This window comes from Halomonas sp. NPDC076908 (assembly GCF_050269715.1).
Taxonomy (GTDB): Bacteria; Pseudomonadota; Gammaproteobacteria; order Pseudomonadales; family Halomonadaceae; genus Vreelandella.
In genome coordinates this window covers 1-50,266 of the sequence record NZ_JBNNIW010000031.1, presented here as the reverse complement: position 1 = coordinate 50,266, position 50,266 = coordinate 1, and the positions used below count along the sequence as shown (strand labels likewise).

Genomic DNA, 50,266 nt, shown 5'->3' with positions numbered 1-50,266 from the left:
CGCGTTACGACAAGCTGGCCAGTAGCTTCAAGGCCATGGTGACATTGGCTTGCATTGAGCAATGCATGAGAGCCGACTTTTCAGACAGAACCTAGCCTGATAGGTACTTATTGGCCAGAGGGCGATGCAGCCAACGGATAACCATTTATCCACGGCGGATTGAAAGCCTCCATCGCACACGCTAAATGCTTGGGCCTAGATCAAGCGTTGCACTAGGCCTGCGTTGACTCGACATACGCCCGCCTGGGCCGCGCGCTTTATCAAAAAGCGTGATGTGAACATCGCTATTTGCCAGCACTTGGTCGCAGGCAAGCCCGGCTATACCTGCCCTAATAATGGCCACAGAGTGATTAGCAGAAAGCGTCGGTAGCTTGCTCGGTGTAGCCATAATTCCTCGAAGCGCTTAAAAGATATTGAATTAACCCATATGTAATCGCATTGTGGTAGTTGTGTATAAAATTCGTACAATTTAGCTACAGCTTTGCTGGGTTTTCGGCTCGGTAATCAATAGGCCGAGGCAGCACCCATAAACGGTATCAACAGGAGTGACACCATGCGCGTATTAGTGACCGGCGGCAGTGGTTTTGTCGGCCAGCGGCTATGCCGACAGTTGATGGAGCAGGGCCATGAGGTGCAGGTAGTATCCCGCACTCCTCACAAAGTGCGAGATCGTCTGCCAAACGGCTGTGATATTCGTGAGAACCCCCAGGCGTTTATTGACTCACCGCCGGATGCGCTGGTTAATCTGGCCGGTGAATCGATTGCTGGTAAGCGCTGGAGCGATGAGCAAAAAGCCAAGCTGATTAACTCGCGGGTGGCGGCTACGCAACAGCTGGTAGCACTGTGTGAACAGCTTAAGCAGAACGAGCAGCCGCTGCCGAAGGTAATGGTGTCGGGCTCGGCGATGGGCTATTACGGCGATCAGGGTAAACGCGTGGTGAGCGAAGAGACCATGCCCAACGATGAATTCGCCCATCGTCTTTGCAAACAGTGGGAGGCCGCCGCAAAACCCATTGAATCCCTGGGGGTGCGTTTAGCGATTTTACGTACGGGGTTGGTATTAGAAGCGGGCGGCGGCAGCCTGCAGAAGATGCTGCCACCGTTTAAGCTGGGCTTAGGTGGGCGTTTTGGCAGTGGCGAGCAGTTTATGCCCTGGATTCACCGCGACGATCTTGTCGCGGCGATCTTGTTTCTTATCAATGAAGAGAGCTTGAGCGGTGCCTTTAATGGTAGCGCACCGCACCCGGTAACCAATGCCACGTTTACCAAAACCCTGGCTAAGCAGCTCAATCGACCCGCTATTTTCCCGGTGCCCGCTTTTGTATTAAAAGCGGGGCTGGGAGAAATGTCGCGGCTACTGCTGACCGGGGCGGATATGCGCCCTGCGCGCCTTGAAGCGGCAGGATTTAGCTTTAAGTACCCCACTCTCGACAAGGCGCTTGAGGCGATACTTTAAGCAGCCCTGATTAATGATCGGCGTCAACAGTGATAATCACGCGCACTGAATCAAGCCGCAGGCGGGTATTTTCGATAGCTTCGCTAAGCGCATGGCGCTCATTTTTTAGCGCATCTATTTCAGCACTACGCACCGCCGGATTGTGCTCGGCTAGCGCGATCAGACGGGCAAGCTCGGCATCCAGTTGGGCTCGCATACGCGCTTCGGCGTTTTCGACAATGCTGGGTAGCTGGCGCTCGGCTTCGCCTTCGCCCTGGCTCAGCAGCTCACGCAACTGATCATGACGGCTTTTGATCAAATCCCGCGCCAGCGACTTATTGACCTTCTGCAGGTTCTTACCCAAGCCCGTGAAGGAGATTTTGCTGGTCAGGTTGGCGCCTGACTCATCCAGCAGCACACGCACGGCGGTGGGCGGCAAGAAGCGGTTTAGGTGCAGCTTTTTGGGTGCCGGGCAGTGGGTACGGAATACCAGCTCGGCCATCAATCTGCCGCCTGGAATGGCATCATGGCGCAGCAGGGCCAGCGCCGAGTTGCCCATGGTGCCATCCAGAACGCGACCCATCATTTCACGTAGCAGCGGATGCTCCCAGGAGAGCCGCTGAACATCGTCTCGCGCCAGTGCTTGAGCACGGCTAAGGGTGGCGGTAAAGCCCTCTTCGCCTTTGACCAAGCCAGGCAAACCATCAAGCATATGCTGGCTAGGCTGCAGGTGCATAAGGCCCTTGCCAATCTCCTGACTGTCCACCCCAAAAATATCCAGTGCCCGTTCAAGGTAACGCGGTAGCGCTGCGTCGTCGTCCAGCTCACGCACAGCGTCGATGACTTGCTGGGCGCGCGCTGGGCGACAGGCGTTGAGTTCCAGCAGCCGATTGCGGCCTGCATCGTGTTCAGCCAGCTTAGCGCTAAACATAGTGCGAGTTTCGGCAATGATTTCTTCAAGGGTTTCGTCATCCAGCAGGGCGTCCGCCAAGGCGTCACCAAAGGCTTCAAACAGATCACTGCCGACGCCATGGGGCGCGCTGAACGCGTCCATGCCTTCGTGATACCAGCGCAGCAGGCGTTCGCCAGGGCTGCCCTCAAAGGTAGGAATATGCAGCTCAATGGCATGGCGCTGGCCAATACGATCCAGGCGGCCAATACGCTGCTCTAGCTGATCTGGGTGTTGGGGCATATCAAACATGACTAAGTGGCGGCAGAACTGGAAGTTACGCCCCTCAGAACCAATCTCCGAGCAGACCAGTACCTGCGCGCCCTCTTCTTCGTCGGCAAAGGCGGCCGCTGCACGGTCACGCTCTACCAAGGAGAGACCTTCGTGGAACACTGGCGCATGATAGCCACCCAGCACCCGCAGTCCTTCGGCCAGGCCTTCGGCGGTGGCCCGGTGGTGAGCAATCACCAGCACTTTATCGTTGGCAAAGCCGCTGTCGCTATCATCGCTAAGCTTTTCAAGCAACCAGTTTACCCGTGGATCAATATGCCACCAGGCTTCTGTGTTGAGCGGGTCGTCGGTGAGCTCGCGATACACTGCATCGGGATAGATCAGCACATCAGGGTGATCCATACCGGTCTCGATCAACAGCTCATCAAGGTAGTCTTCGTCCCGTTCCAGGCGGCGCACTACGCGGCGATAAGCTGAAGGCAGCGCAAGCGGGGCTAAGTTTAAGCGCCGCTCAGGGAAGCCTCCGACGTGACGGCGGCTGTTGCGGAACATCACACGGCCAGTGCCATGGCGATCCAGCAGCGCTTCACTAAGTTGGGCGCGAGCAGTGTCTTGCTGCTCTTTACTCGCTTCCTCATTACACAGGGTGGCCAGCAACGCTTGGCTGTCCCGGTCATCGGCCACGTTGGATACGTGAGCGCTGGCAGCGGGGTCACCGGGCAATGTATCTAACGCATCAATCGCGCGAGCGACGTCGGTGTAGTGGCTCTCTTCGGCTTTAAAGCGCTCCAGGTCGTGGTAGCGCTCCCCGTCCAGCAATCTTAGCCGGGCAAAGTGGCTCTTAATACCCATCTGCTCGGGGGTGGCGGTGAGTAGCAACAGACCGGGAATCACCGCGGCGAGCTGTTCAACGCATTGGTAGCCAGGGCCACTGCCATCCTCGCTCCAGTCGAGGTGGTGCGCTTCGTCAACAATCAGCACATCGAACTGGCTGGCAAGTGCCTGCTCTTGACGATGCGGGTTAGCAAATAGCCAGCCTTGGCTGGCCAGTACCAACTGAGCGCTTTCGAAGGGATTGGCGCTGCCGTGGGCTTGGCTTTGCGTCTCATCTAATAGAGAGACGTTGAGCGTGAAGCGCCGCAGTAATTCCACCAGCCACTGGTGAGTGAGGCTGTCGGGTACCAAAATCAGCGCGCGCTCAACGCGCCCATTGAGCAGCAGGCGATGAAGAACCAGGCCAGCTTCAATTGTTTTGCCAAGGCCTACTTCGTCTGCCAGTAGTACCCGTGGGGCATGGCGGTTGGCAACTTCATCGGCAATATAGAGCTGGTGAGGAATTAAATCGATGCGCGGCCCAGAGAAGCCCAGTGCACTGTGCTGCTCAATACGCTGATAGTGATGCAGGGTACGAAAACGTAGGTCAAACCAATCGTTGCGGTCTACCTGTCCTGTCAGCAGGCGGTCGCGGGCCTGGTCAAACTGCATGGTATCCGCAAGCTTAGCTTCTGGCAGCTCGCGCAGGTTTCCCTCGCTGTCTTCACCGATATAGGTGATCAAACCGCGGGACTCTTTGCTATCGTCGACGATCATCTGCCAGCCGTCGGCGGAAAGCACGCGGTCGCCGCTGCCGAACATTACGCGAGTGAGAGGGGCTTGGCGGGTATTGTAAGTACGGGTTTCCTGACTGGCACTGAACAAAATGGTAACGCTACGGGCGTCGCAGTTAAGCACGGTGCCGAGCCCAAGCTCAGCTTCGCCGTCACTAATCCAGCGCTGGCCGGGAGAAAAATCGCTCATGATGCCTCGGAGGAGTCTGCAAAACGGGTCGTATACCGCCGGGGGGAGCTCCGGCGGCAACAGGGCGGGGGATTCTAACGCAAACCAGCGAGGGGATTAAGGTGTATCGGCATCAATCTTGTAACCAGCGATCAAGATGCGCGCGGGTAAGCTCGCCCACATGCACATCCAAGGTGTTTCCCTGGCCGTCAAACAGTACTGTAGTGGGTAGTCCAGGCGCTTCAAAAAGCACCATAAGCTGTTGATTAGGATCGCGCAGCGCATAGCGAAACGCGAGCTGCTGCTCATCTAAATAACGCACCATGGGCAGCAGGTCTTCGCCCTGATTGGCAACCACCACGCTGACGCCTTCGCGCTGTGCGGCCTCTTCGAGCAGCGGCATTTCACGCAGGCACGGCGGGCACCAGGTAGCCCATAGGTTAACGATGATACGTTCGCTGTCTGCTGCCAAGGCAGGCAGATGAACTTCATTGCCGTCCAGATCTTCAAGGGTGATATCGGGCAGTTCGCTTACCGCAAAGCTGTTGCCCAGGGGGGCTAAGGTCGCGACCACCAACCACAGGCTAGAGGCGGCAACGAGCATAAGCATTGCACCGCCCATAGCCAGCAACCGCGCACGTAGCGTCCAGGCTGTCCATACCAAGCCTGCTGCCATACCCCACAGGCCGTGGTAGCCGGGCTGCCAGAGCTTTAGCGCTTCAAGTGGGTCGGCGCTATAGCTATCGAGATGAAGTATGATATGCCCCGCCCGTGCGCCGACTAACCAAACCATGATGAGCCCGGTAAACCAACGCTGCTGAGCCGGACGTGGTAGCCCTAATAAATAGCGTGCGCTAATGAGCAGCAGTAGCGCGCAGCCAACGGCATAGAGACGTGGCAGCGAAATCAGTAGCGGGCCGAGAGCAATGGCGTTCATGGGCTTCCAGTTCAGGTTTCCGTTCAGGCTTACAATATGGGTTTTTAATTCCGGTTTCCGGTTAAGCATTCCGTGAAACGGGTACACTGGCAAACCTTACCATGCGAGCTGCAAATTACGGAGACGTTATGCCCCCACCCGCTTTCGATAAGCTGCGCGCGTTAGCGATCGGCTCCCAAGCGATTGGCTTGATACTCATCATTACGCTGGAAACCATTATGGGCAATGCGGCCCGTCCCTGGCAGGGGGTGGTGCTTGCCGCCATGGTAGCCACAGCGCTAATCATCGCGCTAGTGCGCCTTTACCGCCGCAATCTTGCTCGCAAGCGCTGGGCCGAACGACTGGACGACAATGATAATGACGATGCCTAGTGCGTGCCGTTGGTCTCAATGGCTGAGCTTACTAGTGTTGTACGGTTTGTTAGCTGGTTGTACCCATGCGGTAGTCCGCGAGCATCACACCGCGCTTACCGTGCATGAGGCACGAGACACTTGGCTGGGCGAGCAGGTTCATCAGGTGCTGGCGGAACAGTCAGAGCCCGATGGTTTTGCACTGCTCGCCAATGGGCAAGACGCATTTGCTGCCCGCGCAGGCTTGATCCGCCAAGCGGAGCGCGAGCTGGATATTCAAACCTACTTGCTGGGTGATGGCCAAACCACACGCTTGATTTTGGCACATCTGCTGGATGCCGCGGAAGAGGGTGTTCGGGTTCGCCTGCTGGTCGATGATATCGGCGCTATTGGCCAGGGCGACCGCTTAGCGGCACTGGCGAGCCACCCGAGTATTCACGTGCGCGTTTATAACCCGCTAGCCGCTGGGCGTGGCCATATCGTGACACGAGTTTTAGCGTCGGTGGTCAACCCCGCTCAGCAGCATCGCCGAATGCATAACAAATTATGGGTAGCCGATAACAGTGTCGCTATCGTGGGTGGGCGCAATCTGGGCGATGAGTACTTTAATGCCAACGATTCGCGCAACTTTGCTGATTTGGACTTTGTCACCATTGGCGAGGTGGTGCCAGAACTCTCGCGTAGCTTTGACCTGTATTGGAACCATGGTCTCGCTCAGCCGATTGAACGCTATCACCAAGTGGACGATAACGCCTGGCAAACGCTGAAAAGCGAACTTGAGGCTTGGTTGGACGATAACGCTGACTCGGAATACTTTACCGAGCTACGTCATCAGGCGCGTACGGCACCGCCTTGGGAAACCCTGCATTGGGGTGAGGGGCTAGCGATATGGGATGCCCCAGGCAAGCTGACGGCGGGTACACCGGAATGGTCGGACACCCTGCTGGGTGATTTGACCGATGCCACAACGCTTGAAGAGCGTCTGGTGATTATTTCCGCCTACTTTGTGCCCACCGAGCAAGGGGTGAAAAGCCTAACGGATCTTGCCGACCAAGGCATCACCGTTGAGATTATTACTAATTCCTTGGAGTCAACAGACGCTGCTATCGTGCATGGTGCTTACGCGCCTTGGCGTGAAACGCTACTTCGACACGGCGTTGTTCTCTACGAAATGCGCCCTGAGCAAGAAGCTGGCGCCAGTGATGATATGCGTGTCCCCGGCGCATCTGCGTCAGCGTTGCATATCAAGGCGCTAAGTTTTGACGATCAACTGTTTGTGGGTTCGTTTAATGTTGATCCGCGCTCTATCTACTGGAATACCGAAACCGGCGTGCTAGCGCGTAGCGAGTCACTTATACAGGCATTTAACGAACTGTTAACGGCAGGCCAAGACCCATCGCTGAGTTACCAAGTCGAACTTACCCCTGAAGGCGAGTTGAACTGGCACCTAGAGCGTGATGGGAAGATGGAGGTATTAACTTCAGAGCCAGGTAATTTTTGGCGCCATTTCAACGCCTGGTTAAGTTATACGCTCAGGCTAGAGCGCTTGCTGTAATGTCTGATGCAAAGTAGCGTTAGAAACGGGCGCTTGTGTTTTTGGCGTTCCAGTTCCAAATTAATAGCAGCCTTAACGTTTGACCGCTGGGGCACACTAAAAAAGCACAACCTGTTATCTCATTGGGAGCGACAAATAATATGATCAATAAGCGCGCATTAGCCACTGCTGTGGCGGCCTCAACCCTGGCAATGACTGGACTGGCCCAGGCAGAGGTCAAGGTTGGCTTCTTGGGCGGTTTTACGGGTGGCATTGAGAGCTTAACGCCGGCGATTTTTGAGGGTGCCCAGTTGGCCGTTGAGCAGGTCAATGAGCAAGGCGGTATTTTAGATGGCCAAACATTGGTCATGCCTTCTGGCGATACCACCTGTTCCGATGCATCGGCCGCCTCTAACGCCGCCGACCGTATGGTTAACTCTGAGAATGTCACCGCCATTGTTGGCGCGCTATGTACAGGTGCCACCATTGCTGCCGCTAACAACGCGGCGATTCCTGGCGGCGTGTTGATGGTATCGCCTGCGTCTACCGCGCCTGCGGTGTCAGAACTTGATGATAATGACCTGGTATTCCGCACGGTGCCGTCAGACGCTTTCCAAGGGGAAATCCTGGCCAAACTGCTGCTGGATAAAGGCATTGATGCCGTCGCCGTAACCTTTGTAAACAACGACTACGGGCGTGGCCTCGCGGATGCCTTTAGCGCTGCCTTTGAAGCGGGTGGCGGTGAAGTTGCCGAAAGCCTTGCCCATGAAGATAACCGCGCTGACTATCGTTCTGAACTAGGCTCGCTTTCTGTCAGTGGTGTTGAAACCCTGGTGGTTTTGGCCTACGCCGATACCTCTGGTCAAACGGTGCTGCGTCAAGCCTATGAAAGCGGCATGTTTACCCAATACGTAGGCGCGGATGGCATGGTAGGCGATAGTCTTATCAATGCGATTGGTGCTGATGTGCTGGACGGTATGATCGCCACTCGTCCCGGTAGCCCTGACCTTCCCGGCACCGATATCTTTATCGAAGCCGCCGAGGCCGCCGGTTTAGACCCAAGCGCGGTGTTTGCCGCCCAAGCCTACGACGCAGCCTTCTTGATTGCGTTGGCGATTGAGCAAAACGGCAGCGCTGACCGCGAAGGGCTTTCTGAAGCGCTGCGCAGTGTTTCCAGTGCACCCGGTGAAATCATTCTTCCCGGCGAGTGGGAAAAAGCAGTTGAGCTGATTGCTGCAGGTACCGAAATCAACTACGAAGGCGCGTCTGGCTCTCACGAGTTTGATGAGAATGGCGACGTTCCCGGCGTAGTGGTAGAAATGGCGGTTGAAGATGGCACCTTTACCAGTAAAGGACAGGTTGATCTTTAAGCCTCACGCTAAGCGTTAAAAAAATGCCCGGCTTATTAAGCCGGGCATTTTTATGGAACAATATTTATGTGCATCAGCCGTGGCTTTTGATCTTCTCGGGCAGCAGGCCTTTGGGGGCGAAGCGCAGTACCATGGTAATCAGCAAGCCAATTACCAGCACCCGTGCCTGCAGGGCGCGGCTATCCATATTGCCAGGTGCATCCCAGCCGAACGCGCCTTCGCCGAAGGCGACTGCTAGCTGCATTAAGAACAGCGCCAGTGGCTCCGACATAATCCAGATGATATACACCGCGACGGCGCCAAAAATGGTGCCTAAGTTATTACCTGGCCCGCCGAGAATCACCATCACCAATACCAAGAAGGTATGATTCAGCGGTAAGTAGCCTTGTGGGTCGAACAGACTGTTAAAGGTACCCAACATGCCGCCGCCAATGCCCATCAATATGCAGCCCAATACGAAGATTTCCAGCCGCCGCTTATTGATATCTTTACCCATAGCAGCCGCAGAGACTTCGTTATCGCGAATCGCCCGAATCATGCGTCCCCAAGGGGCGTTATACGCGCGAGTGAGCAGAAAGAAGATCGCTGCAATCACGACCGCCGTAACAGACAGGTAGATCGCACGGGCCAGAGTAAAGCCCAGCTCGGAAGGGCCGGGTGTTGGCCATGGTAGCGGTGATACCGTCGCGGTACCGCGGGTTAACCAGTCCGAGTTTTTCAAAAAGGCCTTAATGATTTCAGCAATGCCTAGGGTGGCAATTGCCAGGTAATCACTGCGTAGGCCCAGGCACACATGGCCGATAAAGTAGCCCACACCGCCCGCGAGGGCACCGCCGACAATCCAGCCGGTCCAGGCGGGCAGCCCAAAACCACCGACAAAACCAGCACGGGACTGGATCTCGCTGGTCACTTCACGCAGCAGGCTGATGATGACTAGGTAGAGTACCAGCGCCAGGATCACGGCGATAAAGGTGCGCAGCTTTTTCGGCACGCCCAGACGGTCAAGCTTGGTGGCTCCCACCACGACCAGAATGGCGGCCAAGCCGTAGAGCAATACGCGGCCCAGTTCACCAGGCAGCTCGGTACCCCAGAACGCATCGTTAACCGGTACGCTGAATAGCATGGCACAGAAGCCGCCCAGGGCCACAAAGCCCATTACCCCGGCGTTGAATTGACCGGCGTAACCCCACTGAATGGTTAAGCCCAAGGCAAGGATCGCGTAGCAAGCGGCTTCGACCAGCATGCGGGTGCTGTAGGCCGCGCCCATAATGGCGTAGACAGCCAGCACGGCGACCAGCAGTACGCCAAACAGAATTAGCTCACGTAGCGGAAAGCGGCGCTGTTGGGTGGTGTCACGGGGGGTATAGGAGGGATTGAGGTTAGACATTAGATCACCTTGCCCTTAAAGAGTCCGGTGGGACGCCACACCAAAATGGCTACCAGAATGAAAAATGGCACCACGATTTTGTACTCGGTACCCACAAACGCCAAATTCGACGGTAGCTCAAGCCACGCGGGCAGGCTATCGCGGAAGGGGCGTAGCAGCACGTTCCAATTGAACACCGCCAGGGTTTCTGCAAAGCCCACCACAAAGCCCCCGGCAATAGCACCATAAGGATGCCCCACACCTCCTACAATCGCTGCCGCGAAGATGGGCAGCAGCAGGAAGAAGCTCAAGTCGGGTTTGAAGGTAACGTCTAGCGAAAGCAGCGTTCCGGCAATCGCTGCCAACCCACCAGCAATCACCCAAGTCACGGCCACAATGGTATTGGTGTTAATGCCTGAGGCCTGGGCAAGTTCGGGGTTGTCTGACATGGCGCGCATGGCCTTGCCTAACCGTGAACGGTTGAGGAAGAGATGCAAAGCGACAACGGCGACCAGCGTAATCACAAATAGATAAATTTGCGGTTCGGTAATCACAATAGGCGCCCTCGCGCCCTCAAACGGTAGAGCAATACGGAAGATTTCCTTGCGATCATCGACATATAAACTTTGCCCACCGGTGCCTGCGAATAAACGAATCAAACCCTGTAGGATCAGGGTGACGCCCAGCGAGCCGATCACCAGCACAATAGGTTTGACCCCATGGGCACGCAGTGGCTTATAGAACACTTTATCGACGCCTACCGCTAAGCCTGCGGTCAATAACATCGCTAGTGGAAGCATTAATATGCCGGTAGGGACGCCGACGCTTGCCCCCGCTGCGGGGAAGGCAGTCGTGAGCAGAAGCACCATAAAGGCACCAAAGGTCATCATATCGGCGTGGGCGAAGTGGGCGAAGCGCATAATGCTGAAAATCAGCGTTACCCCAATCGCCCCAATGGCGTAGATCGAGCCCGTGACACTGCCCGCGATCACCACATTATTGATGAAAAAAACCAGTTCGTTCACATCTCTCTCCCTGGGGCTAGCCGCCCAAAAAGCTTTTAGCGACATCTGGGTCAGCAAGAAGGGCTGCACCCGTATCGGTAAAGCGGTTTTGGCCTGCGGCCAGCACAAAGCCTTTGTCGGCAATCGCTAATGCTTGTTTTGCATTTTGTTCCACCATCAAAATACCAACACCAGCGGCGTTGATCTGTTTGACGCGGTCAAAAATTTCATTCATGTAGAGCGGCGACAGCCCAGCGGTGGGCTCATCAAGTAACAGCAGGCTGGGTTCGGCCATCAGCGCACGGCCCATCGCGACCATCTGACGCTGACCACCGGAAAGCTCGCCTGCCGGCTGGCGGCGTTTCTCATAGAGTGGCGGGAAAAACTCGTACACTTGGGCCAGCATGCGCTTGACGTTTTGCGGCTTTAAAAACGCCCCCATCTCCAGGTTTTCCTGTACCGAAAGGCTGGGGAAAACGTTTTTCTCCTGGGGGACAAATCCCATGCCCCGCTGCACCAATTGGTTAGAGGGCAAGTTATGAATGGGCTTGCCGTGGAGCAGAATTTCGCCCTGATTGACATGCAACAGGCCAAATACCGCTTTCAGCATGGTCGATTTGCCTGCCCCGTTAGGGCCGACGATAACGCCGACTTCATCGGCTTCTAGCGTCATGTTCACCCCGTTAAGGATGTTCATTCCGCCATAGCCGCCGTGCACATCGCGTGCGTCAATCAATGGCATATGGACATATCTCATCAAGGTCGCTTATAGCGACATCATTGTATTAGTTGGTTGTATTAATCGATGGGTAGTGGAAACGTTACTTTTAAGCAGCATCGGTGCCAAAGTAGGCCTCGATTACTGCAGGGTTATTCTGAATATCACTAATGTGTCCTTCTACCATCACGCTGCCCTGGGCCAGTACAATCACCGGGTCACACAGGCGTGCGATCATCTCCATATCGTGCTCAATGACTAAAAAGGTGTAACCCATCTCGCGGTTTAAACGCTCAATATTGCCAATCAAGTCACCCAGCAGCGTGCGGTTGACCCCCGCAGCGATCTCATCCAGAAGCACCACCTTGGCATCGGTCATCATGGTGCGACCCAGTTCCAATAGCTTCTTCTGACCGCCGGATAAATTACCGGCGAGCTCGTTACGCACATGGTGCAGGCCAACAAAGTCGATGACCTCTAACGCACGACGGCGTACCTCTTCTTCTTGCTGGCGCACCAAGCTTGGCTTTAGCCAAGCGCTAAAAAGGCTTTCCCCCGCTTGCTGGGGCGGTACCATCATCAGATTTTCCAGCGCGCTCATCTGACTGAACTCGTGGGCAATCTGGAAGGTGCGTAGCAACCCCTTATGGAAGCGCTGGTTGGCGCTAAGCGAGGTAATATCTTCACCGTCGAGCAGAACGCGGCCGCTGTCAGGTATTAAGGCGCCGGCAATCAGGTTGAAGAGTGTCGACTTGCCCGCGCCGTTGGGGCCAATCATGCCGGTAATAGAGCCTTTCTCAACTTGAATGGAGCAGTCGTTAATCACCTGCAGGCCGCCAAAAGCTTTGTTAACGCGCTGTACTTCAATAAGAGGTGTCATGGATTCTCCACGCGATGCAGGCGGCTAATAAGCCGCCTGCGTACCGTTATTAAATTGTTTGTCGTGGTTTTTTTAGCCACTGCTGACTGGCTGCAAAGGCACCAACAATGAGCAGTGCACCCAGGGTGGGGATGAGATAGCCATCCACCTGGGGAATCGTACGTAAAAAGACAAATGCTACCGCGGCAGGGGCGACAAAGCGCACCAGCAAGCGCCAGCACTTAAACCAAGTGACGTTGGTGCCCAGCTCTTTCATGACTTCGCTTTGGGTTAGCGCCCAGCCAGCAAACAGTGCAATCATCAGGCCGCCCACCGGCATAAAGATATTGGTGAGTAACTCAATGAAATCAAACGCGCTACGCCCAAATAGCGTATGGAAAATCGTGCCTTCGGCCCAGATGTTAAAACTAACGACCGTTAATAGACCCATAGCCCAGGCGGCGATGACCATAATCACGACCGCTTGAGGGCGGGTCATATCGAAGCGTTCGACAAGAAATGCCGCAACGGGCTCAATCAGCGAGATCGAAGAGCTAATCGCGGCGCCAAGCACCAGAATAAAGAACACACCACCGACCAGTGCGCCAAACGGCATCTCAGCAAACGCTAGTGGCAGGGTAACAAACATTAGCCCAGGGCCTTGGCCCGTTTCTAAGCCTGCTCCAAATACCAGTGCGAAGATAGCTAGGCCTGCAATCATGGCCACGGCGGTATCCACAATGGCGACCGCAAAGGCGGTGCGGGTCAGCGACACATCGCTGGGCATGTAAGCACCGTACGCCATGATGGCCCCCATCCCTAAACTCAGCGTAAAGAACGATTGGCCCATGGCTTGTAGCCAACCCTCTAAGCTGAGGTCGGCGATATTAAAGGTAAACAGGAAGTTCGCGGCGGCGCCTACATCACCGTTAACAACGCTATAGGCCAATACCACTAACAGAATTACAAACAGAGCGGGCATCATAATGCGTAGGCCTGATTCGATACCTTTATGGATCCCCATGCCGACGATCAACGCAGACGCTGCAATGAAAAGAGTGTGATAGAGCGTCATCAGTCCCGGGGCGGCCAGCAGCGCGTCAAAGCCTTCACTGATAGTTTGCGCATCGGCACCGACCAAGGAGCCGGTCAGCATTAACCCAGTGTAGTGAATCGCCCAGCCGGCAATCACCGAATAGAAACTTAATATTAGAAAAGCCGACGCCGCGCCCAGCCAGCCAATCGTTTCCCAAGCACGCGATGTGCGGTGAGTTTTGGTGAGATGGCGCATGCCCATAATCGGGCTTTGACGGCTGGTACGCCCGAGCATAATTTCGGCAATTAAAATGGGGATGCCGACGGCAAATATCGTGAGCGCGTAGACCAAAATAAAGGCACCACCGCCGTTTTCCCCGGTGAGATAAGGAAAGGCCATAGATTACCCAAACCGACTGCGGAACCAACGGCGGCGAGAAGAAAGGTACCTTTATGCGTCCAGACGTTGTGACCGCTCATGGGTAAGAGTGTCCATGGTTAAGTGCATGGATGGGGTAGGTATCCAAACACTTGTATGAATATAAGGATGGCAGCGTTCCTGGGACGCGCTGAATTTAACTACTGTGCGATAGAATGCGCCGCCTTTCCAGCCTATTAGCGTTTAGGCTGCGTTTAGTAGTGCAACTTGGCAGCGAAAGAGAGCAGCAGTGCTAGAGAAAAACAGCGCGCTAGCGCACAAAAAAAACCCGCTTGCGCGGGTTTTTTAGACAGCTAACTGCTTGGAGCGTATTACTTCTTGCTAAAACGCTTGCGCTCGGTCTCTTTAAGCAGCTTTTTGCGCAGTCGGATATGCACTGGCGTGACTTCCACGAGCTCGTCGGAGTCGAGGAACTCGATCGCCTGTTCCAGCGAGAACTTAACCGGCGGCGTTAGGACGATGTTCTCATCGTTGCCGGTAGAGCGCATGTTGTCGAGCTTCTTGCCCTTGGTGGGGTTAACCACCATGTCGTTAGCGCGGTTGTTGATGCCGATCAACATGCCTTCGTACACTTCCGTGGCGTGATCGATAATCAGTTTGCCACGCTCTTGCAGCGCATACAGCGCGTAGGCAAGTGCTTTGCCGTCGACCATCGATACCAATACGCCGTTACGGCGCTCGATAGAGGCTTCAGGCTTCAGCGGGCCGTAGTGATCAAAACGGCTGGTCAGGATGCCGGTGCCCGAGGTCATGGTCAAAAACTGACCGCGGAAGCCGATCAAACCACGCGCAGGAATAATGAAGTCCAGGCGAACCCGTCCTTTACCATCCGGCAGCATGTTGGTCATCTCACCTTTACGGTAGCCAAGCTCTTCCATGATCGAGCCCTGGTGCTGCTCTTCACAGTCGATGATGACTTCTTCGTAGGGCTCCTGCTTCTCGCCGTCGATTTCCTTAATGATAACTTCTGGGCGGCCAACAGCCAGTTCGAAGCCTTCACGACGCATGGTTTCGATCAGTACCGAAAGGTGTAACTCACCACGGCCAGACACTTTGAATTTCTCAGGGGTTTCGCCCTGCTCAACGCGCAGTGCCACGTTGTGAATCAGCTCTTGCTCAAGGCGATCCTTGATATTACGGCTGGTCACAAACTTGCCGTCTTTGCCCGCGAACGGAGAGTCATTGACCTGGAAGGTCATAGAAACTGTTGGCTCGTCGACGGAAAGCGGCGGTAGTGCTTCGACTCTAGCGGGATCGCACAGTGTGTCAGAGATCGACAGATCATCGATGCCTGTTACACAGACGATGTCGCCCGCCGTTGCTTCAGCCGTTTGTACGCGCTCAAGGCCCATATGGGTCATGACCTGACCGATTTTGCCTTTACGCACATTACCGTCAACGCCGATCACCGATATCTGCTGATTCGGTTTGACTGCGCCACGCTTGATGCGCCCGAGGCCGATAACACCCACATAACTGTTGTAGTCCAGCGCGGAAATCTGCATCTGGAATGGGCCATTGAGCTCAACCTGAGGCGGCTCAACGATATCGACGATGGCTTGGAACATGGGATCCATGTTGTCCGCCAGCTCTTCAGGATCCATACCGGCAATACCGTTTAGGGCAGAGCAGTAAATGATCGGGAAATCGAGCTGCTCGTCGGAAGCGCCGAGGTTATCAAACAGATCAAAAATCTGATCGATAACCCAGTCAGGGCGTGCGCCGGGACGGTCAATTTTGTTGACCACCACAATTGGCTTCAGACCCTGGGCGAATGCCTTCTGGGTGACGAAGCGCGTTTGCGGCATCGGGCCATCAACGGCGTCTACCAGAAGTAGTACCGAATCGACCATCGACATGACGCGCTCAACTTCACCACCGAAGTCGGCGTGCCCAGGCGTATCAACAATGTTGATGTGGTAGTCGTTGCCATGGCTATCTTTCCATTGAATGGCCGTGTTTTTGGCCAAAATGGTAATACCACGCTCTTTTTCCTGATCGTTTGAGTCCATGATGCGCTCTTGACCTTCTGCTTTACGGTCAAGGGTGCCGGACTGGCTCAGGAGTTTGTCGACCAGAGTGGTTTTACCATGGTCAACGTGGGCTATGATCGCGACGTTGCGCAGGTTATTAACCGCGCTGGAGTTTTGCTGGTTTTGCATGCTGAGAGAGAACTCTTGTGAACACCCGTTTGTCCACGGGTCGGAAAATGCGGGTCGCAAGGGCTGGCAATTTGCCGACCATCTTGGCTCAGGGCTTGCGTCCAATAGATATTCTACCATGTCGAAGGCTTCGCTGATATTACTGGAATGCTTATCGACCTTAGTCGCCCCCAGGAAAGTTTTCGCAGGGAACCTCCATCCGCTAGAATAGCGCTTTTCCCACTGGGGCAGGAGCATGACCATCGGCAACCTGATGCGTTTGTTAAGCGATGGCGAGGTTCACTCTGGCGAGCAGCTGGGTGAAACGCTGGGTATTTCTCGTGCGGCGGTGTGGAAACAGTTAAAGAAACTGGAGGCGCTCGGGGTTGAGCTCGTCGCCGTTAAGGGGCGTGGCTATCGACTTGCGCGGCGGCTAGAGCCTTTAGAGGGCGCAAAAATCGTTGAGCGTTTACCCGCTCAAGCGCGCCATCACCTTGCGCGTCTTTTTGTTGAGGATCAGCTGCCTTCTAGTAATGAGTATCTGCGTCAGCGCTTTGAGCAGGGCGCAGGGCACGGCGAAGTGTGCCTGGTAGAGCTGCAGACGGCGGGTCGCGGGCGGCGCGGTCGCGTATGGTCGACGCCCTGGGGGCAGAGCCTAATGCTCTCATTGGGCTGGCGCTTTGAGTCGGGTATTGCGGTGCTGGAAGGCTTGAGCCTGGCGGTGGGGGTGGTGGTTGCCCAAGTGCTTGAGCAGCACGGCGTGATGCCTAAACTCAAATGGCCAAACGATATTTTGCTCTCTGAGCAGGGTGATGCCGCGAGCGATGAGCTGGGCAAGCTGGCTGGCATCCTCATCGAAGTCACCGGAGATGCGGCAGGCCCCTGCGAGGTAGTCATTGGCATGGGCATGAATTTGTGGCTACCTGACGCTCTGCGCGCAGCCATTGATCAGCCCATCGCGGCGCTTTTCGAGCGATTGCCTGATCTATCACGCAATCAGCTAGCATCCGATGTGGTCGCGGGTTTGTTGGTCATGCTGGCTGACTTTGAGCGGGACGGCTTTAGCGCATGGCGTGATGCCTGGAACGAGCGTCATGCCTATGCAGGCCTACCTATCCGCGTTATTCAAGGCCAGCAGACCAGTGATGCGATAGCGGGTGAAGTAGATGAGAGTGGTAACCTGTGGGTTACCGAAAATGGTCACTCGCGACGCCTAGCCGGCGGTGAGATCAGCGTACGTAGGCGTTTATGATTCTGGATCTTGATATCGGCAACACACTGTCTAAGTGGCGGTTGAAAGATGCCGTGAGCAGCGAGATACGTTCGCGTGGCGCGGTATGGACCCGCGAAGAGTGGCGTCCTGGGGCGGATATCCCCGATCTTGATGTGGTCGAGGCGGTGCGCATTTCAAGCGTCGCCAGAGCGGCGGTATTGGAAGAGACGGTCGCGTTGCTTCGTAGTCGTGTGCGCCATGTGCATGTGGCGCACTCCACGCATGAGGCGCTGGGCGTGGTTAACGGCTATGAAGAGCCGGGGCGCTTGGGTGTTGATCGCTGGATGGGGGCATTGGCAGGCTATCAGTTGGCGGGCGGCTGCTGTGCGGTGGACTGCGGCAGTGCTATTACGATTGATTTTGTATTGCCCGGTGGGACTCACCTGGGCGGCTTTATTATCCCCGGCTTGCGCTTGATGAAAGAGAGCTTAAAGCTCGGCACTCGCAATGTGGCCATTGATCCCGAGAGCGAGGCCGATGAATTGCTTGAACCTGGGCGGCGTACCGTGGATGCGGTCAATCACGGTATCTATATGGCCGCCGTCAGCGCTATTAATCGTATTTACAGCGAAGTGTGTGATCAGGAGAGCGTGGCACTACCGATGCTGCTAACGGGCGGCGATGCCCGAGTAGTTTCGCGGGGGGTGCAGGTGCCTCATGCCGTGTGGCCGGATATGGTGTATGGCGGCTTAGAGGCGTGCTTTCCGATGACCTTCGCTGAGCGTGCCGGAAAAATGTCCGGCGCGCCGCGAGTGCCAGAGCCTGTCTCGCTAGAAAAGATTCGCGCGGGACTTGCATTCTCAATGCTGCTTTGACAGAATGCAGCGCGTTCAAGGGCAAGGCGAAAGCGCTTTGCAATGCATCAAGTAATGCATCAAGTGTTGATAACTAAGCGTAAATAGAGACACGTTTAAGCGATTATCAGTCTTGACACTTTCTTGAAGGTTGGCATAATATGCCGCCACGCTGGAGAGATTCCCGAGTGGCCAAAGGGAGCAGACTGTAAATCTGCCGCGAAAGCTTCGAAGGTTCGAATCCTTCTCTCTCCACCAGAATTAAATGGCAGCGATCTTGGTCGGTGCTGTTGAATGAAAAGCCGGTAGCGGGCATCGTCTACAAGGCGGCGCAGAGCGCAGCGGATTGTCATTCAGGCAAGGTGCTGCGGGCGTAGTTCAAAGGTAGAACCTCAGCCTTCCAAGCTGATGGTGCGGGTTCGATTCCCGCCGCCCGCTCCAGTTGTTGTGTTTAGCTCATGTAGCTCAGGGGTAGAGCACACCCTTGGTAAGGGTGAGGTCGACGGTTCAATTCCGTCCATGAGCTCCATATTTTGCAAGAAAAAAGTTGTTGCAGGAAAAAGTTGCGAAAAAAGCGAGCGATGCTCGCTTTTTTTGTCTCTAGTGTTCAGGCGCTTACTTTTTGTAGGCTCTGAATATTAAGAAGGGGTTGTCAGGAGTGGTTTTCTCCGCTACCATGGCGCCCGCTGTTGTGTAGGCGTATTAAAGCGCGTTTATGCACATGACGATACAGGCCAGTAGCTCAATTGGCAGAGCAGCGGTCTCCAAAACCGCAGGTTGGGGGTTCGATTCCCTCCTGGCCTGCCAACCTTCCCCAGGTTGGTATGTCTTTTTCCAAAATTCTTTTATCGTTCGCCGCACCCTGAGGAGTCTCGTTTTTATGAAGCCTGGTTCTGTAAAACATGGCGCCGAGGTGCAACAGACGCGCCATGACGGGCTCAAGTGGGCGGCGGTCGTAGCGCTGCTTGTCGTTGCTGTTGTTGGTAATACCTATTTCGCCGATATTGGCCTGCTCTACCGCGTGCTGGGTGTGGTGGTATTGTGTGTGATCGCAGGTTTGATCGCGCTGACCACTACCAAAGGTCGTGATTTAGTAGAGCTTGCCAGAAGCGCCAAGAAAGAGATTCAGCGCGTTGTATGGCCGACCCGTCCCGAAACTATTCAGACCACCGCCATTGTGCTGGTGGCTGTTTTGGTGGTTGGGCTGATGCTGTGGTTGATCGACACTCTTCTTGGCTGGGCAATGTCCGGCGTCATTGGTTAGGAGTCTTCATGTCCAAACGTTGGTACGTCGTTCACGCTTATTCTGGGTTTGAGAAGCATGTCATGCGCTCGCTTATTGAGCGTGTGAAAATGTATGGTATGGAAGATCGCTTTGGCGAGATTCTGGTGCCAACAGAAGAAGTCGTCGAAATGCGTGACGGCAAGCGTCGTAAGAGTGAGCGCAAATTTTATCCCGGCTATGTATTGGTCGAGATGGAAATGGCCGACGAAACATGGCACCTCGTCAATGAGACGCCGCGTGTTATGGGCTTTATTGGCGGTACAAAAGAGAAGCCTGCACCGATTACTGCTCGCGAAGCAGATGCAATTTTGATGCGCGTAAAAGATGGCACTGATAAGCCACGGCCTAAGACGATGTTTGAGCCGGGCCAGTCAGTGCGCGTTGTTGATGGGCCGTTTGCTGATTTCAATGGCGTTGTCGAAGAAGTGAATTATGAAAAGAGTCGTCTGCAGGTCAGCGTGCTGATCTTCGGACGCTCTACACCTGTTGAGTTAGAGTTTTCTCAGGTTGAGAAAGAGTAACGGGTGAGTAGTGAATAGTTAGTAGTGAATAGTTAGTAAGCGGTAAGTTTTAATTCGTGTGAAATGGCTGGTTCAGCTGTTTTACTAGTACCGGGGAGCCTTCGGGCGTTATCACCCAATTGGAGTGTTAAAGATGGCCAAGAAAGTACAGGCTTATATCAAACTGCAGGTTGCTGCAGGTAAAGCCAATCCAAGTCCGCCGGTAGGCCCCGCGCTGGGTCAGCACGGCGTGAACATCATGGAATTCTGTAAGGCGTTCAACGCCGCGACTCAAGAAATTGAGCCGGGCCTGCCGACGCCTGTCGTGATCACTGTCTACTCAGACCGTAGCTTCACGTTCGTTACCAAGACACCGCCTGCTGCCGTGCTGCTGAAAAAAGCCGCTGGTATCAAGTCCGGTTCTGGTGAGCCGAACAAGAAGAAGGTCGGCACTGTGACGCGTGAGCAGCTCGAAGAGATCGCTAAAACGAAAGAGCCTGATTTGACGGCTGCGGATCTTGACGCCGCTGTGCGCACCATTGCTGGCAGCGCTCGCAGCATGGGCCTAAACGTGGAGGGTCTCTGATCATGGCTAAACTGTCTAAGCGTGCGAAAGTTATTCGCGAGAAAGTAGACACTACCAAAGCTTACTCTATTGAAGAAGCCGTAGCGCTGCTCGCCGAGCTGTCTACCGTTAAATTCAAAGAGTCTGTCGATATCGCTATCAACCTCGGCGTTGACCCGCGTAAATCTGACCAGGTTGTGCGTGGCGCGACCGTCATGCCTAACGGTACTGGTAAAGATGTACGCGTTGCGGTCTTCACCCAGGGTGCCAATGCCGATGCCGCTAAAGAAGCGGGCGCCGACATTGTGGGTATGGACGACTTGGCTGAGCAAGTGAAAAAGGGCGTCATGGATTTTGACGTTGTTATCGCTTCGCCTGACGCTATGCGCGTTGTTGGTCAGCTGGGTCAGATCCTCGGTCCGCGCGGCCTGATGCCTAACCCGAAAGTTGGTACCGTAACGCCTGACGTGGCAACCGCTGTTAAAAACGCCAAAGCCGGTCAGGTGCGTTTCCGTACAGACAAAAACGGCATCATCCACACTACCCTGGGTAAAGTGGACTTTGATGCTGCAGCAATTAACGGCAACCTGGAAGCGCTGGTTGCTGACCTGAAGCGCCTCAAGCCGAGTGCGTCGAAAGGCATTTACTTTAAGAAAATGACCATGTCCACTACCATGGGCCCAGGTCTGACTATCGATCACTCCTCTTTCGCGTAAAGAGAGAGGTCGTTAGCGTTAAAGTAAGAGAACCGAGCAAGAACTTTGCGGTCCCCCGTTTGGTGAATAAAACTGCCGGGGCATCGTCAAAGACCGCAGGTGCCGCTCCTGATCAGTACGCTGTTTGTACTCAACAAGAGCGGCTTAATTGCCCATAAGCGCCTGCGCAGATGGTGTGGCCGCCAGTTGGTTAAGCTTAACGGCTTTCTGGTGAGCACCATCCCTAAGGCTTTCCGCTTTGCACTGCTGTTGCTTTGCAGTAAGGAACGGGAAGAGATGGTAACCACCGGAACCTTCCTGGGTTCCGGCACGAAGGAGTGATCACTGTGCCACTAGCACTTGAAGGCAAGAAAGCGATTGTTGCCGAGGTCAGTGAAGCGGCCAAGGGCGCACTCTCCGTCGTAGTTGCTGATTCTCGCGGCGTCACGGTTGGTAAAATGACCGATCTGCGTAAGCAGGCGCGTGAGAATGGTGTAGAGCTGCGTGTTGTTCGTAATACGCTGGCTCGCCGCGCTCTCGAGGGCACTCAGTGGGAGTGCTTAAACGATAGCTTCGTTGGTCCTACGTTGTTGGCCTTCTCGACCGATCATCCGGGCGCTGCTGCTCGTCTGTTCAAAGAGTTTGCTAAAACGGACAAGAACTTCGAAGTGAAAGCGTTGGCCTACGAAGGTGAGCTGATTCCGGCTGCTGACATCGACCGTCTGGCAACCCTACCGACTTACAACGAAGCAATTGCCAAGTTGATGTCGGTAATGAAAGAAGCCTCCGCTGGCAAGCTGGTTCGTACTCTGGCCGCCCTGCGCGACCAGAAGCAAGAAGCAGAAGCTGCCTAAGCAGCGTTTCTTGCAGGCGGCGTGACGCGTCTGACGCGATAAGCCATGAGCAGCGCGCTGCCTGAACCGAGCAATGAATCCCGAGTCCTCGGCTGACCGAGACTCCCGCAAAGTTAGGAATGAAACAATGGCACTGTCTAAAGACGATATCATCAATGCTGTAGCCGACATGTCCGTAATGGAAGTTGTCGAGCTGATCGAAGCAATGGAAGAGAAATTCGGCGTTTCTGCCGCTGCTGCCGTTATGGCTGGTCCGGCTGCTGCTGGCGAAGCTGCTGAAGAGCAGACTGAGTTTGACGTAGTTCTGACGTCTGCTGGCGACAAGAAAGTTAACGTGATCAAAGCAGTTCGTGAGATCACTGGCCTTGGCTTGAAAGAAGCTAAAGGTGCTGTTGATGGCGCTCCTGCGACCATCAAAGAAGGTCTGTCTAAAGACGACGCTGAAGCAGCTAAAGCTAAGCTGGAAGAAGCGGGCGCAACCGTCGAGCTCAAGTAATTCTTGTGCGGACGGCTTTACGCGCTGCGTAAGCTTCCACGGCTGGCGGCGGGATATCCCGCTGCCGGCCTTTTTCTGTTGTAACTGATGTTCAATAGCAGCAGTGCTGTTTGCAAACAGCGGGAACGATAGAAACGTAGAAAATGTGTATCTACGACAGTGTAATCGACGACTGAGTTATCGAACTAGATTTTCGACGGCGAGCTACCGATTTGAGGGGCTTGCTGTCTGCGTCTGACGAAGCCCGCCGGGCAGCGATGACCACGCATCGGTCACCCATGGTGAACAAGCTGGGGAATACAGATGGCTTACTCATATACTGAGAAAAAACGCATCCGCAAGGATTTCGGCAAACTGCCCCAAGTGATGGATGTGCCTTACTTGCTGGCGATCCAGCTTGATTCCTATTACGACTTCCTCCAGCAAGATCGTTCGCCCGACGAGCGTCACGAGGTCGGACTACACGCGGCGTTTAAGTCCGTGTTTCCGATTGAGAGCTTTTCCGGTAATGCCGCGCTTGAGTATGTCAGCTACCGTTTCGGCACGCCGGCGTTCGATGTTAAGGAGTGCCAGCTGCGCGGCGTGACTTACTCCGCCCCGCTGCGTGTTAAGGTTCGCTTGATCATCTATGATCGCGACTCCTCGAACAAAGCAATCAAAGATATTAAAGAGCAGGAAGTCTACATGGGGGAAATCCCCCTGATGACCGAGAACGGTACCTTTGTTATTAACGGTACTGAGCGGGTTATCGTTTCCCAGCTCCACCGCTCGCCCGGTGTGTTCTTCGATCACGACAAAGGCAAGAGCCACTCCTCTGGTAAGTTGCTCTACTCAGCCCGCGTGATTCCTTACCGTGGCTCCTGGTTAGACTTCGAGTTTGATCCCAAAGACAACGTCTTTGTACGTATTGACCGTCGCCGTAAACTGCCGGCCTCGGTGCTTATGCGTGCGCTGGGAATGAACACCGAAGAGATTCTTGCTGAGTTTTTTGAAACCAGCGTCTTCCACATCGAGAAATCCGGTTTCTCTGTGGAGCTGGTACCGTCGCGTCTGCGCGGCGAGACGGCGACTTTCGACATCAAAGATGGCGAAGGTAATGTCATCGTTGAAGAAGGACGCCGTATCACCCAGAAGCACATTCGCCAGCTAGAAAAAGCCGGCCTTGAGCGTCTGGATGTGCCGATGGAGTACCTGTTCGGCAAAACCCTGGCTAAAGATCAAATCGACACGAAGACGGGTGAATTGATCTGCCCGTGCAACACCGAGATCACCCCGGAAGTGCTCGAGCGTATGGCTCAGGGCGGCATTGCGCTGATTGAAACCCTGTACACCAACGACCTTGATTGCGGTTCTTTCATCTCCGACACATTGAAGCTGGATGCGACTAACTCCGCGCTTGAAGCGTTGGTCGAAATCTACCGCATGATGCGTCCCGGCGAGCCGCCGACCAAAGAGTCTGCCGAAACGCTGTTTAACAACCTGTTCTTCTCTGAGGACCGCTACGACCTGTCGGGCGTTGGCCGCATGAAGTTCAACCGTCGCCTGCGTCGTGATACCGACACAGGCTCCGGCGTGCTTGATCGCAAAGACATCCTGGATGTGCTGCGCGAGCTGATCAATATTCGTAACGGCTTCGGTGACGTTGACGATATCGATCACCTGGGTAACCGTCGTATTCGCTGTGTAGGCGAAATGGCTGAAAACCAGTTCCGCGTTGGCCTGGTGCGCGTAGAGCGTGCGGTGAAAGAGCGTCTTTCCATGGCGGAAAGCGAAGGCCTGATGCCTCAAGATCTGATCAACGCCAAGCCGGTCGCGGCGGCGGTGAAAGAGTTCTTTGGCTCCAGCCAGCTTTCCCAGTTTATGGATCAGAACAACCCGCTTTCCGAGGTTACCCACAAGCGTCGTGTGTCCGCACTCGGCCCCGGTGGTTTGACCCGTGAGCGCGCTGGCTTCGAAGTACGTGACGTTCACGCCACGCACTATGGCCGTCTCTGCCCAATCGAAACGCCAGAAGGCCCGAACATCGGTCTGATCAACTCACTGGCAACCTACAGCCACACCAACAGCTACGGCTTCCTAGAAACGCCGTACCGTAAAGTGGTTGACCGCCAGTTGACTGACGACATCGTTCACCTTTCGGCGATCGAAGAGGGCGACTTCGTTATCGCCCAGGCGTCAGCAGCGGTAGATGAGTCCAACAAGCTGAGTGATGATCTGGTTCAGGTACGTCACCGCGGTGAAACGACCTTTATGCGTCCTGAGCAAGTGACGCTGATGGACGTATCGCCACGTCAGGTTGTATCGGTCGCGGCAGCATTGATTCCGTTCCTTGAGCACGATGACGCTAACCGCGCCTTGATGGGTTCTAACATGCAGCGTCAGGCAGTACCGACTCTGCGTGCCGAGAAGCCGCTGGTAGGTACCGGCATGGAGCGCTTTGTTGCTCGTGACTCCGGTGTCTGTGCGGTAGCGCGCCGCGGTGGCTTAATTGACTCCGTTGACGCACGTCGTGTGGTCGTAAGGGTTAATGAAGATGAGATCATCGGCGGTGAAGCCGGGGTTGATATCTACAACCTGACCAAGTACACCCGTTCGAACCAGAACACCTGTATGAACCAGCGCCCCATCGTGCGCCCAGGTGACAGCGTAGCGCGCGGCGATATTCTCGCTGACGGCCCGTCTGTCGATATGGGTGACCTGGCGCTTGGCCAGAACATGCGCATCGCCTTTATGCCCTGGAACGGCTACAACTTCGAAGACTCGATTCTGCTTTCCGAGCGGGTCGTTCAAGAAGACCGTTTCACCACCATCCACATTCAGGAACTGACCTGTGTGTCTCGCGACACCAAGTTGGGCTCAGAAGAAATCACTTCTGACATCCCGAACGTGGGTGAGTCTGCGCTCTCCAAATTGGATGAGGCGGGCGTTGTTTACATCGGTGCTGAAGTAGGCCCTGGCGATATTCTGGTCGGTAAGGTGACGCCGAAGGGTGAAACCCAGCTCACGCCAGAAGAGAAGCTGTTGCGTGCCATCTTCGGTGAAAAAGCGTCTGACGTTAAAGACACCTCGCTGCGTGCCCCTACCGGCATGAAAGGCACCGTCATCGACGTTCAGGTATTTACCCGGGACGGCGTTGAGAAAGATTCACGTGCCCTAACCATCGAGCGTATGCAGCTTGATGAGGTGCGTAAAGATCTTCAAGAGACCTACCGTATTGCCGAGGACGCCACCTTTGAGCGTCTAAAGCGTACTCTTGATGGTCAAGCGGTTAACGGCGGCCCGAACCTTAAGAAAGGCGACGTGCTGGATGAGGATTACCTCGACGAGCTGCCGCGTCAGCAGTGGTTCAAACTGCGCATGCAGGATGAGTCTTACAACGAGCTATTGGCCCAGGCCGATGAGCAGTTGGAAAACCGTCGTAAAGAGATGGACGAGCGCTTTGAAGATAAGAAGCGCAAGCTGACTCAGGGCGATGACCTTGCGCCTGGCGTACTGAAAATCGTTAAAGTCTACATGGCTGTTAAGCGTCGCATTCAGCCCGGTGACAAGATGGCTGGTCGTCACGGTAACAAAGGTGTTATCTCGGCGATTATGCCGATCGAAGATATGCCGTTTGACGAGAAGGGCGAGCCGGTCGACGTGGTGCTTAACCCGCTGGGCGTACCATCACGTATGAACGTCGGTCAGATTCTTGAAACCCACCTGGGCATGGCTGCTCGCGGCCTGGGCGTCAAGATCGAAGCCCTGCTGCGTGATGCACGCGGTCAGCAAGTCGCGGAAATTCGTGACTTCCTGGGTCAGGTGTACAACACACCGGGTACGCGCATTGAGGATCTCGACTCCCTGACCGATGACGAAATCATCGCGCTGGCGAAGAACCTGAAAGCGGGTGTGCCGATGGCGACGCCGGTGTTTGACGGTGCTAAAGAGCACGAAATCAAGCACCTGCTGAAGCTTGCGGATATCCCCGAGTCGGGCCAGATGGCCCTATTCGATGGCCGTACCGGTGACGCCTTTGACCGTCCGGTTACCGTCGGCTACATGTACATGCTGAAGCTTAACCACTTGGTAGACGACAAGATGCACGCGCGTTCTACCGGTTCTTACTCGCTGGTTACCCAGCAGCCCTTGGGTGGTAAGGCGCAATTCGGTGGTCAGCGCTTCGGTGAGATGGAAGTGTGGGCGCTGGAAGCATACGGCGCCGCTTACACGCTACAAGAGATGCTCACCGTCAAGTCGGACGACGTCGAAGGCCGCACCAAGATGTATAAAAACATCGTGGATGGCGACCACACCATGCAGGCAGGCATGCCGGAATCCTTCAACGTACTCGTGAAGGAAATCCGCTCGCTGGGCATCGATATCGAGTTAGAGAGCTAGGAGCCGTCACATGAAAGATTTGGTGAAAGTACTCAAATCGCAGTCTCAGTCCGAAGAGTTTGACGCGATCAAGATTACCCTGGCGTCGCCGGACATGATTCGCTCCTGGTCGTTTGGCGAGGTGAAGAAGCCTGAGACCATCAACTACCGTACCTTTAAACCGGAGCGGGATGGTCTGTTCTGCGCCAAGATTTTTGGCCCGGTAAAAGACTATGAGTGCTTGTGCGGCAAATATAAGCGCATGAAGCACCGCGGTATTATCTGCGAGAAGTGTGGCGTAGAAGTAACCAAAGCCGCCGTGCGCCGTGAGCGCATGGGGCACATTGAGCTAGCCTCGCCGGTGGCTCACATTTGGTTCCTGAAGTCACTGCCGTCGCGTATCGGCATGTTCCTCGATATGACCCTGCGTGATATCGAGCGCGTGCTCTATTTCGAAAGCTTTGTCGTCATCGACCCAGGCATGACCACGCTTGAGCGTGGTCAGCTGTTGAACGACGAGCAGTACTTCGAAGCGCTGGAAGAGTTCGGCGACGACTTTGATGCCCGCATGGGTGCTGAAGCGGTTCAAGAGCTGCTCAAAGACATCGATCTGGAAGAAGAGATTAACCACCTGCGCGAAGAGATTCCGCAGACTAACTCTGAAACCAAGATCAAAAAACTCTCCAAGCGCTTGAAGCTGCTGGAAGCGTTCTACCACTCCGGCAATGCGCCGGCGTGGATGGTCATGGAAGTGCTACCTGTGCTGCCGCCGGATCTTCGTCCGTTGGTACCGCTTGACGGTGGCCGCTTCGCGACCTCTGATTTGAACGACCTTTACCGTCGTGTGATTAACCGTAACAACCGTCTTAAGCGTCTGCTTGACCTCAATGCGCCGGATATTATTGTGCGCAACGAGAAGCGTATGCTTCAGGAAGCGGTTGATGCGTTGCTCGACAACGGTCGTCGTGGTCGTGCGATCACGGGCTCCAACAAGCGTCCGCTGAAATCGCTTGCCGACATGATCAAAGGTAAGCAGGGCCGTTTCCGTCAAAACTTGCTCGGTAAGCGCGTTGACTATTCGGGCCGCTCGGTCATTACCGTCGGCCCGACGCTGCGCCTGCACCAGTGTGGTCTGCCTAAGAAAATGGCGTTGGAGCTGTTCAAGCCGTTCATCTACTCCAAGCTGCAGTCATTGGGCTACGCCTCAACGATTAAAGCCGCCAAGAAGATGGTTGAGCGCGAACTGCCGGAAGTGTGGGACATCCTTGCTGATGTCATCCGCGAGCATCCGGTACTGCTTAACCGTGCACCGACGCTGCACCGTTTGGGCATCCAGGCGTTTGAGCCGCTGTTGATCGAAGGTAAAGCGATCCAACTGCACCCGCTGGTATGTGCTGCCTACAACGCCGACTTTGACGGTGACCAGATGGCGGTACACGTACCGTTGACCCTGGAAGCCCAGCTTGAAGCCCGTGCGCTGATGATGGCCACCAATAACGTGCTGTCACCTGCTAACGGCGAGCCGATCATTGTTCCGTCGCAAGACGTTGTTCTGGGTCTGTACTACATGACCCGCGAAAAGATCAACGCCAAAGGCGAAGGCATGGTGTTCTCTGACCTTAATGAGGTTGAGCGCGCCTTCGGTACGCAGTCGGTATCGCTCCACGCCCGCGTGAAAGTGCGTCTCGACGAGATCGACGTTGAAGAAGAGACCGGAGAACGCAGCTTCCATCGCCGCATTTACGACACCACCGTAGGTCGTGCGCTGCTGTTCCGCATCCTGCCGGAAGGTGTGCCGTTCGCGCTGATCGATCAGCCGATGAAGAAGAAGGCGATCTCCAGCCTGATCAACGAAGTCTATCGTCGTGCCGGCCTTAAGCCGACCGTCATTTTCGCTGACCAGCTAATGTATACCGGTTTCCGTCTCGCGACGTGGTCCGGCGCCTCTATCGGTGTTAATGACTTCGTTATTCCCGAAGCGAAAACGGAAATTGTTGACGCGGCGGAAGCGGAAGTTAAAGAGATCGAAGACCAGTTCTCTTCTGGCCTGGTAACTGCGGGTGAGAAGTACAACAAGGTTATCGATATCTGGTCAAAGGCCAACGACAAAGTTGCCAAAGCGATGATGGTCGGTATCTCGAAAGAGACCGTCATTGATCGCGATGGTAACGAAGTTGAGCAGGACTCGTTCAACAGCGTCTTCATCATGGCCGACTCTGGTGCGCGTGGTTCTGCTGCACAGATTCGTCAGCTTGCCGGTATGCGTGGCCTGATGGCCAAGCCGGATGGCTCGATCATCGAAACGCCGATCGTCGCCAACTTCCGTGAAGGTCTGAACGTACTTCAGTACTTCATCTCGACCCACGGTGCACGTAAAGGTCTTGCGGATACGGCACTGAAAACTGCCAACTCCGGTTACCTGACGCGTCGTTTGGTCGACGTGGCACAAGACTTGGTCATTACCGAGGTCGATTGTGGCACTGAAAATGGTTTGACACTGCACCCGATTATCGAAGGCGGCGACATTATTGTGCCGCTTTCCCAGCGCGTCCTAGGCCGCGTAGTGGCGCAGGATGTTATTCATCCGGGCAGCGGCGAAGTGCAGCTTGCCAAAGGTACCCTGCTGGATGAGAAGTGGTGTGCTGAGCTCGATACCATGGGTGTCGACGAAATCATTGTGCGCTCCACGATTACCTGTGAAACAGCGCACGGTGTATGTGCTTCCTGTTACGGCCGTGATTTGGCCCGTGGGCATCAGGTCAACATTGGTGAAGCTGTCGGCGTTATCGCTGCACAGTCGATCGGTGAGCCGGGTACCCAGTTGACCATGCGTACGTTCCACATCGGCGGTGCGGCATCGCGTTCATCTGCGGTTGATAGCGTACAGGTTAAGCACGGCGGTAAAGTTCGCCTGCACAACATCAAGCACGTAGAGCGTGCCGACGGCAAGCTGGTCGTGGTGTCGCGTTCAAGCGCCTTAGCGGTGGCTGACGACCATGGTCGTGAGCGTGAGTACTACAAGCTGCCTTACGGTGCTGAGCTTTCTGTACGTGACGGCGATGTAGTGGATGCCGGCGCGATCGTGGCTAAGTGGGATCCGCACACTCACCCGATCGTTGCTGAAGTAGAGGGTAAAGCACAGTTCATCGACCTAGACGAAGGTGTCACCATGCACCGTAGCGTCGACGAGATGACCGGTCTCTCCTCTATCGAGGTTATCGAGTCAGCCGCACGCCCCATGGCGGGCCGTGACAAGCGTCCGATGGTCATGCTGCAGGATAGCGCTGGTGAGTACGTCTCTGTTTCCGGGTCGAATACGCCGGTTCAGTATCTGCTACCTGGTAACTCCATTATCTCCGTAGACGATGGCGTCACCATTGGTGTAGGTGAAGTGGTTGCCCGTATTCCTGTTGAGGCCTCGGCCAACAAAGATATCACCGGTGGTCTGCCGCGGGTTGCTGACTTGTTTGAAGCGCGTAAGCCGAAAGAGTCTTCAATTCTGGCCGAAATCAGCGGTGTTATCAGCTTCGGTAAAGAGACCAAAGGTAAGCGTCGCCTGACGATTACCCCGGAATCTGGCGATCCGTTTGAAGCGCTGATCCCAAAATGGCGTCAAATCGCCGTGTTTGAAGGCGAAACTGTTGAGAAGGGTGAGGTCATTTCCGATGGTCCGAGCAACCCGCACGATATTCTGCGTTTGCTAGGTGTCGAGGAGCTTGCCAAGTACATCACTGCCGAAGTGCAGGACGTTTATCGTCTACAAGGCGTAGGCATTAACGATAAGCACATTGAAGTGATCGTGCGTCAGATGCTGCGTAAGGTGGAGATTTCTGATTCAGGTGATTCTGACTTCATCACTGGCGACCAAGCGGAGCTAGTGCGTGTATTGGAGCAGAACGTACGTCTTGAAAAAGAGAAGAAATTCCCAGCCAAGTATCAGCGCATGCTGCTGGGTATCACCAAAGCCAGCTTGGCAACCGAGTCGTTCATATCTGCGGCCTCCTTCCAGGAGACAACCCGCGTATTGACCGAAGCAGCGGTGACCGGCAAGCGCGATTACCTGCGCGGCTTGAAAGAAAACGTGGTAGTTGGACGTCTGATTCCGGCGGGTACCGGTTTGACTCACCACGCAGAGCGTCGCCGCAAACGCGAAGACGTTGAGCAACTGTTCAATCCTTCGGCTACCGAAATTGAGCAGGAGTTAGGTGCCCAGTTGACCGCTCTCGATTCAGACGATGAGCTGTAAATTGGCGCTTGATTCAGTAGTTAAAAAAGTAGTCAAAACAGTAGTTAAAAAGAGTAAGTAAAACGAGCAGCTGACCTGAAAAAGCGCAGTCTTGCCGGTTAAACCGCCGGCGAGGCTTGACGTAACATAGGGTCAGCCTTTAGAATGCGCAGCCTTTAACAGTGGGGTGGGTGCGCCCGCATCCGCTGCCCGTATTTGTTTAAAGGCTAAGGCAACCATTGGAGTCAGCTAAACACCATGGCAACGATTAATCAGCTAGTGCGCAAGCCGCGCAAGCGCCCCGTCACCAAAAGTGACGTGCCAGCGCTGCAGGCCTGTCCGCAAAAACGCGGCGTATGTACGCGCGTTTACACCACCACCCCGAAGAAGCCTAACTCGGCCCTGCGTAAGGTTTGTCGTGTACGCCTGACGAATGGCTTTGAAGTCTCTTCGTACATCGGTGGTGAAGGTCACAACCTTCAAGAACACTCTGTCGTTTTGATTCGCGGCGGCCGTGTAAAGGATTTGCCAGGTGTGCGTTATCACACCGTTCGTGGCGCCCTTGACACCTCCGGCGTACAAAACCGTCGTCAGGGTCGTTCTAAATACGGTACTAAGCGTCCTAAGTCCTAAGGGATGGGGTTGCTGTACAGCGCGGCCACTTTAGTTGGGTGTGTTGAGTAACGATTATCACGAATTTGACGGTCTGATAAGAGTAAGGTCGGGCGACGCTAAGCGTCTTGTACGCAGCATGAGTCCCGGGTTTACCTGAAAGATCCTTAATTGAGGGCTTATCATGCCTAGAAGAAGAGTAGTAGCTAAACGCGACATCCTGCCGGATCCTAAGTTCGGAAGTGAGCGTCTGGCGAAGTTCATGAACCACCTGATGGTCAGCGGTAAGAAGTCCATAGCTGAGCGTATCGTTTACGGTGCGCTGGACAAGGTTGCCGAGCGTAGTAAAGAAGATCCGCTGGAGATCTTCGACAAAGCGCTGGAAGCTATTCAGCCTATGGTCGAAGTGAAGTCGCGCCGCGTTGGTGGTGCGACCTATCAGGTGCCGGTTGAAGTACGTCCGTCTCGCCGTCAAGCGCTTGCAATGCGTTGGTTGGTGGATGCGGCGCGTCGCCGCGGTGAGAAAACCATGGTGCAGCGTCTGGCTGGCGAAATGCTGGATGCCGCTGAAGGCAAAGGTTCTGCTGTTAAGAAGCGCGAAGACGTGCATCGTATGGCCGAAGCCAACAAAGCTTTCTCGCACTATCGTTTCTAAGAGCGTCGCTTTAAGAACGGCGTTTTTAAGTACGGCGTTTGTAAGCGCAGTGTTTATAAAGTTCGCGTTTATATATGCACGTTGTTTCAGCATGGCGTCGTTGAAAGTGGTAAGTCGAGTCGCTTTGTTGCAACACCCCGCCGCTATCATGCTGTGATGGTGGCGGTAGCGTAAGGCTCACTTTCGCCGCTGCTAAATTAACGAGCATCGCCAACTAACGGGGGTTTTACCGTGGCACGCAAGACACCACTTAATCGCTATCGCAATATCGGTATCGTCGCTCACGTTGACGCGGGTAAAACCACGACAACTGAGCGGGTACTGTTCTATACCGGCCTTTCCCATAAGTTGGGCGAAACGCATGAAGGTGCTTCGACTACAGACTGGATGGAGCAGGAGCAAGAGCGTGGTATTACTATCACCTCGGCTGCTGTAACCACCTTCTGGCAAGGTATGGCTAAGCAGTTTGACGAGCACCGTATCAACATCATCGATACCCCTGGGCACGTTGACTTCACAATCGAAGTTGAGCGTTCACTGCGTGTCCTTGATGGTGCGGTCGTTGTGCTGTGTGGTTCTTCCGGCGTTCAGCCGCAGACCGAAACCGTATGGCGTCAGGCCAACAAGTACGAAGTGCCGCGTATGGTCTTCGTCAACAAGATGGACCGTACCGGCGCTGATTTCTTCATGGTTGTTGACCAGTTGAAAGAGCGCCTGGGTGCCAACGCCGTACCGATCCAAATCAATTGGGGTACGGAAGAAGACTTTAAAGGCGTTGTCGATCTTATTGAGATGAAGGCTATCCTGTGGGATGAAGCAAGTCTGGGTATGAGCTTTGAGCTCGTCGATATTCCGGCTGAGCTGCAAGAGACTGCTGAGAAGTATCGCGAGGAGATGGTCGAGGCCGCTGCCGAAGGCTCTGATGAGCTGATGGAGAAGTACTTGGAAGGCGGTGAGCTGTCGATCGAAGAGATCAAGGCTGGTCTTCGTGCACGCACGTTGGCGAACGATATCGTTCTGGTTACCTGTGGTTCTGCGTTCAAGAACAAGGGTGTACAGGCGGTTCTCGATGGCATTATCGAATTCATGCCGTCACCGACTGAAGTTAAGGCGATCGAAGGTGAGCTGGACGATAAAGACGGTACGATTGCGACTCGCGTAGCAGATGACAGTGCACCGTTTGCGGCGTTGGCGTTCAAAATCGCCACCGACCCCTTCGTTGGTACGCTGACCTTTATTCGCGTCTACTCGGGCGTTCTGAAATCTGGTGACGGTGTATATAACTCCGTTAAGCAGAAGAAAGAGCGTGTTGGCCGTATTGTTCAGATGCACGCCAACTCTCGTGAAGAGATTAAAGAGATCCTGGCGGGCGATATTGCGGCATGTATCGGTCTGAAAGATGTCACTACAGGTGACACTCTCTGCGATATCGATAACAAAATCGTTCTCGAGCGCATGGAGTTCCCGGATCCGGTTATTTCGGTTGCTGTTGAGCCAAAATCTAAGGCTGACCAAGAGAAGATGGGTGTTGCTCTGGGCAAGCTAGCTCAGGAAGATCCTTCCTTCCAGGTTAAGACCGACGAAGAAACCGGCCAGACCATTATTTCTGGTATGGGCGAGCTCCACTTGGACATTATCGTTGACCGCATGCGTCGCGAGTTCAAGGTTGAAGCTAATATCGGTAAGCCTCAGGTTGCATACCGCGAAACGATTCGCGGAAGCGTCGAGCAAGAAGGCAAGTTCGTACGTCAGTCTGGTGGTCGTGGACAGTACGGTCATGTTTGGCTGCGTATCGAGCCGCTGACTGCAGCAGAAAAGGGTGAAGGCGAAGACGAACTCTTCTTCAAATTCAACTCTGAAATCGTGGGCGGCACGGTTCCTAAGGAATACGTACCTGCGGTTGAGAAGGGTGCTTTTGAGCAGCTCAAAAACGGCGTCATTGCGGGTTACCCGATGATCGACGTTAAAGTAACGCTGTTTGATGGCTCCTTCCACGACGTAGACTCCAACGAGACTGCGTTCAAGATTGCTTCTTCTATGGCAGTAAAAGAAGGTGCCAGGAAGGCCAAGGCCGTGCTGCTGGAGCCGGTGATGAAGGTCGAAATCGTGACCCCCGAAGAATTTATGGGTGACGTCATGGGCGACCTGAGCCGTCGTCGCGGCTTGGTGCAGGGTATGGATGACTCTTCCGCAGGTAAAGTCATTCGTGCAACGGTGCCACTGGGTGAGATGTTCGGTTATGCAACCGACCTACGCTCTCAATCCCAGGGCCGTGCGAGCTACTCTATGGAGTTCTCGAAGTACGAGGAGGCGCCCTCCAGCGTCGTTGAAGCCGTCATCAATCAAAACGGTTAACCGTTAGCTAAAAGAGGTTATAGCAGTGGCTAAGGAAAAATTCGAACGTTCCAAACCGCACGTCAACGTCGGCACCATTGGTCACGTCGACCACGGTAAAACGACTCTGACTGCGGCCCTAACCCGCGTGTCTGCTGAGGTTTTCGGCGGCGACTGGCGTGAATTCGATACTATCGATAACGCTCCTGAAGAGCGCGAGCGTGGTATCACCATCGCGACTTCTCACGTGGAGTATCAGTCTGAAGAGCGCCACTACGCGCACGTTGACTGCCCAGGACACGCTGACTACGTCAAGAACATGATCACCGGTGCGGCGCAGATGGATGGCGCAATCCTGGTATGTTCTGCCGCTGATGGCCCGATGCCGCAAACGCGCGAGCACATCCTGCTGTCACGTCAGGTTGGCGTACCGTACATCGTTGTGTTCCTGAACAAAGCGGACATGGTCGATGACGAAGAGCTGCTTGAGCTGGTAGAGATGGAAGTTCGTGAACTTCTAGACCAGTACGACTTCCCGGGCGACGACACGCCGATCATCACTGGTTCAGCGTTGATGGCGCTGAACGGTGAAGATGAGAACGGCATGGGTACTACCGCCGTTGCTAATCTGATCAAAGCTCTGGATGAGTACATTCCTGAGCCGGAGCGTGCTATCGACCAGCCGTTCCTGATGCCGATCGAAGACGTATTCTCTATCTCTGGCCGTGGTACTGTTGTTACCGGTCGTGTAGAGCGCGGTATCGTGAAAGCGGGCGAAGAAGTGGAAATCGTGGGTATCCGCGACACCACTAAAACGATCGTAACTGGCGTTGAAATGTTCCGTAAGCTGCTCGACGAAGGTCGTGCAGGTGAGAACGTTGGTGCCCTGCTGCGTGGTACTAAGCGTGATGACGTTGAGCGTGGTCAAGTATTGGCCAAGCCAGGCACCATCAACCCGCACACTACCTTCGAAGCAGAAGTTTACGTACTGTCCAAAGAAGAAGGTGGTCGTCACACGCCTTTCTTCAAGGGCTACCGTCCTCAGTTCTACTTCCGTACCACTGATGTAACAGGTACTTGTGAACTGCCGGAAGGTGTTGAAATGGTCATGCCGGGTGATAACGTGCAAATGGTTATTACCTTGATCGCTCCGATCGCGATGGACGAAGGTCTGCGCTTCGCAATCCGCGAAGGCGGACGTACTGTCGGCGCTGGCGTTGTGGCCAAGATCGTCAAGTAAGTTGCTTGCTTGAATGATGAAGGGGGCTCTGATGAGCCCCCTTTTCTGCGCACCATTAGCAAATGTTTGACATGGGCTTATGGCGTGCCTATAATGCGCATCCTTTGAATGCGTGGGTAGACGGCTCGCGCCGTCGACATCCATTGGAGTTTAGGGCAAATGCAGAACCAAAAGATTCGCATTCGGTTGAAAGCGTTCGACCATCGCCTGATCGATCAGTCCACTGCGGAGATTGTTGAAACCGCTAAGCGTACTGGTGCTCAGGTTCGTGGGCCGATTCCGCTGCCGACCAACCGCGAGCGCTATACCATTCTGATCTCGCCGCACGTCAATAAAGATGCGCGTGACCAGTATGAGATTCGTACTCACAAGCGTGTGCTCGACATTGTTGAGCCGACTGAGAAAACTGTTGATGCATTGATGAAGCTCGATCTCGCCGCTGGCGTTGACGTGCAAATCAAGCTCAACTAATTACACTAGTCACTTTGCGGCCCAGCGCTTATCGCTCGTTGTAACGAGTTAGCATAAGCAGCAGCCGCCGCGCCGTGAGGCGCCATACAATGTGCTAGTGGAATGCTCTGGAAAGGGCAGCCATAGCGGGTGATAGCCCCGTACACTATAGGAGACTGAGTATGACTATCGGTTTAGTCGGTAAAAAGGCCGGGATGACCCGTGTCTTTACCGAAGACGGCGCGTCTGTGCCCGTAACCGTTATTGAAGTTGATCCTAATCGTGTTACACGCGTTAAATCTGTCGAGTCTGACGGTTACGCAGCGATTCAGGTCACGTCTGGCTCTCGCAAAGCTAAGCACCTCACCAAAGCGCAAGCGGGTCAGTTTGCCAAGGCGGGTGTTGAAGCTGGTCGCGCGCTAATGGAATTTCGTCTTGCAGAAGGCGAAGAGATTCCTGAAGTGGGCGGCGAAATCACCGTATCCCTCTTTGAAGCTGGTCAAATGGTTGATGTGACTGGCACCTCTAAGGGTAAAGGCTTCCAGGGTGCTGTTAAGCGCTGGAACTTCCGTACCCAAGATATGACTCACGGTAACTCTCTGTCGCATCGCGCGCCGGGTTCTATCGGCATGTGTCAGACACCAGGTCGCGTTTTTAAAGGCAAAAAGATGGCCGGTCAAATGGGTAATGCCCGTTGCACCGTTCAAAGCCTTGAGATCGTCCGTGTCGACGCCGAGCGTAACCTGCTGTTGATCAAAGGCGCAGTACCGGGTGCTCCCGGTAGTGACGTTATCGTTCGCAGCGCCGTGAAAGGCTGATAGGGGATAATTACCATGAATCTGAATCTTGCTACAGGCACGGGTACCGTTGAAGTAGCCGACGCCACTTTTGGCAAAGAATTCAACGAAGCGCTCGTTCACCAAGTGGTCACTGCCTATTTGGCAGCTGGTCGCCAGGGAACTCGCGCACAAAAGAGTCGTTCCGACGTGCGTGGCGGTGGTAAAAAGCCGTGGCGTCAGAAAGGCACCGGTCGTGCACGTGCCGGTACTATCCGCTCTCCGCTATGGCGTAGCGGCGGCGTAACCTTCGCGGCTCGTCCGCAAGACTACACCCAGAAGGTTAACCGCAAGATGTACCGTGCAGCGATGCGCTCCATCTTGTCTGAGCTGGTACGTCAAGAGCGCTTAGTCGCGGTTGAAGAGTTCAGCGTCGATGCGCCTAAGACTAAGCAGGTAGCTGCCAAGCTGAAAGAGCTCAACCTTGAAAAAGTGTTGATCGTCACTGAAGAAGTTGATGAAACGCTCTATTTGGCCGCACGCAACCTTCCCCACGTTGATGTGGTGAATGTCGCCGCAGCTGACCCGGTAAGCCTGGTTGCCTTTGATAAGGTCCTGATTACCGTCTCCGCCCTGCGTAAATTCGAGGAGAATCTGGCATGAACCAGGAGCGCGTATTCAAGGTTCTGCTTGGACCGCACGTGACCGAAAAAGCCGCGATGGCAGCCGAGCGCAACCAGTACGTTTTCAAGGTGGCGAGCGATGCTACCAAGCCTGAGATCAAGAAGGCCGTAGAAGCACTTTTCGGCAAGAAGGTCGGTCGCGTTCAAGTATTGAACGTGAAAGGTAAAACAAAGCGTACTGCGAACGGCATTGGCCAGCGTAAAGGCTACCGCAAAGCGTATGTGAGCCTGGCTGCGGGTGAAACGCTCGAAGACTTCTCAGGCGCCGAATAAGGGCAGGAGTACGGATAATGGCAATCGTCAAGACCAAACCCACTTCCGCCGGTCGTCGCCACGTCGTCAAGATCGTTGGCGAGGAACTGTTCAAAGGCCGTGGTTATGCACCGCTTTTGGAAAAACAGTCCAAGTCCGGCGGCCGTAACAATTACGGTCGTATCACCACCCGCCATGTGGGCGGTGGTCATCGTCAACACTACCGGTTGATCGATTTTAAGCGCACCAAAGATGGCATTCCAGCCACCGTTGAGCGTCTTGAGCACGATCCGAACCGCAGTGCGCACATTGCACTGCTGAAGTATGCCGATGGTGAGCGTCGTTACATCATTGCACCGAAAGGTGTCAGCGCAGGTGACGTGCTGGAATCTGGTGTTAACGCGTCAATCAAGAAAGGCAATGCCTTGCCGCTGCGTAACGTCCCGTTGGGTTCTACGGTGCACTGCATCGAACTCAAGCCGGGCAAAGGTGCGCAGATTGCTCGCAGTGCCGGTACAAGCGCCCAGTTGGTTGCTCGTGAAGGTAACTATGCCACCCTGCGTCTCCGCTCCGGCGAAATGCGTAAAGTGTTGGCCGAGTGCCGCGCGACGTTGGGTGAAGTGAGCAACTCTGAGCACAGCCTGCGTCAACTTGGCAAGGCCGGTGCGAAGCGCTGGAGAGGCGTGCGTCCGACTGTTCGCGGTGTCGCGATGAACCCAGTCGATCACCCGCACGGTGGTGGCGAAGGCCGCACCAGTGGTGGTCGTCACCCGGTATCCCCATGGGGCGTGCCGACTAAGGGTCACAAGACGCGTAAGAACAAGCGCACCGACAAGCTGATCATTCGTCGTCGTAATAAGACGCGTTGATCTAAATTGCCAAGACATTAAGAGGTAACGGCTGTGCCACGTTCACTAAAGAAAGGTCCCTTCATTGACCTTCATCTTTTGAAGAAGGTAGAGGCTGCAGTGGAGAAGAACGATCGCAAACCGATCAAGACTTGGTCGCGTCGTTCTATGATCCTGCCCAATATGGTAGGCCTCACTATCGCGGTCCATAATGGTCGTCAACACGTCCCGGTGCACGTATCCGAGGAAATGGTTGGCCACAAATTGGGCGAATTCGCTGCTACTCGCACTTATCGCGGGCATGCGGCGGATAAGAAAGCCAAACGGTAAGCCAGAGAGGATTGAGAGATGGAAGTCACAGCTAAGCTGCTTGGCGCTCGTTTATCCGCCCAGAAGGCCCGTTTGGTGGCTGACCAGGTGCGCGGTAAACCTGTCGCCGAGGCACTCGACCTGCTGACCTTCTCACCGAAGAAGGCTGCCAAGCTGGTTAAGAAGGTGCTGCAATCCGCGATTGCGAATGCGGAAGAAAATAACGGCATGGATATTGACGAGCTGCGTGTCTCGACCATCTGCGTCGATGAGGGCATGACGCTCAAGCGTATCAAGCCGCGTGCCAAGGGGCGTGCGGATCGTATCTTGAAGCGCACGTGCCACATCACCGTCAAGGTAGCCGAGAAGTAGGAGTCGACCGATGGGTCAGAAAGTCAATCCAACAGGCATTCGACTGGGCATCGTCAAAGACCATGCTTCTGTCTGGTATGCTGAGCGCGGCGCTTACGCCGATAAGCTCAATAATGATCTCGAAGTGCGTAGCTTCTTGGAAGAGCGTCTTAAAAGCGCCTCCGTTAGCCGCATTCACATCGAGCGTCCGGCGAACAACGCCCGCATCACCATTCACACTGCCCGTCCGGGTATCGTGATTGGTAAAAAAGGTGAAGATGTCGACCGTTTGCGTCGCGATCTCACCCAGATGATGGGTGTCCCCGTGCATGTGAACATCGAAGAAGTTCGCAAGCCGGAGCTGGATGCCAAGCTAGTCGCTGCTAACGTAGCGGGTCAGCTTGAGCGTCGCGTCATGTTCCGTCGTGCTATGAAGCGCGCGGTACAGAACGCAATGCGTCTTGGCGCTGGTGGCATCAAGATTCAGCTGTCAGGTCGTCTTGGTGGCGCTGAAATCGCACGTACCGAATGGTACCGCGAAGGTCGCGTTCCGTTGCACACGTTGCGTGCGGATATCGACTACGCCACTTACGAAGCTCACACCACCTATGGCGTTATCGGCGTCAAAGTGTGGATCTTCAAGGGTGAAATCCTCGGTGGTATCGAGGAAGTACGTGCCAAGGCTAAGCAACAACAGCCTGCCGGCAACGCGCCCAAGAAGAAAGGTTCCAGGTAAGGGGAGAGCGAGTCGATGTTACAGCCCAAGCGTATGAAATTCCGCAAGATGATGAAAGGCCGCAACCGTGGCCTGGCGCATCGCGGAAGCAAGATCAGCTTCGGGGAATACGGCCTAAAAGCTACTGGTCGCGGCCGCATCACTGCGCGTCAGATCGAAGCAGGCCGTCGTGCGATCACACGTCACGTTAAACGTGGCGGTAAGATTTGGATCCGCGTCTTCCCTGATAAGCCGATCTCCAAGAAGCCGCTCGAAGTTCGTATGGGTAAAGGTAAAGGTTCAGTTGAGTACTGGGTTGCCCAGATCCAACCGGGTCGGGTCCTATATGAAATTGAAGGCGTGTCGGAAGAGCTCGCTCGTGAAGCGTTTGAGCTCGCCGCACAGAAAATGCCCTTATCCACCACCTTTGCGAAACGGACGGTGATGTGATGAAAGCCCAGGAAATTCGTGAAAAGTCCGCAGGAGAGCTCCAGGAGCAACTCCTCGAACTCCTCCGCGAGCAGTTTAACCTGCGCATGCAGAAGGCCACTGGCCAACTGAGCCAGACTCATCTGCTCAAGCAGGTCCGTCGGGATATCGCCCGCGTTAAGACTATGCTCAACGAGAAGGCAGGTGATTGAGATGGCCGAAGAGAAAACAACGCGTACGCTCACCGGTAAAGTGGTGAGCGATAAGATGGACAAGTCCATCGTCGTTATGATCGAGCGGCGCGAGCGTCACCCGATCTACGGAAAATACGTTAAGCGCTCCACCAAGCTGCACGCCCATGATGAGGCGAATCAGGCGAAGGCAGGCGATACGGTTTCCATTCAGGAGTGCCGTCCGCTTTCCAAGAAGAAAGCCTGGACGCTGGTCGAGGTGGTTGAACACGCCAAGGGTTAATCCCGAGGCTGTCCAATCAGTGCAGTCAGATTAGGTTTGGAGAAAACCGATGATTCAGACTCAGACAATGCTGGATGTCGCCGACAACAGCGGAGCGCGCCGGGTGCAATGCATCAAGGTGTTAGGCGGTTCACACCGTCGCTACGCTCGTATTGGTGATATCATCAAGGTCACGGTTAAGGAAGCGATTCCGCGTGGCAAGGTCAAAAAAGGCCAGGTGCTAAAAGCGGTCGTGGTCCGGACCCGTAGTGGCGTCCGTCGTCCCGACGGTTCGCTCATCCGTTTCGATGGAAATGCGGCAGTTTTGTTGAATAACACCAACGAACAGCCCATCGGTACCCGTATTTTTGGGCCGGTGACTCGTGAACTTCGTAATGAAAAGTTCATGAAGATCATTTCCCTAGCGCCTGAAGTGCTGTAAGGAGCGAGGCGGATATGCAAAAGATCAAACGTGACGATGAAGTCATCGTCATCGCCGGGAAGGATAAAGGCAAACGTGGCACTGTTAAGCGGGTATTAGAAAACCGCTTTTTGGTGTCCGGTGTGAACATGATTAAACGTCACACCAAGCCAAATCCCATGGCGGGTAATCAGGGCGGTATCGTCGAGCGTGAGGCTCCGATTCACGCGTCCAACGTAGCCATCTTCAATTCGGAGACCGGTAAGGCGGATCGCGTCGGCTTCCAAGTGAAGGAAGACGGTACCAAGGTACGTATCTACAAGTCGACGCAGACGCAGATCGACGCCTAACGCGAGTCGGGTAGCACAATGGCGAACTTGAAAGAACGTTATCAAAACGAAGTCATGGCTGAACTTAAAGAGCAGTTTAGCTATGCCAACGTTATGCAGGTACCCCGGATCACGAAAGTGACTCTGAATATGGGTGTCGGCGAAGCAGTCAACGATAAAAAGTTGATTGACAATGCCATCGGTGACTTAGAGAAACTCTCTGGTCAAAAACCGTTGGTGACCAAAGCACGTAAGTCCATCGCGGGCTTCAAGGTGCGCGAAGGTTGGCCAATCGGCATCAAGGTGACCCTACGCGCTGAGCGCATGTGGGACTTCTTGGACCGCTTGGTTTACATCGCGATTCCACGTGTGCGTGACTTCCGTGGTCTCAACCCGAAGTCCTTTGACGGTCGCGGCAATTACTCTATGGGTGTGCGTGAGCAGATCATCTTCCCGGAGATCGAGTATGATAAAATCGATCGCATCCGGGGGTTGGACGTCACTATCACTACGACCGCCAACACCGACGAGGAAGGTCGTGCGCTGTTAACCGCGCTGAACTTCCCGTTCAAGAAATAAGGTTGGGATCATGGCTAAGAAAAGTATGATAGAGCGTGAGCTGAAACGTACGCAGTTGGTGGCGAAGTATGCCACCAAGCGTACAGAGCTCAAGAAGATCATCTCAGACGTGAATACGACTGAAGAAGACCGCTTCGAGGCGACGCTGAAGCTGCAGCAACTGCCGCGCGACTCAAGCCCGGTACGTCAGCGTAACCGCTGCCGTATCACCGGTCGTCCGCACGGCTTTTACAACAAGTTCGGCCTCGGCCGTAACAAGCTGCGTGAAGCCGCGATGCGTGGCGACGTTCCTGGACTCAAAAAGTCCAGTTGGTAACGCCACGTAGAATCATCAGGAGCGCACATTAAATGAGCATGCAAGACACTCTGGCGGATATGTTTACCCGTATCCGCAATGCGCAGATGGCCACCAAGGAGACGGCAACCATGCCGTCCTCCAAGCTGAAAGTGCAAGTGGCCCGAGTGCTAAAGGAAGAAGGCTACATTACTGACTTTACAGTAGCAGAAGGCGTTAAGCCTGAGCTGACTGTGACTCTCAAGTACTTTGAGGGTAAGCCGGTAATTGAGCACATTCAGCGGGTTTCCAAGCCGTCCCTGCGCCGTTACATGGGTAAGGACAACCTGCCTAAGGTCGCCGATGGTCTCGGTATCGCGATTGTCACCACATCTAATGGTGTCATGACCGATCGTGCCGCGCGCCAAGCCGGTGTCGGTGGCGAAGTCATCTGCACCGTATTCTAGGAGGCTGGAATGTCCCGCATAGCGAAATATCCGGTTAAAGTGCCTGCCGGCGTTGACATTAAAATCAATGCTGACCAGCTGACCGCCAAAGGCGGCCAGGGCACGCTATCTTTGACCATCCACTCTGATGTAGTGGTTGCTCAAGAAGATGGCCAGCTGACCTTCGCCCCGAGCGAAACAGCCAAGAGCTGGGCCATGGCCGGTACTACCCGTGCCTTGGTTCAGAACCTGGTAACGGGCGTATCTGAGGGTTTCACAAAAACTCTCGAAATTGTTGGCGTCGGTTATCGTGCCCAAGCTAAGGGCCAGACGCTCAATCTTTCACTGGGCTTCTCGCACCCGGTCGACTACGAACTGCCTAAGGGTGTCTCAGCGGAAACGCCGAAGAACACCGTGATCGTGCTGAAAAGCGCGGACAAGCAGCAGCTCGGTCAGTGCGCCGCGGAAATCCGCGCTTTCCGTCCGCCCGAGCCGTATAAAGGCAAGGGTGTACGGTACGCCGACGAGCAGGTGCGTCGCAAAGAAGCCAAGAAGAAGTAAGGCAGGGTTATGAACGCGAAGAAAGAATCTCGTCTCCGTCGTGCCCGCCGCGCTCGCGCAAAGATCCGCGAGCTGGGCGTGTATCGCCTGTGCGTCAACCGTACCCCGCGTCACATCTATGCGCAGATTATCTCGCCGGATGGTGGCAAAGTGTTAGCCAGTGCTTCTACGCTGGACAAAGCACTGCGCGAGGGTGCGACCGGTAACTCAGAAGCTGCCTCTAAAGTAGGTGCCCTGATTGCCGAACGCGCTAAAGAAGCAGGCATCACCCAGGTGGCCTTCGACCGTGCTGGCTTTAAGTATCACGGCCGCGTCAAGGCTCTGGCCGACGCCGCACGTGAAGGCGGCCTGGAATTCTAAAGGGTTTTACGATGGCGAAGAACGAACAGCAAAGCGGTGATCTGCAAGAGAAGTTAGTGCAGGTCAACCGCGTCGCCAAGGTGGTCAAGGGTGGTCGTATTTTCGGCTTCACCGCACTGACCGTCGTTGGTGATGGTAAAGGTCGTGTCGGTTTTGGTCGTGGCAAAGCACGTGAAGTGCCTGTCGCGATCCAGAAAGCGATGGATCAAGCTCGTCGCAACATGGTCAAGGTGAACCTTGCTGGCCATACGCTGCAATACCCCATTAAAGCCCGTCACGGTGCTTCCAAGGTGTACATGCAGCCGGCTTCTGAAGGTACCGGTATCATCGCCGGTGGCGCCATGCGCTCTGTATTAGAGCTCGCTGGTGTCCACGACGTACTGGCCAAATGCTACGGTTCCACCAACCCGGTTAACGTGGTGCGGGCGACTGTCAAAGGTCTCTCTGCCATGCAAGCACCGGAAGACATCGCCGCTAAGCGCGGTCTGTCTGTCGAAGCGATCACGGGGTAAGACACCATGGCAGCAACGATCAAGTTTACTCAGATCCGCAGCACCATTGGCATTTTGCCTAAGCACAAGGCCACTATGAAAGGCCTGGGTCTGCGTCGCATCGGTCATACGGTTGAACTGGAAGACACCCCTGCCGTACGCGGCATGATCAACAAGGTTAACTACCTTGTGCGCGTTGAGGGAGAGTAATCCATGAAACTTAATACCTTAAGCCCGGCACCGGGCTCCAAACACGCTGCAAAGCGGGTTGGTCGTGGTATCGGCTCCGGTCTTGGTAAGACCGGTGGTCGTGGTCACAAAGGTCAGAAATCACGCAGTGGCGGCAGCGTCAAGCCTGGTTTCGAAGGCGGTCAGATGCCTTTGCAGCGTCGTTTGCCGAAGTTTGGCTTCACGTCCGCAAAATCGTTGGTATCTGAAGAAGTACGCCTGGCTGAGCTTTCCAAAGTAGCCGGTGGCGAAGTCACCATGGCCTCTTTGAAAGAAGCCAACGTGCTGAAGGACTCTACGCTACACGCGAAGATCATCCTTTCAGGCGAATTGAAAACAGCGGTTACCGTTCGCGGAATCAAGGTCACCAAAGGTGCCCGTGAAGCGATCGAAGCCGCTGGCGGCAAGGTAGAGGACTAAATGGCCAAGTCAGGAAAAATGCCGGCGATGGGCAGCGGTCTGAGTGAACTGTGGGCGCGTTTGCGCTTCGTGCTCCTCGCCATCGTGGTGTACCGTATTGGTGCCCACATTCCCGTTCCCGGTATCAATCCTGACCAGCTTGCTGCCTTGTTTAGGGAGCAACAGGGCACCATCTTGGGCATGTTTAACATGTTCTCGGGTGGCGCCCTGGAGCGTATGAGCGTCCTCGCCTTGGGCATTATGCCTTATATTTCGGCGTCGATTATCATGCAGCTCATGACTGCGGTCTCCCCTCATCTTGAACAGCTCAAGAAAGAGGGTGAGGCTGGCCGCCGCAAGATAAGTCAGTACACCCGCTACGGCACGGTGATACTGGCGTTTGTCCAGGCTACCGGCATGTCGGTCGGTCTGGCTAGCCAAGGCATCGCGTACAGCGCTGACTTTAGCTTCTATTTCACTGCTGTCGTCACGTTTGTGTCGGGTGCAGTGTTTATGATGTGGCTAGGTGAGCAGATTACCGAGAAGGGCATTGGCAACGGTATTTCGCTGCTGATTTTCGCCGGTATTGTCGCTGGATTGCCCAGTGCCGTGGGCCAAGCTTTCGAGCTTGCCCGTAATGAAGGGGCCTGGAATGTTCTGCCGCTGTTAGCGTTGTCAGTGTTAGGTATTGCGACTGTCGCTTTTGTTGTTTTCATTGAGCGCGGCCAACGTCGACTCAAAGTTAATTATCCACGGCGACAAGTGGGCAATAAGATGTATGCAGGGCAAAGTAGCTACCTGCCTTTGAAGGTCAATATGGCTGGTGTTATTCCAGCGATTTTTGCCTCCAGTATTCTACTCTTTCCGGCCTCTATTGGTCAGTGGGTAGGTGCCGGCGAAGGTATGGAGTGGTTGCAGCGTGCATCTCAGGCATTAGGCCCTGGTCAACCGCTTTACATCTTGCTTTTCGCGGCGGCAGTGGTATTCTTCTGCTTCTTTTACACAGCGCTGGTCTTCAACCCCAAGGATGTGGCTGACAATCTTAAAAAGTCAGGCGCTTTCCTGCCGGGCATTCGCCCCGGCGAGCAGACCGCTCGCTATATCGACAAGGTCATGACACGTCTGACCCTGTTCGGTGCCTTGTATATCACTGCGGTTTCCTTGATGCCCCAGTTCTTGATTGTGGCGTGGAACGTGCCGTTCTTTTTCGGCGGTACCTCGTTGTTAATCGTAGTCGTGGTCATCATGGACTTCATGGCCCAGGTGCAATCGCATCTCATGTCGCATCAGTATGACTCAGTGATGAAGAAGTCCAACCTGAAAGGCTACGGTAGCGGCGGCATTATGCGCTGAGGCACCGTACACCCCCTACAGATTAAAGTAGGGGACGCGCCGCGAGCCGGTTTTTGGAGAAAGATCGATGAAAGTTCGAGCTTCCGTAAAGAAAATGTGCCGTAACTGTAAGATCATTCGTCGCAATGGCGCTGTCCGCGTCATCTGCAGCGAACCGCGGCACAAACAGCGTCAGGGCTAATATCTCTGGGTTGTTTTAAGCTGGTGCCAGCGTACCCCTTGCCTTAGGGCATTTAAAGGGGTATGCTGTTGCGCCTTTTGTAGATGAATAAACGAGCAAGCCGCTCAAATTTCGGAGTAAGCTGATGGCCCGTATTGCAGGCGTCAATATCCCGGACAACAAGCATGCGGTGATCTCGCTGACCTATATCTTCGGGATTGGCCGTACGCGTGCTGAGCACATCTGTGCTACAGCCGGTATCGCGCCCACTGCCAAGATCCAGGATCTGTCTTCTGAAGAAGTCGACACCCTGCGTTCTGAAGTTGGCAAGTACACCGTAGAAGGCGACCTTCGTCGTGATGTTACGCTTAACATTAAGCGTCTCATGGACTTAGGCTGCTACCGTGGTCTGCGTCATCGCCGTAGTCTTCCGCTGCGTGGTCAGCGGACTAAGACTAACGCGCGCACCCGTAAGGGCCCGCGTAAGCCGATCCGCAAATAATACGCAGGCTCTTTAATAGAGAGCCGGTGTAACGACAGGAATAGACATCAACATGGCTAACCCGCGTAGTAACCGTAAAAAGGTTAAAAAGCAGGTAGTGGATGCAATTGCTCATATCCATGCCTCTTTTAACAACACGATCGTGACGATCACAGACCGCCAGGGCAATGCGCTTTCTTGGGCAACTGCCGGTGGTTCGGGTTTTCGTGGTTCTCGCAAGAGCACCCCGTTCGCTGCTCAAGTAGCAAGCGAACGTGCAGCAACTGCTGCAGCCGAGTATGGTGTGAAGAACGTCGACGTGCTGGTCAAAGGCCCCGGTCCTGGTCGTGAATCCGCCGTGCGTGCACTTAACGCCGCCGGCTTCCGCGTGCAAAGCATCACTGACGCGACGCCCATTCCTCACAATGGCTGCCGTCCGCCGAAGAAACGCCGCGTTTAAGGAGACAGATTCATGGCTCGTTATATTGGACCGAAGTGCAAATTATCTCGTCGTGAAGGTACCGACCTCTTTTTAAAGAGTGGCGTAACTCCTTTCGAGAAAAAGTGTAAATCCGAGCAAATCCCGGGTGTACACGGCCAGCGTCGTCAACGTCTTTCAGACTACGGCTTGCAGCTTCGCGAGAAGCAAAAAGTTCGTCGTATGTATGGCGTACTTGAAAAGCAGTTCCGCAACTACTACAAAGAAGCCGCTCGCCTGAAAGGCGCGACGGGTGAAGTATTGTTGCAGTTGCTCGAATCCCGACTGGATAACGTCGTCTACCGCATGGGCTTCGGCTCGACTCGCTCTGAAGCGCGTCAGCTGGTCAGCCACAAGGCGATTTCCGTGAATGGGCGCACCGTTAACGTGGCTTCCTATCAGGTTAAGCCGGGTGACGTTGTTTCCATTCGCGAAAAGGCGAAGAACCAAGCACGTATCCAAAGCGCGTTGTCCATTGCGGCCAACCGTGGCGATATCGTTTGGATCGAAATCGACGCCAAGAAGATGGAAGGCACTTTCAAGGCTCTGCCTGAACGCGGTGACCTGACTGCCGACATCAACGAAAACCTGATCGTCGAGCTGTACTCCAAGTAAGCAGAGTTGTTTAAGTAAGTATCTGCTTCTTGAAGCCCGGGTGGGTAGCGTAGCTCTCCACCCGGATCCTCTTGAGTACATGCTCTTGAGCTCATGCTCTTGAGACTGAGTATCCGTTTGGCAGCCTGAAAGGTGTTCATATGCAGCGTTCAGTGACAGAGTTTCTCCGTCCTCGCGACATCAAGGTCGAAGAAATCAGCGCACATCACGCCAAAATCGTGCTCGAACCATTTGAGCGTGGCTTTGGTCACACCCTGGGGAATGCACTGCGTCGCATTCTGCTTTCGTCTATGCCCGGCTGTGCCGTGGTAGAAGCTGAAATCACCGGTGTCGAGCATGAGTACAGTGCGCTCGAAGGGGTGCAGGAAGATGTCATTGAAATCCTCCTGAACTTGAAAGATGTTGCGATCAAGATGCACGGCCGCGATGAGGCGGTGCTCACGCTGAACAAGCAGGGCCCAGCCGTCGTCACTGCTGGCGACATTGCGCTTGATCATAGCGTCGAAATCGTCAACCCGGACCACGTCATTGCTCATGTCAATGAAGGTGCAGAGCTGAAAATTCAGCTTAAGGTTGCGTTGGGTCGTGGCTACGAACCGGCTGACGCGCGTGGCTCTGATGAAGAGACTCGTGCCATTGGCCGCCTGCAGCTGGATGCCACCTTCAGCCCTGTCCGCCGTGTTTCCTACTCGGTTGAAGCCGCTCGTGTAGAGCAGCGCACCGATCTCGATAAGCTAATTATCGATCTGGAAACCGACGGTACCTTGGATCCGGAAGAGGCTATCCGTCGCAGTGCGACCATCCTGCAAGAGCAGCTGGCCGCCTTCGTCGACCTGGAAGCTGATAAAGAACAGGAAGTCGAAGAGGAAGAGGATCATGTTGATCCAATTCTATTGCGCCCCGTAGACGATCTTGAGTTGACCGTTCGCAGCGCGAACTGCCTAAAAGCCGAGAATATTTACTATATCGGTGATCTTATCCAGCGCACTGAAGTTGAGCTGTTGAAGACACCTAATCTCGGTAAAAAGTCTTTGAATGAAATCAAAGATGTATTGGCGGCGCGTGGCTTGTCCCTCGGCATGCGGTTGGAAAATTGGCCACCCGCTAGCCTCAAGGACGACAAGGCCTCCGCGTGAGTGTCGACTTGAGTCCCAGTTTGGTAAGGAATTACAACCATGCGTCATCGTAAGAGTGGTCGTCATCTGAATCGCACCAGCTCGCATCGTCAGGCCATGTTTAAGAACATGTCTGTCTCGCTGGTCGAACATGAAGTCATTAAGACAACCCTGCCTAAGGCCAAGGAATTGCGTCGCGTTATCGAGCCGCTGATTACCTTAGCCAAGCAGGATAGCGTTGCAAATCGTCGTCTGGCATTTGCTCGTACGCGCTCTAAAGAAGCCGTCGGCAAACTGTTCAACGAGCTAGGTCCGCGTTACGCCGAGCGTCCGGGTGGCTACATCCGTATTCTTAAGTGCGGTTTCCGCACCGGCGACAATGCGCCCATGGCGTTTGTTGAGCTAGTTGACCGTCCCGTTGTTGAAGAAGCTGCAGCAGAAGAGTAATCCTCTGCCACTTGCTTTTTTTAATAGCGAATGAAAGCCGACCCCATTGTGGGTCGGTTTTTTTGTTTGCCCGGCGAAGCCGGCAACCCCGGTCATCTGAAAGATGGTGACGTCACCCCGACTGAGGGGAAGACAATCCGACTGGCAAGGGCGTCACTGGCTAACGGTGGGGTCTGAAGGAAGCCATAGGAGGTTAACGGTACACAACGCAAGTGAACCTGCTTCGGCAGCA

General features: G+C 54.7%; 55 protein-coding genes, 4 tRNA genes and 1 pseudogene. 51 read left to right on the top strand and 9 right to left on the bottom strand.

The window, feature by feature from the left end; translation table 11 throughout:
* Positions 1-181 precede the first annotated feature (181 nt).
* Positions 182-388 (bottom strand): NAD(P)-binding protein, encoded by a 207-nt coding sequence (locus ACQKE4_RS16060; RefSeq protein ID WP_427389339.1) that lies wholly within the window; start codon positions 386-388, stop codon positions 182-184.
* A gap of 165 nt (positions 389-553) precedes the next feature.
* Here ACQKE4_RS16060 and ACQKE4_RS16055 point away from each other — a divergent pair, with 165 nt between their 5' ends.
* The gene (locus ACQKE4_RS16055) at positions 554-1,456 is read left to right on the top strand and encodes a TIGR01777 family oxidoreductase (RefSeq protein WP_427389338.1); all 903 of its coding nucleotides are present in this window, start codon (positions 554-556) and stop codon (positions 1,454-1,456) included.
* A 10-nt stretch (positions 1,457-1,466) separates the two neighbouring features.
* Here ACQKE4_RS16055 and rapA read toward each other — a convergent pair whose 3' ends face one another.
* Together rapA and ACQKE4_RS16045 are read right to left on the bottom strand one after the other, a co-directional pair.
* Positions 1,467-4,412: an RNA polymerase-associated protein RapA gene (gene rapA / locus ACQKE4_RS16050; RefSeq protein WP_427389337.1), complete on the bottom strand. Its 2,946-nt coding sequence runs from the start codon at positions 4,410-4,412 to the stop codon at positions 1,467-1,469.
* Positions 4,413-4,524: 112 nt separating this feature from the next.
* Entirely contained in the window at positions 4,525-5,328 is an 804-nt protein-coding gene (locus tag ACQKE4_RS16045) for a redoxin family protein (protein WP_427389336.1), read from the bottom strand.
* A gap of 128 nt (positions 5,329-5,456) precedes the next feature.
* On the opposite strand from ACQKE4_RS16045, the gene ACQKE4_RS16040 reads away from it, so the two are divergent.
* The 3 genes from ACQKE4_RS16040 to ACQKE4_RS16030 all read left to right on the top strand — a co-directional run bounded on the left by ACQKE4_RS16040 (position 5,457) and on the right by ACQKE4_RS16030 (position 8,582).
* Positions 5,457-5,699: a hypothetical protein gene (locus tag ACQKE4_RS16040; protein WP_427389335.1), complete on the top strand. Its 243-nt coding sequence runs from the start codon at positions 5,457-5,459 to the stop codon at positions 5,697-5,699.
* Positions 5,692-7,233 (top strand): phospholipase D family protein, encoded by a 1,542-nt coding sequence (locus ACQKE4_RS16035; RefSeq protein WP_427389334.1) that lies wholly within the window; start codon positions 5,692-5,694, stop codon positions 7,231-7,233. Before ACQKE4_RS16040 ends, ACQKE4_RS16035 begins: the two co-directional genes overlap by 8 nt.
* Before the next feature lie 140 nt (positions 7,234-7,373).
* Positions 7,374-8,582: an ABC transporter substrate-binding protein gene (locus ACQKE4_RS16030; protein WP_427389333.1), complete on the top strand. Its 1,209-nt coding sequence runs from the start codon at positions 7,374-7,376 to the stop codon at positions 8,580-8,582.
* Positions 8,583-8,655: 73 nt separating this feature from the next.
* Here the strand turns inward: ACQKE4_RS16030 and ACQKE4_RS16025 are convergent, their stop codons facing one another.
* The 6 genes and pseudogenes from ACQKE4_RS16025 to typA form a co-directional block, all read right to left on the bottom strand.
* Positions 8,656-9,969 (bottom strand): branched-chain amino acid ABC transporter permease, encoded by a 1,314-nt coding sequence (locus ACQKE4_RS16025; RefSeq protein ID WP_427389332.1) that lies wholly within the window; start codon positions 9,967-9,969, stop codon positions 8,656-8,658.
* Positions 9,969-10,973, bottom strand: a complete 1,005-nt coding sequence (locus tag ACQKE4_RS16020; RefSeq protein ID WP_427389331.1) for a branched-chain amino acid ABC transporter permease — start codon at positions 10,971-10,973, stop codon at positions 9,969-9,971. The genes ACQKE4_RS16025 and ACQKE4_RS16020 overlap by 1 nt, the downstream gene beginning before the upstream one ends.
* A 16-nt stretch (positions 10,974-10,989) precedes the next feature.
* Complete coding sequence (locus ACQKE4_RS16015) at positions 10,990-11,694, bottom strand: ABC transporter ATP-binding protein (protein WP_427389330.1); 705 nt, start codon at positions 11,692-11,694, stop codon at positions 10,990-10,992.
* An 85-nt stretch (positions 11,695-11,779) separates the two neighbouring features.
* Complete coding sequence (locus ACQKE4_RS16010; RefSeq protein ID WP_427389329.1) at positions 11,780-12,550, bottom strand: ABC transporter ATP-binding protein; 771 nt, start codon at positions 12,548-12,550, stop codon at positions 11,780-11,782.
* Between the two features lie 49 nt (positions 12,551-12,599).
* Positions 12,600-14,044, bottom strand: a pseudogene (locus tag ACQKE4_RS16005) (sodium-dependent transporter).
* Positions 14,045-14,314: 270 nt separating this feature from the next.
* A complete protein-coding gene (gene typA / locus ACQKE4_RS16000; RefSeq protein ID WP_427389328.1) occupies positions 14,315-16,165 on the bottom strand; it encodes a translational GTPase TypA in 1,851 nt (616 codons plus the stop codon).
* Positions 16,166-16,400: 235 nt separating this feature from the next.
* Here typA and ACQKE4_RS15995 point away from each other — a divergent pair, with 235 nt between their 5' ends.
* The 47 genes from ACQKE4_RS15995 (at position 16,401) to rplQ (ending at position 50,034) form a co-directional block, all read left to right on the top strand.
* Entirely contained in the window at positions 16,401-17,396 is a 996-nt protein-coding gene (locus ACQKE4_RS15995) for a biotin--[acetyl-CoA-carboxylase] ligase (protein WP_427389327.1), read from the top strand.
* Positions 17,393-18,232: a type III pantothenate kinase gene (locus ACQKE4_RS15990; RefSeq protein ID WP_427389326.1), complete on the top strand. Its 840-nt coding sequence runs from the start codon at positions 17,393-17,395 to the stop codon at positions 18,230-18,232. The genes ACQKE4_RS15995 and ACQKE4_RS15990 overlap by 4 nt, the downstream gene beginning before the upstream one ends.
* Positions 18,233-18,385: 153 nt before the next feature.
* Positions 18,386-18,469: transfer RNA gene (locus ACQKE4_RS15985), tRNA-Tyr, on the top strand.
* Between the two features lie 109 nt (positions 18,470-18,578).
* A tRNA-Gly gene (locus tag ACQKE4_RS15980) sits at positions 18,579-18,652 on the top strand.
* A 13-nt stretch (positions 18,653-18,665) separates the two neighbouring features.
* Positions 18,666-18,740: transfer RNA gene (locus ACQKE4_RS15975), tRNA-Thr, on the top strand.
* 202 nt (positions 18,741-18,942) lie between these two features.
* A tRNA-Trp gene (locus ACQKE4_RS15970) sits at positions 18,943-19,018 on the top strand.
* Positions 19,019-19,091: 73 nt separating this feature from the next.
* Positions 19,092-19,475 (top strand): preprotein translocase subunit SecE, encoded by a 384-nt coding sequence (secE, locus tag ACQKE4_RS15965; protein ID WP_022520874.1) that lies wholly within the window; start codon positions 19,092-19,094, stop codon positions 19,473-19,475.
* Between the two features lie 8 nt (positions 19,476-19,483).
* Positions 19,484-20,017: a transcription termination/antitermination protein NusG gene (gene nusG / locus ACQKE4_RS15960; RefSeq protein WP_290836847.1), complete on the top strand. Its 534-nt coding sequence runs from the start codon at positions 19,484-19,486 to the stop codon at positions 20,015-20,017.
* 133 nt (positions 20,018-20,150) lie between these two features.
* A complete protein-coding gene (rplK, locus tag ACQKE4_RS15955; RefSeq protein ID WP_016419070.1) occupies positions 20,151-20,582 on the top strand; it encodes a 50S ribosomal protein L11 in 432 nt (143 codons plus the stop codon).
* A 2-nt stretch (positions 20,583-20,584) separates the two neighbouring features.
* Entirely contained in the window at positions 20,585-21,277 is a 693-nt protein-coding gene (gene rplA, locus ACQKE4_RS15950; protein ID WP_427389325.1) for a 50S ribosomal protein L1, read from the top strand.
* Between the two features lie 99 nt (positions 21,278-21,376).
* The gene (locus tag ACQKE4_RS15945; protein WP_427389324.1) at positions 21,377-21,598 is read left to right on the top strand and encodes a hypothetical protein; all 222 of its coding nucleotides are present in this window, start codon (positions 21,377-21,379) and stop codon (positions 21,596-21,598) included.
* Between the two features lie 5 nt (positions 21,599-21,603).
* Positions 21,604-22,110, top strand: coding sequence for a 50S ribosomal protein L10 (gene rplJ, locus ACQKE4_RS15940; protein WP_290670072.1), 507 nt, complete (start codon positions 21,604-21,606; stop codon positions 22,108-22,110).
* Positions 22,111-22,237: 127 nt separating this feature from the next.
* On the top strand, positions 22,238-22,606 hold the full coding sequence (rplL, locus tag ACQKE4_RS15935) for a 50S ribosomal protein L7/L12 (protein WP_427389323.1): 369 nt from the start codon (positions 22,238-22,240) through the stop codon (positions 22,604-22,606).
* Between the two features lie 303 nt (positions 22,607-22,909).
* Positions 22,910-26,986, top strand: coding sequence for a DNA-directed RNA polymerase subunit beta (gene rpoB, locus ACQKE4_RS15930; RefSeq protein ID WP_427389322.1), 4,077 nt, complete (start codon positions 22,910-22,912; stop codon positions 26,984-26,986).
* 10 nt (positions 26,987-26,996) lie between these two features.
* Positions 26,997-31,211 carry a DNA-directed RNA polymerase subunit beta' gene (gene rpoC, locus ACQKE4_RS15925; protein ID WP_427389321.1) on the top strand — a complete coding sequence of 1,405 codons (4,215 nt, stop codon included), beginning with the start codon at positions 26,997-26,999 and terminating at the stop codon, positions 31,209-31,211.
* Between the two features lie 237 nt (positions 31,212-31,448).
* The gene (rpsL, locus tag ACQKE4_RS15920; protein ID WP_008959173.1) at positions 31,449-31,823 is read left to right on the top strand and encodes a 30S ribosomal protein S12; all 375 of its coding nucleotides are present in this window, start codon (positions 31,449-31,451) and stop codon (positions 31,821-31,823) included.
* Positions 31,824-31,986: 163 nt separating this feature from the next.
* Positions 31,987-32,457 carry a 30S ribosomal protein S7 gene (gene rpsG / locus ACQKE4_RS15915; RefSeq protein ID WP_008959172.1) on the top strand — a complete coding sequence of 157 codons (471 nt, stop codon included), beginning with the start codon at positions 31,987-31,989 and terminating at the stop codon, positions 32,455-32,457.
* Between the two features lie 231 nt (positions 32,458-32,688).
* Positions 32,689-34,812 (top strand): elongation factor G, encoded by a 2,124-nt coding sequence (fusA, locus tag ACQKE4_RS15910; protein WP_427389320.1) that lies wholly within the window; start codon positions 32,689-32,691, stop codon positions 34,810-34,812.
* 25 nt (positions 34,813-34,837) lie between these two features.
* Positions 34,838-36,031, top strand: a complete 1,194-nt coding sequence (tuf, locus tag ACQKE4_RS15905; protein ID WP_427389319.1) for an elongation factor Tu — start codon at positions 34,838-34,840, stop codon at positions 36,029-36,031.
* Between the two features lie 159 nt (positions 36,032-36,190).
* Positions 36,191-36,502 (top strand): 30S ribosomal protein S10, encoded by a 312-nt coding sequence (rpsJ, locus tag ACQKE4_RS15900; protein ID WP_007112007.1) that lies wholly within the window; start codon positions 36,191-36,193, stop codon positions 36,500-36,502.
* Between the two features lie 161 nt (positions 36,503-36,663).
* Complete coding sequence (rplC, locus tag ACQKE4_RS15895) at positions 36,664-37,299, top strand: 50S ribosomal protein L3 (protein WP_427389318.1); 636 nt, start codon at positions 36,664-36,666, stop codon at positions 37,297-37,299.
* Between the two features lie 15 nt (positions 37,300-37,314).
* Positions 37,315-37,920, top strand: coding sequence for a 50S ribosomal protein L4 (gene rplD / locus ACQKE4_RS15890; RefSeq protein WP_427389317.1), 606 nt, complete (start codon positions 37,315-37,317; stop codon positions 37,918-37,920).
* Positions 37,917-38,213 carry a 50S ribosomal protein L23 gene (rplW, locus tag ACQKE4_RS15885; protein WP_427389316.1) on the top strand — a complete coding sequence of 99 codons (297 nt, stop codon included), beginning with the start codon at positions 37,917-37,919 and terminating at the stop codon, positions 38,211-38,213. The genes rplD and rplW overlap by 4 nt, the downstream gene beginning before the upstream one ends.
* Positions 38,214-38,230: 17 nt before the next feature.
* Positions 38,231-39,061: a 50S ribosomal protein L2 gene (gene rplB, locus ACQKE4_RS15880; protein ID WP_427389315.1), complete on the top strand. Its 831-nt coding sequence runs from the start codon at positions 38,231-38,233 to the stop codon at positions 39,059-39,061.
* Between the two features lie 33 nt (positions 39,062-39,094).
* Entirely contained in the window at positions 39,095-39,370 is a 276-nt protein-coding gene (rpsS, locus tag ACQKE4_RS15875) for a 30S ribosomal protein S19 (RefSeq protein ID WP_009098993.1), read from the top strand.
* Between the two features lie 18 nt (positions 39,371-39,388).
* Entirely contained in the window at positions 39,389-39,721 is a 333-nt protein-coding gene (gene rplV, locus ACQKE4_RS15870; RefSeq protein ID WP_007112002.1) for a 50S ribosomal protein L22, read from the top strand.
* A 10-nt stretch (positions 39,722-39,731) separates the two neighbouring features.
* Positions 39,732-40,436, top strand: a complete 705-nt coding sequence (gene rpsC, locus ACQKE4_RS15865; protein WP_088702074.1) for a 30S ribosomal protein S3 — start codon at positions 39,732-39,734, stop codon at positions 40,434-40,436.
* A gap of 15 nt (positions 40,437-40,451) precedes the next feature.
* Positions 40,452-40,865 (top strand): 50S ribosomal protein L16, encoded by a 414-nt coding sequence (gene rplP, locus ACQKE4_RS15860; RefSeq protein WP_007112000.1) that lies wholly within the window; start codon positions 40,452-40,454, stop codon positions 40,863-40,865.
* The gene (gene rpmC / locus ACQKE4_RS15855) at positions 40,865-41,056 is read left to right on the top strand and encodes a 50S ribosomal protein L29 (protein WP_096276518.1); all 192 of its coding nucleotides are present in this window, start codon (positions 40,865-40,867) and stop codon (positions 41,054-41,056) included. The genes rplP and rpmC overlap by 1 nt, the downstream gene beginning before the upstream one ends.
* A 1-nt stretch (position 41,057) precedes the next feature.
* Entirely contained in the window at positions 41,058-41,318 is a 261-nt protein-coding gene (gene rpsQ, locus ACQKE4_RS15850) for a 30S ribosomal protein S17 (protein WP_096276515.1), read from the top strand.
* 49 nt (positions 41,319-41,367) lie between these two features.
* Entirely contained in the window at positions 41,368-41,739 is a 372-nt protein-coding gene (gene rplN / locus ACQKE4_RS15845; RefSeq protein WP_427389314.1) for a 50S ribosomal protein L14, read from the top strand.
* Between the two features lie 14 nt (positions 41,740-41,753).
* On the top strand, positions 41,754-42,068 hold the full coding sequence (gene rplX / locus ACQKE4_RS15840; protein ID WP_007111996.1) for a 50S ribosomal protein L24: 315 nt from the start codon (positions 41,754-41,756) through the stop codon (positions 42,066-42,068).
* Positions 42,069-42,086: 18 nt separating this feature from the next.
* Positions 42,087-42,626, top strand: a complete 540-nt coding sequence (rplE, locus tag ACQKE4_RS15835; protein WP_427389313.1) for a 50S ribosomal protein L5 — start codon at positions 42,087-42,089, stop codon at positions 42,624-42,626.
* Positions 42,627-42,636: 10 nt separating this feature from the next.
* The gene (rpsN, locus tag ACQKE4_RS15830) at positions 42,637-42,942 is read left to right on the top strand and encodes a 30S ribosomal protein S14 (protein WP_427389312.1); all 306 of its coding nucleotides are present in this window, start codon (positions 42,637-42,639) and stop codon (positions 42,940-42,942) included.
* Positions 42,943-42,974: 32 nt separating this feature from the next.
* On the top strand, positions 42,975-43,367 hold the full coding sequence (gene rpsH, locus ACQKE4_RS15825) for a 30S ribosomal protein S8 (RefSeq protein ID WP_240718650.1): 393 nt from the start codon (positions 42,975-42,977) through the stop codon (positions 43,365-43,367).
* Between the two features lie 9 nt (positions 43,368-43,376).
* Positions 43,377-43,907: a 50S ribosomal protein L6 gene (gene rplF / locus ACQKE4_RS15820; protein WP_427389311.1), complete on the top strand. Its 531-nt coding sequence runs from the start codon at positions 43,377-43,379 to the stop codon at positions 43,905-43,907.
* Positions 43,908-43,916: 9 nt separating this feature from the next.
* Positions 43,917-44,267 (top strand): 50S ribosomal protein L18, encoded by a 351-nt coding sequence (gene rplR / locus ACQKE4_RS15815; protein ID WP_018917724.1) that lies wholly within the window; start codon positions 43,917-43,919, stop codon positions 44,265-44,267.
* An 11-nt stretch (positions 44,268-44,278) separates the two neighbouring features.
* Complete coding sequence (gene rpsE / locus ACQKE4_RS15810; RefSeq protein ID WP_125744948.1) at positions 44,279-44,779, top strand: 30S ribosomal protein S5; 501 nt, start codon at positions 44,279-44,281, stop codon at positions 44,777-44,779.
* Positions 44,780-44,785: 6 nt separating this feature from the next.
* Positions 44,786-44,968 (top strand): 50S ribosomal protein L30, encoded by a 183-nt coding sequence (gene rpmD / locus ACQKE4_RS15805; RefSeq protein ID WP_427389310.1) that lies wholly within the window; start codon positions 44,786-44,788, stop codon positions 44,966-44,968.
* A gap of 3 nt (positions 44,969-44,971) precedes the next feature.
* A complete protein-coding gene (gene rplO, locus ACQKE4_RS15800) occupies positions 44,972-45,406 on the top strand; it encodes a 50S ribosomal protein L15 (RefSeq protein ID WP_427389309.1) in 435 nt (144 codons plus the stop codon).
* Positions 45,407-46,738 (top strand): preprotein translocase subunit SecY, encoded by a 1,332-nt coding sequence (secY, locus tag ACQKE4_RS15795; protein ID WP_427389308.1) that lies wholly within the window; start codon positions 45,407-45,409, stop codon positions 46,736-46,738.
* Positions 46,739-46,805: 67 nt separating this feature from the next.
* Positions 46,806-46,919, top strand: a complete 114-nt coding sequence (gene rpmJ / locus ACQKE4_RS15790) for a 50S ribosomal protein L36 (protein ID WP_008959154.1) — start codon at positions 46,806-46,808, stop codon at positions 46,917-46,919.
* A gap of 124 nt (positions 46,920-47,043) precedes the next feature.
* Positions 47,044-47,400, top strand: coding sequence for a 30S ribosomal protein S13 (gene rpsM, locus ACQKE4_RS15785; protein WP_290669934.1), 357 nt, complete (start codon positions 47,044-47,046; stop codon positions 47,398-47,400).
* 52 nt (positions 47,401-47,452) lie between these two features.
* On the top strand, positions 47,453-47,839 hold the full coding sequence (gene rpsK / locus ACQKE4_RS15780) for a 30S ribosomal protein S11 (RefSeq protein ID WP_096276490.1): 387 nt from the start codon (positions 47,453-47,455) through the stop codon (positions 47,837-47,839).
* A gap of 12 nt (positions 47,840-47,851) precedes the next feature.
* Positions 47,852-48,472: a 30S ribosomal protein S4 gene (gene rpsD, locus ACQKE4_RS15775; protein ID WP_096276488.1), complete on the top strand. Its 621-nt coding sequence runs from the start codon at positions 47,852-47,854 to the stop codon at positions 48,470-48,472.
* Between the two features lie 140 nt (positions 48,473-48,612).
* Entirely contained in the window at positions 48,613-49,608 is a 996-nt protein-coding gene (locus tag ACQKE4_RS15770) for a DNA-directed RNA polymerase subunit alpha (RefSeq protein WP_427389307.1), read from the top strand.
* A gap of 39 nt (positions 49,609-49,647) precedes the next feature.
* Positions 49,648-50,034 carry a 50S ribosomal protein L17 gene (gene rplQ / locus ACQKE4_RS15765; RefSeq protein WP_290836884.1) on the top strand — a complete coding sequence of 129 codons (387 nt, stop codon included), beginning with the start codon at positions 49,648-49,650 and terminating at the stop codon, positions 50,032-50,034.
* Positions 50,035-50,266 lie beyond the last annotated feature (232 nt).

Excerpts from the sequence above, each read along its gene's own strand:
- ACQKE4_RS16060 (WP_427389339.1), bottom strand. The coding sequence starts at position 388 with ATGGCTACACCGAGCAAGCTACCGACGCTTTCTGCTAATCACTCTGTG.
- ACQKE4_RS16055 (WP_427389338.1), top strand. The coding sequence starts at position 554 with ATGCGCGTATTAGTGACCGGCGGCAGTGGTTTTGTCGGCCAGCGGCTA.
- rapA (WP_427389337.1), bottom strand. The coding sequence starts at position 4,412 with ATGAGCGATTTTTCTCCCGGCCAGCGCTGGATTAGTGACGGCGAAGCT.
- ACQKE4_RS16045 (WP_427389336.1), bottom strand. The coding sequence starts at position 5,328 with ATGAACGCCATTGCTCTCGGCCCGCTACTGATTTCGCTGCCACGTCTC.
- ACQKE4_RS16040 (WP_427389335.1), top strand. The coding sequence starts at position 5,457 with ATGCCCCCACCCGCTTTCGATAAGCTGCGCGCGTTAGCGATCGGCTCC.
- ACQKE4_RS16035 (WP_427389334.1), top strand. The coding sequence starts at position 5,692 with ATGCCTAGTGCGTGCCGTTGGTCTCAATGGCTGAGCTTACTAGTGTTG.
- ACQKE4_RS16030 (WP_427389333.1), top strand. The coding sequence starts at position 7,374 with ATGATCAATAAGCGCGCATTAGCCACTGCTGTGGCGGCCTCAACCCTG.
- ACQKE4_RS16025 (WP_427389332.1), bottom strand. The coding sequence starts at position 9,969 with ATGTCTAACCTCAATCCCTCCTATACCCCCCGTGACACCACCCAACAG.
- ACQKE4_RS16015 (WP_427389330.1), bottom strand. The coding sequence starts at position 11,694 with ATGCCATTGATTGACGCACGCGATGTGCACGGCGGCTATGGCGGAATG.
- ACQKE4_RS16010 (WP_427389329.1), bottom strand. The coding sequence starts at position 12,550 with ATGACACCTCTTATTGAAGTACAGCGCGTTAACAAAGCTTTTGGCGGC.
- typA (WP_427389328.1), bottom strand. The coding sequence starts at position 16,165 with ATGCAAAACCAGCAAAACTCCAGCGCGGTTAATAACCTGCGCAACGTC.
- ACQKE4_RS15995 (WP_427389327.1), top strand. The coding sequence starts at position 16,401 with ATGACCATCGGCAACCTGATGCGTTTGTTAAGCGATGGCGAGGTTCAC.
- ACQKE4_RS15990 (WP_427389326.1), top strand. The coding sequence starts at position 17,393 with ATGATTCTGGATCTTGATATCGGCAACACACTGTCTAAGTGGCGGTTG.
- secE (WP_022520874.1), top strand. The coding sequence starts at position 19,092 with ATGAAGCCTGGTTCTGTAAAACATGGCGCCGAGGTGCAACAGACGCGC.
- nusG (WP_290836847.1), top strand. The coding sequence starts at position 19,484 with ATGTCCAAACGTTGGTACGTCGTTCACGCTTATTCTGGGTTTGAGAAG.
- rplK (WP_016419070.1), top strand. The coding sequence starts at position 20,151 with ATGGCCAAGAAAGTACAGGCTTATATCAAACTGCAGGTTGCTGCAGGT.
- rplA (WP_427389325.1), top strand. The coding sequence starts at position 20,585 with ATGGCTAAACTGTCTAAGCGTGCGAAAGTTATTCGCGAGAAAGTAGAC.
- rplL (WP_427389323.1), top strand. The coding sequence starts at position 22,238 with ATGGCACTGTCTAAAGACGATATCATCAATGCTGTAGCCGACATGTCC.
- rpoB (WP_427389322.1), top strand. The coding sequence starts at position 22,910 with ATGGCTTACTCATATACTGAGAAAAAACGCATCCGCAAGGATTTCGGC.
- rpoC (WP_427389321.1), top strand. The coding sequence starts at position 26,997 with ATGAAAGATTTGGTGAAAGTACTCAAATCGCAGTCTCAGTCCGAAGAG.
- rpsL (WP_008959173.1), top strand. The coding sequence starts at position 31,449 with ATGGCAACGATTAATCAGCTAGTGCGCAAGCCGCGCAAGCGCCCCGTC.
- rpsG (WP_008959172.1), top strand. The coding sequence starts at position 31,987 with ATGCCTAGAAGAAGAGTAGTAGCTAAACGCGACATCCTGCCGGATCCT.
- rpsJ (WP_007112007.1), top strand. The coding sequence starts at position 36,191 with ATGCAGAACCAAAAGATTCGCATTCGGTTGAAAGCGTTCGACCATCGC.
- rplC (WP_427389318.1), top strand. The coding sequence starts at position 36,664 with ATGACTATCGGTTTAGTCGGTAAAAAGGCCGGGATGACCCGTGTCTTT.
- rplD (WP_427389317.1), top strand. The coding sequence starts at position 37,315 with ATGAATCTGAATCTTGCTACAGGCACGGGTACCGTTGAAGTAGCCGAC.
- rplW (WP_427389316.1), top strand. The coding sequence starts at position 37,917 with ATGAACCAGGAGCGCGTATTCAAGGTTCTGCTTGGACCGCACGTGACC.
- rplB (WP_427389315.1), top strand. The coding sequence starts at position 38,231 with ATGGCAATCGTCAAGACCAAACCCACTTCCGCCGGTCGTCGCCACGTC.
- rplV (WP_007112002.1), top strand. The coding sequence starts at position 39,389 with ATGGAAGTCACAGCTAAGCTGCTTGGCGCTCGTTTATCCGCCCAGAAG.
- rpsC (WP_088702074.1), top strand. The coding sequence starts at position 39,732 with ATGGGTCAGAAAGTCAATCCAACAGGCATTCGACTGGGCATCGTCAAA.
- rplP (WP_007112000.1), top strand. The coding sequence starts at position 40,452 with ATGTTACAGCCCAAGCGTATGAAATTCCGCAAGATGATGAAAGGCCGC.
- rpmC (WP_096276518.1), top strand. The coding sequence starts at position 40,865 with ATGAAAGCCCAGGAAATTCGTGAAAAGTCCGCAGGAGAGCTCCAGGAG.
- rpsQ (WP_096276515.1), top strand. The coding sequence starts at position 41,058 with ATGGCCGAAGAGAAAACAACGCGTACGCTCACCGGTAAAGTGGTGAGC.
- rplN (WP_427389314.1), top strand. The coding sequence starts at position 41,368 with ATGATTCAGACTCAGACAATGCTGGATGTCGCCGACAACAGCGGAGCG.
- rplX (WP_007111996.1), top strand. The coding sequence starts at position 41,754 with ATGCAAAAGATCAAACGTGACGATGAAGTCATCGTCATCGCCGGGAAG.
- rplE (WP_427389313.1), top strand. The coding sequence starts at position 42,087 with ATGGCGAACTTGAAAGAACGTTATCAAAACGAAGTCATGGCTGAACTT.
- rpsN (WP_427389312.1), top strand. The coding sequence starts at position 42,637 with ATGGCTAAGAAAAGTATGATAGAGCGTGAGCTGAAACGTACGCAGTTG.
- rpsH (WP_240718650.1), top strand. The coding sequence starts at position 42,975 with ATGAGCATGCAAGACACTCTGGCGGATATGTTTACCCGTATCCGCAAT.
- rplF (WP_427389311.1), top strand. The coding sequence starts at position 43,377 with ATGTCCCGCATAGCGAAATATCCGGTTAAAGTGCCTGCCGGCGTTGAC.
- rplR (WP_018917724.1), top strand. The coding sequence starts at position 43,917 with ATGAACGCGAAGAAAGAATCTCGTCTCCGTCGTGCCCGCCGCGCTCGC.
- rpsE (WP_125744948.1), top strand. The coding sequence starts at position 44,279 with ATGGCGAAGAACGAACAGCAAAGCGGTGATCTGCAAGAGAAGTTAGTG.
- rpmD (WP_427389310.1), top strand. The coding sequence starts at position 44,786 with ATGGCAGCAACGATCAAGTTTACTCAGATCCGCAGCACCATTGGCATT.
- rplO (WP_427389309.1), top strand. The coding sequence starts at position 44,972 with ATGAAACTTAATACCTTAAGCCCGGCACCGGGCTCCAAACACGCTGCA.
- secY (WP_427389308.1), top strand. The coding sequence starts at position 45,407 with ATGGCCAAGTCAGGAAAAATGCCGGCGATGGGCAGCGGTCTGAGTGAA.
- rpmJ (WP_008959154.1), top strand. The coding sequence starts at position 46,806 with ATGAAAGTTCGAGCTTCCGTAAAGAAAATGTGCCGTAACTGTAAGATC.
- rpsM (WP_290669934.1), top strand. The coding sequence starts at position 47,044 with ATGGCCCGTATTGCAGGCGTCAATATCCCGGACAACAAGCATGCGGTG.
- rpsK (WP_096276490.1), top strand. The coding sequence starts at position 47,453 with ATGGCTAACCCGCGTAGTAACCGTAAAAAGGTTAAAAAGCAGGTAGTG.
- rpsD (WP_096276488.1), top strand. The coding sequence starts at position 47,852 with ATGGCTCGTTATATTGGACCGAAGTGCAAATTATCTCGTCGTGAAGGT.
- ACQKE4_RS15770 (WP_427389307.1), top strand. The coding sequence starts at position 48,613 with ATGCAGCGTTCAGTGACAGAGTTTCTCCGTCCTCGCGACATCAAGGTC.
- rplQ (WP_290836884.1), top strand. The coding sequence starts at position 49,648 with ATGCGTCATCGTAAGAGTGGTCGTCATCTGAATCGCACCAGCTCGCAT.